The sequence below is a fragment of the Ruegeria sp. O11 genome (assembly GCF_056535285.1).
In genome coordinates this window covers 115,344-155,927 of the sequence record NZ_JBQERS010000007.1, presented here as the reverse complement: position 1 = coordinate 155,927, position 40,584 = coordinate 115,344, and the positions used below count along the sequence as shown (strand labels likewise).

Sequence of the window (40,584 nt, the reverse complement as noted above, 5' to 3'; positions counted from 1 at the left end):
TCGGCTTCGGCTTCGGCTTCGGCTTGGGCTTCGGCTTCGGCTTCGGCTTCGGCTTCGGCTTCGGCTTCGGCTTCGGAAGTCAGCTCGTCCGCAGCATCCTCCGCGTCAACGGAATTCTCATCCGAGACTGCTTCACTTTTGGTTTCAGTGGCCTCTGCCACCTCTTCGACGCTGGGGTCTTCGACCGGCTCCTGATCGGGTTTCTTCTTATCAGCCACCGCGTTAATCCCCTTATCGATTCCCAAAACACATGAACAACAGACTTACCCAAGTTAATCCGCACCCGGCGCGCTCTCAACCCGCATCACGTGATTCAAGAGTTTTTTCACGGCTTTCTGCATTTTATCCGGGGTCGGTTCATCCGCGATCTTCAGCCGTTCAAAACGCAGTGTTTTAAGGGGTTCCGCGGCGGCCTCGCTGATCGCGGCCAGCCACAAAGGCGCAGATCCGGCCCAAACGTCGGCAAAATGTCGCGCTGTGCGGGGCGAAAATAGCGGGGCGATAATGGGTTGGTTGCCCTCGGCGGCCTGTGACGCCTCATCACTCAGCGGCAAAAGCTGCTGCCGATAGATCGGTTGTTCTCGGGTGGTCAGGCCGGATTCCGTCAGACGTTCGGCCACGTTGCCACGGCTGTGTTCTCCGCGCAGATGAAGCAGCGGGCTGCGTGGCTTGAGTTTCAGCAGATTGGCCACCAGCGCTTCTGCCGTCGCACCCAGATTCTGCGCGTCCCATCCCGCGTCCTGCGCGGCCTGCGTGGTCGCCGGACCAACGCAATAGGCGGGCAGGCTGCGATCCACAATTAATAGGGTAGCGGCGTTCACGCCATTTGCCGAGGAAAAGATCAGCCCAGCAGAATCATCGAACTCAACCGCGACCTCCAACGGTTCGATCTTTAACAAGGGTGAATGGATAACCGCGACTTGCGACCGAATGTGGTCTGGCAGTTGCGCTACGAACCTGTCCGAGGCGGCGCGAGGGCGGGTCATCAACAAATACAACGGTCGGCGCCTTCGGCCTTGGGATTGTTTGCGTCCGCGCGGGGTGATACCCCGCTTGGCAATCATGATGCAACGGATCAGGCCTATGGTGCAAACACTTACCGTCCTCGGACTGGAAAGCAGCTGCGACGATACCGCTGCCGCCGTGGTGCGGCAGTGCACAGGCGCACGGGCTGAGATCTTGTCATCCGTGGTACATGGTCAGACTGAATTGCACAGCGCCTATGGTGGTGTTGTGCCCGAGATCGCAGCGCGTGCGCATGCCGAGAAGCTGGATATTTGCGTCAAACAGGCTCTAACACAGGCCGAAATTGGCTTATGTGATCTGGATGCAATCGCCGTGACAGCCGGGCCGGGCCTGATCGGCGGCGTGATGTCGGGCGTGATGTGCGCAAAGGGTCTGAGTGCGGCGACCGGGTTGCCGCTGATCGGGGTGAACCATCTGGCCGGACACGCGCTGACGCCACGCCTGACCGACGGAATTGCCTTTCCCTACCTGATGCTGCTGGTCTCAGGCGGCCACTGCCAATACCTGATCGCGCATGGACCGGAGCAATTTACCCGTCTCGGCGGCACAATCGATGATGCCCCCGGAGAGGCCTTTGACAAGACCGCCCGTCTGCTGGGTCTGCCGCAGCCAGGCGGCCCCTCGGTCGAGGCCGAGGCCCGTGTGGGCGATCCCAAACATTTCCGCTTTCCCCGGCCCCTTCTGGATCGTCCAGGATGTGACTTATCCTTCTCGGGGCTCAAGACCGCGCTGATGCGGATGCGGGATCAGATCGTAGCCGAGAAGGGGGGACTGACCCGGCAGGATCGCGCCGATCTATGTGCCGGATTTCAACAGGCAATCGTCGATACTCTGGCCGAGAAAACCCGCCGCGCGATTACACTGTATCTTGAGGCATCACCGGCTGAACCGGTTATCGCCGTTGCCGGTGGAGTTGCTGCAAATACCGCCATACGGGCAGCGTTAGAGACTGTTTCTGTGGAAATGGGTACCCGATTTACCGCCCCACCTTTGGCCTTATGTACCGACAATGCCGCCATGATTGCCTATGCGGGTATCGAGCGATTCCGTGCAGGTGCGCGGGATGGCTTGGACCTGACGGCACGACCCCGCTGGCCCTTGGATCAAACCAGCCCATCGATGCTAGGTGGCGGCAAGAAAGGAGCCAAGGCATGAGCGTTTCAGTTCTTGGATCAGGTGCCTTTGGAACCGCTTTGGCCATATCATTGGCGGGAAATGGCCCCGTTACGCTTTGGTCGCGGAATTCCGATCAGGCAAGGCAAATGCAGCAATCGCGCAAAAATGTCGATCGCCTGCCGGGCGTCACGCTGCTTGCCAACATCACGGTGACTGCCGAGATTGAACAGGCGGTGCGGTCCGATGTCCTACTACTTGCCGTGCCAATGCAAAAACTGCGTAGTGCCCTGAAACTTCACGCAGCACGGCTGAGCGGGAAGGTTCTGGTTGCCTGTTGTAAGGGGATCGAACTGTCGACGGGTCTGGGTCCTGTCGCCGTCATCCGTCAAACCGTGCCGGACGCTCAACCGGCCCTGCTAACCGGTCCCAGCTTTGCCGACGACATCGCGCGCGGTCTGCCCACGGCGCTAACGCTGGCTTGTGCTGATGGCGAACTGGGCGAGGCGCTTCAGCAAGAGCTGACAACCACCAACCTGCGTCTTTATCGAACCGCCGATACCATCGGGGCCGAGTTGGGTGGCGCGCTAAAGAATGTGATGGCTATCGGTTGCGGCGCGGCCATTGGCGCAGGCCTTGGCGACAGCGCCCGCGCTGCATTGATCACACGCGGATTTGCCGAGATGCAGCGCTTTGCCGCGCTGCGCGGCGCACAACCGGATACGCTGATGGGGCTGTCAGGGCTGGGCGATCTGGTATTGACCTGCTCGTCCGAATTATCGCGAAATTACCGTTTTGGCCTGTGTTTGGGTCTAAACAAACCTTTTGACAGCACAACAACTGTCGAAGGCGTCGCCACCGCACAGGCCATGTCCGCGATCGCCGCCAGCGAAGGGCTGGACATGCCGATCAGCGCAACGGTGGCGAAACTCAGCAGCGGTGCATACAGTGTCACCGACGCGATTCAGGCCCTGCTGGGTCGCCCACTCAAGGAGGAATAATATGCTCATCGCCCTGATCGCCCGTGACAAAGCCGGAGCCCTGCAAACCCGGCTGGACAACCGCGCGGCACATTTGGCCTATATCGATGACACTGGTGTGGTGGCGCAGGCCGGGCCGTTGCTGGAAGGTGATGCGATGATCGGATCGCTGGTCATTCTGGATGTCGAGAATCTGGCCGCAGCTGAGGCCTGGGCCGCAAATGACCCCTATGCGCTGGCCGGGCTGTTCGACTCGGTCGAGTTGATCCCGTGGAAGAAGGTCATCGGCTGATGGCATACTGGCTGTTCAAATCCGAACCCTCGACCTGGAGCTGGGATCAGCAGGTTGCCAAAGGGGATGCAGGCGAGGAATGGGACGGGGTCCGCAACTACCAGGCCCGCAATTTCATGCGTCAGATGCAGATCGGTGATCGGGGGTTTTTCTACCATTCGCAAAAGGACAAGGCGATTGTTGGCATTGTCGAGGTCTGCGCCGAGGCCCATCCCGACAGCACCACCGATGATGAGCGCTGGGAATGCGTGGATATCAAGGCCGTCCGGCCATTCTCCACCACTGTTACGCTGGATCAGATCAAGGCAGATGAACGTCTGGCTGAAATGGTTCTGGTCAAGAACTCGCGCCTGTCGGTGCAGCCGGTCAGCGATGCAGAATGGCAGGTGATCTGCGGACTAGGTCAGACCGAAGCAGATTGAATAAAAAGGGAAGGTCCTGACGGATGCAGAACCTTCCCTACCCCGCGTGCTCCCAAACTCACCACACGCATACGGAAATCTGTTGGTTCTGACCGTCCTGGTCATGACCTGACCTTAGCCGATTTCAGAACCGCGCTTCAAACGCCAAGTGTTTAGAGTTTCATTCAAATACAGAACACCCGCCGGTAGGACCGACGGGTGCTAAGTTGGTTTCAGGCTGAATCAGCTATAGACCGCTTCTTTGCCGAAATGCTTGGTCAGCATGTAATAGACCACGGCGCGATACTTATTCCGCTCGGACATGCCATAGGTTTCCATGGCCTTGTTGATCCCTTCCATCAACTCGGGGCCGTCGGACAGGCCCAGCTTTTTGATCAGGAAGTTGTTCTTGACCGTCTCAAGCTCACCTTCTTGGCTGGCCGCCACTGTCGACGCATCCGCGTCATAGATCGCCGGACCGCAACCGATGGTGACCTTGGTCAGCAGGTCCAAATCGGGGTCCATCCCGCATTTGCCTTTCAGATCTTCAGCGTATTTGGCGATCAGTTCGTCGCGTTTGCCCATGTCCCAGTCTCCTTAATCCATCGTCACGGAAGTTTTTACCGATGCGCAAGAGACTAGCCTTGTCAGCGAAATTCCCAAAAGGGAAAAATCACAAGGTTTCCCCCTAGGCTGAACTTTGCGGGACTCCTCGATTTGATTTTTCCAGATTTATTATTTAACTTTTTTGTTAATTATGATTCCCGGAGGTGCTCATGCCCGTTTCCCTGCCCAATGAAACCACTGAATATCGATCCGCACGTAACGCACTCCTTTCTGCCGAGCGGGACCTGAGAGCAAAGGTTGAAGAGGTTGCGGCCTTGCGCCGTTCTCTTCCAACCGGGGGCAAAATCCCCGACGATTATGCGTTCCAAGATCTGGCCGGCGAGGGTGCGCCGTTGTCTTCGCTGTTTGGTGATAAGGACACGCTGATCATTTATTCGCTGATGTACGGACCTAATGCGGAACGCCCCTGCCCTATGTGTTCGGCGTTTCTGGATGGACTGAACTCTCAGATCCACCATCTCATACAGAACGCCTCGGTTGCCGTTGTGGCGCAGAATACGCCCGAAAAACTCTCGGCGCTCAAGGATGAGATGGGTTGGAATGCGCTGCCGCTCTATTCTGCATTGGGAACGAATTACCAGAGTGACTATCTGGCCCAGACCGAGGGTGGTGATCAGCTTCCTATCCTGAATGTCTTTCAGCGCCTGCCAGATGGTATTCATCACTTCTGGAGTTCCGAGTTGTTCTTTGAACCCAGCGACTGGCATCCCCGGCACGTGGATGCGGCTTGGCCGTTGTGGAATGTGCTGGATCTTACACCGCAGGGCCGCGGAAATTTCATTCCTGCGTTGCGCTGAGATACTATCGGCAGTAGCCCCAGCCAGGCCCCTGCAGGTGAAAGTGATCGGCATGTAAGCGGTTGAAGTCGGGGCCAAGGACCACGCGGAACCAGTCACAGGCTCCGCGCCCGATCCGACGCAGGAAATCGGCCTCGGGGCCGTCGGTGCCCCAGTCAGACAGCAGGTTCAAGCTGCGCCCATCCGAGAGGTCCAGCCCGACGATATCGATCGCGTCTGCAGTGGCGTGGCTGCTCCAACCATTGTCTTGTCCTTGCGCGGTGCGCATCCGGCGGCAATTATAGCTGCCAATCTGGCGCAATCGGCTGACTGCGGTACCTAATACCTTCTCTGCGGCAGGCTGCACCACATGATGTTCCCACATGGCAAGCCGTAAGGTGGTGGCGCAACGGGTCTCAATCGCCGCGATCCGTGCTTTCACCAAGTTGGTCAATCGGCCCCGCCCCGCAATCCCACAGTTCTCTTCCACGACCAGATCTTCCATCGGTTCAAACTGTACCCCAGCCTCAGCCAGAGCGGCGCGGCACATGACGTCATCCGCCAGCGCTCGGTTCAGTTGATAGGTTGTGACCGGAGTCACCGGCGCAGTCACGGTCAGCTCACGCAGCGGGTTCCAGTACGGGGGCACCGGAGTGTTGGGATGGGCAAGCAGCCACCAAACGCCTCCGACCAACACGATCAACAGCGTTAAGAGGCCAAAAAGAAAAGACGCCGCCGAAAGCAGGAATCGGCGGCGTCTGGAAGGCTTGGTCATGCGTCTTTCGCACTTAGTAGCGGTAGTGTTCCGGCTTGTAAGGGCCTTCGGGTTTCACCCCGATATAGGCCGCCTGATCGCTATCCATCTGGGTCAGCTTCACGCCGATGCGGTCCAGATGCAGACGAGCGACTTTTTCATCCAGATGCTTGGGCAGGATGTAGACTTCGTTCTTGTACTCATCGCCCTTGGTGAACAGTTCGATTTGCGCCAGAACCTGGTTGGTGAACGAGGCCGACATCACAAAAGAGGGGTGCCCCGTGGCATTGCCGAGGTTCAGCAAGCGGCCTTCGGACAGCAGGATGATGCGGTTGCCCGAAGGCATCTCGATCATATCAACCTGTTCCTTGATGTTGGTCCATTTGTGGTTCTTCAGGCTGGCGACCTGAATTTCATTGTCGAAGTGACCAATGTTGCCAACAATGGCCATGTCCTTCATCGCGCGCATATGCTCGATGCGGATCACGTCCTTGTTGCCGGTGGTTGTGATGAAGATATCCGCGCTGGCAACTTCGTCTTCCAGCAGGGTGACTTCGAACCCGTCCATTGCAGCCTGCAGGGCGCAGATCGGGTCAACTTCGGTGACTTTCACGCGCGCACCAGCGCCGCGAAGCGAGGCAGCCGAGCCTTTGCCCACGTCGCCATACCCGCAGACTACGGCAACCTTACCGGCCATCATGGTGTCGGTGGCGCGGCGGATGCCGTCTACCAGCGACTCTTTACAGCCATATTTGTTGTCAAATTTCGACTTGGTGACCGAGTCGTTCACGTTGATCGCCGGGAATGGCAGGTGACCATCTTTTACCAGCTGATACAGGCGGTTCACACCGGTGGTGGTTTCTTCAGAGACGCCTTGGATCTGGTCGCGCATTTTGGTGAACCAGCCTGGAGACGCGGCCATGCGCTTGGCGATCTGCTTTTTAATCACTTCTTCCTCTTCCGAACCCGGAACAGGGATGATGTCCTCACCTGCCTCGGCCCGTGCGCCCAGCAGGATATACAGCGTGGCGTCGCCACCATCGTCGAGGATCATGTTCGGGCCATCTTCGAACAGGAATGATTTGTCCAGGTAATCCCAATGCTCTTCCAGCGTCTGGCCTTTGATCGCGAAGACCGGGATGCCGGCCTCGGCAATTGCAGCGGCCGCGTGATCCTGCGTTGAGAAGATATTGCACGATGCCCAGCGCACATCCGCGCCAAGCGCCACCAGCGTTTCGATCAGAACTGCGGTCTGAATAGTCATGTGCAGCGAACCCACGATCCGGGCACCACTCAGTGGTTTGCTCTCACCATATTCTGCGCGCAGGGCCATCAGGCCTGGCATCTCCGTTTCGGCGATATCCAGCTCTTTGCGGCCAAACCCGGCCAGCGAAATGTCTTTGACGATATAGTCCCCGGCCATCAGGTGCTCCACTCCGGTAAATCTTGATCCGGGCTGCCCTAGCATTCATTGGGGCAGGTGGCAACGCAGGTGGCCGGGGTTAATTCCTGACACTGAAAATATCAGCTTGGCGTACCCTCAACTTTGATCTTTGGGATCGCTTCAAAAAAATCCGTGCCAACGGCGACAATGCAACTGATGCCGTTTGCTTGGGTCACCAGGACGGTATAGCTTCCTGTTTCCTTCGAGGTCCAAACCTCCATGACCGACTGTGTGCCACGAGACTTCTGAAGACCACCAAAGGCTAATTCCTCGGCATATCTGTCTTGCAGTTTGGTAATCACGTGCTCGCGTTCTGCACAATTTTGTGCAAATGCAGGCGGTGCAGTTGCAGCCATTCCAAAGGCGAGGGCGGTAGCAAATAAACGCTTGAACATAACAAGCTCCTTTCGATACGAGTTTCGCTTCGAGAGGGGCGCAACTGGGAGGAGTCTGCACCCCCCTCAGTCCTTAATGTCGGGATCGTATCGCACCGGTTCAAAGCACGAATGCTCAAGAAACTGTTGGCAGCATGTGATCCTGACAGGTACATCATAGCATAAGAACACGGATTAAACGTGTCCTAGTTCACAAGGCATGGCAAAATGGCAACACAACCCAGAGCGTGGCAAAGAATGCTGTCGGGTCGTCGGCTGGATTTACTGGACCCGACACCGGTGGATATCGAAATCGAAGATATCGCCCACGGGCTGGCCTTTGTAGCACGTTGGAACGGTCAGACCAACGGGGATTTCGCCTATTCCGTGGCCGAACATTCCTTGCTGGTGGAACAGCTTTTTGGCCGCATCGCACCAAATGCACCAACAAAATGGCGATTAGCCGCACTGTTACACGACGCGCCCGAATATGTGATCGGAGACATGATTTCCCCGGTCAAATCTGCGGTCGGCCCGGATTATGGCGCGCTGGACGACCGGTTGGCAGCTGCAATCCATATCCGTTTCGGGTTGCCTGCCGCGGTGCCGCAAACGGTGAAGCGCCAGATCAAGAAAGCCGACAAGATCAGCGCCTGGATGGAAGCGACACAAATCGCGGGCTTTTCGGATACTGAGGCGACAAAATTCTTCGGCCGCCCCGACAAGCCAATTCTGGAGGGGCTGCAGATCAAGCTGCGCCCTCCCATCGAGGTAAGAGAAGCATATACCAAACGGCATCAGGAGTTGCTGGACAGCCTCTAAGTCACCGATAGATCGGAGTTGCGGCCTGTGCTAATTTGCCATCAAAACAAGACTATAGCCGGGCACAGGTTCTAATGAGCGATGCAGACAGTCAGGTATCGGTACCGAAGGCGAGATTGGATTACGCCAACGCCTGCTTACGTGAGGCCTACAACCTCACAGGCCGCGGTCGGGTGCGCAATCTGATCCGAAAATCACTACTGCCGCAGATGGTCACCTACCGAAACTTGAACATCCATCTGCATCCCTATGACAATTTCAGTGAGTTTGTACTCTGGCGAAAAGGGCGATCTCCGGAAGAGCTTGAGCTGAATTGGCTGAAAGAGACCTTTGAAGGGAAAACGCTCAAGGTCTTGGATATTGGCGCTAATTTTGGTCTTTACTCGTTGTTCTTTGCGTCAATCCTCGGCCCAGAATCCCAAATTTCTGCGTTCGAGCCAAACCCGGTGCTGGCGGATCGCTTGTCTAGAAACTGTGCGTTGAACGGTTTCGGCAACGTCGATCTGAACACGTTCGCCATCTCGGACGAATCTGTCGAAGCTGCGCTTTCGATAGAGCTTCGCGGCGATACCGCCACCAATCTGGGTGAAGGGCGATTGACGAATGACATGGCATGCGTGGACAAGTCAAAATACCAACTCATTCAAGTGCAAACCCGGACACTGTTAGAGCTAAAACATCTATACGGAGCGGACTTTATCAAGCTGGATGTTGAAGGGCACGAGCCGCGCATCCTCACGCCCTTCCTTGCGGCTGCCAACGACAACGCGCTCCCGTGCTATTTACAACTGGAAACTGTCAATCTCGGTACAGGTGCGAAAAGCCTGTTTGCTGCTCTGGCAGCTCATGGATATGAAAATACCTTTCAAACCCAGCGCAATATCATCTTCAGAAGGTAGGCTGTGCATCAAGGATCAACGACCATGAACAAACCTGGGGTCGAACCGGCATGAATGTTGGGTTGTTTTCCTGCGCAAAGAATGAAGGGCCATTCATTCTTGAGTGGGTCGCTTATCATCTGCTGATCGGGTTCGATCCGATCCTGATCTACAGCAATAATTCAACCGACGGTACGACCGAACTGCTTGATGTGCTTGATAAAAACGGGGTTATTTCTCATTTTTTGCAAGATCTGAATCCGGGCGATATCCCCCAACATGAGGCCGCTGAGAAGGCCTATTTGCATCCATCGCTCATTTATGCCGATTGGTTGATGTGGCTCGATAGTGACGAATTCCTCTACTGTTCAGGTCCTAACAATCAAGTCTCAGATCTGATCAATCGCTGTCATGGAAAAGCGGAAGGTATCGCGGTGAACTGGCTGATCTTCGGAGACGGGCATCATGCGACCTGGGAGCCCGGACTGATCACCCAGCGCTTTCTGAGACGCGCCGAGAATGACCATCGCCTGCATCAACGCTATAAGACGCTCTTTCAGACCTCCGAAAAGATACGCGGGTTCGGTATTCATCGACCCCATTTATACAGAGGGTTTCAGCAAGACGGGGGGCAATTCATCAACGCATCCGGATATCCCATGCATGACGATATTTATCGCTCTGGCGTGCGTCGGAGACACGCATTTGGGGCCGCGCCCAAAAATCTAATCTCGCACGATTGGGCGGCCGTTTTTCACTACCCGGTGAAAACACGCGACAGTTTCGAGCTAAAGCGCCTACGGGGTCAGGGCACTAAACCAATTGATGCACCTGACCGGTACAGCCGGTTTCGCGAACAGTATTGGAAGAAATACAATCAAAACAGTATCGTGGATGACAGAATGCTGGCGATGGGTGACAGGCTGCAAGCGAAAATGGACGCGTTACTGGCAATTCCCAATGTCTCCCACGCTCACTCACATTGCCTCAAGGTTTATGCGCAGAGTATTCTGGAGCGATAACAACATCCCACACCTTGATTTGCAAAGCGGCATAAAGATCGGAAAATTCCAACATAGCCTGAGTGATCGGGTAACTTACTCGAAAAAAATCAGTTCTCGAATTGAGGCACCGAAGACTACAAGGTCTCCGAATTTGAAACCATAGTTCTCGGTGGGCGATCCAGTAATGCGTCGGTTGGGGATTTGGGGCCGGTTTTGACCGCTGGCTCAATTACGCAACGACCTTTAGTACGCAACGATTTTTCCGAACGGCATTGGCAATTATCGTTACAGACGTAGAATCGCTCTATTGCCCACCGGATGACATCACCTTCGGCGGACAAACATACACCCTTTACCAAAGTCTGCAGCCTCGATCGACCACTTAGCCTAAGTCGAAGATATCTGTTGGCAAAATGGCTGCAGGAATCTCAATATCAGCCATTGCTTCCTCAGGAAGAGTAAGATCCGGCAAATCCGGCGCTTCAATGGGGAACACATGCTCAGGAAGCTCGGGCATACCGGCATCTTCAGGTGGTCCCACTACGGGAAAATCGATGCCTAATTCGAAGAGCTTTTCGATTGCTTTCTGCGAAGGGTTTGGTCTCATGTCCGGCTTCATATCGCTTGATCCTCTGAACGGTTTGCCTGACCTGCCTCTTACTTGACGGCATTGTTGCAACTACAACACCGCGATGATGTCACAGAGAATCTAAACACGATTTGAACACATTGTTCACATTGCGTTAATTTTGTTTACAGAATATCAACAGTTCAACTCAGTTGGGATATGATACCAATCTTCTGGAAAAATTTTTTACAAACTTGAAATTGTCATCGAGGATCGCGCTTCACCAATATCCACTGCAACGTACGGAAGTGCATTTTCAGGCACAGGGCTGTTTCAGTGACATTCCGATCGCGCAGCTCATAAACCCGTAAAATAGGCTCATAGCGGACGCGGTCTGCGTCCTTGGGTTATTCAGGCAGCAGAAGGGCGTACAACACTATGGTAAATTGAGAAAATTAGTTGATTGCCGCGATTTTTTGATGATTGGACATCGGATCAAGCCAAAGCGCTCAGGATATCTCTAATTCACACTTAGTTAGTCAAATCCTGCATCGATATCATATCTTCAAACGGTGCCCATTCAGATCCGTTGTCAACATGCTTCATGTATGTCATACGCAAAACTACTTTAGAGGTTTTTTATGGAACGCAGTCAGGTGGCGTCGCTATGGATTGGCAAACGCCTGAGCTTTTTAGACCTTCTTTGCCTCAAATCATTTGATGATATTAGTCAACGGGTCACATTATTTTCGTATAGCCCAATCGAAAATTTACCTTCGTATGTCACTCAAGCCGACGCCCGAAGCGTATACGATCCAGAGCGAATTCTGCTTCAAAGAGTTGGAAACGGTTTTGTCCGGCGAAGTCCAGCACTACATTCCGACATTTTTCGACTACATCTTCTCGAGAAAACCAACTTTATTTGGGCAGATACAGACGCTTACGCGCTAAAACCCCTAATAACTACGAATGGTTATCTGTTTGGAAGGGTAGGCTCAAACATTCTAAATGGCGTGCTTGCGCTGCCAAAAGACAGTAATACCCTCAAAAAGATGCTGGAATTCTCAGCAAACGATAATGAATTCCCTCCTTGGTGGGACCAGCCGACTCGTCGGAGACACCTGGAGAAGAATCTTCCTATTCAGCCTGAGTTTTTCCCTTGGGGAACATATGGTCCTCGGGCCTTGCAGTACTTTTTGGGGGAAACTGGTGAAGCAATACATGCTTCCAGAAGCGACGTATTATATCCCGTTAAAGCGCGTCACAGAGACATCTTATTGACCCGATCAGAAATCGAGATCCCTAAAAGGGCTCTTTCGATTCATCTATACTCTACCAATCTAAGAGCGGTGATCAGGCGCAATTTTGGTGGGAAAATACCCGAAGGGTGCTTTCTGCATCGATTGTGCGAGAAGCATGGTATCGATCCACATGAGGCCCCACTTTGAGCAATTAACAGCACCGAGGAGTGCAACTGGTTATTTTACTGCGGGTTTCGCTTTGCCAATATCCGTCGAAACACACGGCGGTAGGTTTTTAGCCAACGTGCAGTCTCCAAACTTTGGTACAACGCCTCCAGTCAAACTCTTGCATTGTCTCCAGATAAGTCTTGATTCCAAAAAAACGGCTCATGGATTTTCGTAGAAGCTTCGAGTTCGTTAAATATCAATTTTTACAGCGAACTTGGATCAAACGGCCAATATCGCTCAGCGTCAGCTAAACCGTGTTTTTACGTTTTCGAACATCTCAAAATCCATCGAGAACGCGGATTCAAGGTTCATATGATCAGTTCTCGTCAAGCTCTGTATGGCGTCTTTGGAAGAAGAAGAGTGCCCTAATGAGCTGCGGGTATCCTGCATCTCAGTTTGGTTTCCAAAAATCTCATAAGAGATATGCTCCACCGCCGTATTCAGATCGTCAACGCGACCAATGAAATCGAAATCGATGAAATCAAAACTGATTTCTTTGCGTTGCGGACGCCAGTGACGGTTCAAGTCACGCGCAGTTTCGTCATGCGCAATGATGTCGAGAAAGTCTGACAATCCGAGATCGCCATCTGGTTCTCTACCAACATGCCGCAGAAACTTCTCTTTTTGACCCGGGGTTTTTAATAGATACCCAAAAAAAGCACTGAGCGTGCGCGCAGTCGGGTGACGAACGACCGAGAAGCAAAACCGCGTCCTTTCTTCTAGCGCTTCAATTGCTGACGGGACATCCAACGCCTTCCTTCCAGTCTTGATCAGCGATTTCGGCGGGTTGTGTATGCTTTTCATATCAATCTGCATTGAACCACCGGCCTGCGCATTCAACCTGTGCAGCAAAGTGGCAATAACCGTTGAACAGGCGCATTTATGATTTTTCATATACAGAAATGTACGCACTGGCGGATCAAACGCCGGCATATGAACGATTTGCAAAAAATGCCTTTGATGGTGGTAGTTTTTGAGAATATCTGAGGCACTGGGCGCGTTCGATTCCATCAAGATATCCCTTTACCCCGAGTTTTCGACCTAGTTGGTTTCAACTACTGAAAGACACCTGGAGCTTCTGAGAAACGCAGTTGCTCTGCGATATACCTCAGGATTTGCAAATTTACCTATGAGATGACCTATCGTGGGCTGCGCTTCGCCAAAATCCGCTGCAACGTCCTGCGGTGCATGTTCAGGCGGCGCGCTGTTTCCGAGACATTGCGATCACACAGCTCATACACACGCTGGATATGTTCCCATCGAACACGGTCGGCACTCATGGGGTTTTCCGGCGGCGGGGGCATTTCGTCACCCTTTGCCAACAATGCGTTGGTGATATCAGTCGCGTCGGCGGGTTTGGACAGATAATCGGTTGCGCCAATCTTGACCGCTGCGACTGCAGTGGCGATGGCTCCGTACCCGGTCAGAACCACAACCCGGCTGTCCGGGCGCTTTTCACGCAGAACTTCGACCACATCAAGCCCGTTGCCATCCTCAAGCCGCAGATCAACCACAGCATATGCGGGTGGTCGTGCGGTCGATATGGCGCGGCCCGCTGCGACAGAGCCTGCGGTCTCAACGTCGAATCCACGTTTTTCCATGGCCTTGGCCAGACGTCTCAGAAACGGCTCGTCATCATCTACCAGAAGCAGCGATTTATCGGGGCCGATTTCAAGCTGGGAACTGTCTGCCATATGTGGGTCTTTCCGCTATTTCACGCTTTTTGGCTTTAACATGAGTAATAGCAGCGCCATTCCAAAGGTCAAACCGACTGTTGCGCGTTAGATCTTGTCAAGGAAACAACCAACCTTGTCCGCCATCTGTTCGGCGGTATCATCACGCTTGAAGAATTCAAGGAAACCGTCCTCGGGCGTGACCAGGTATGTGAAAGTCGAGTGATCGACCAAGTAGTACTCATCGCTTTTGTCATGCGCTTTGTAGTAGGTTTTGTAGGCCTTGCTCGCGGCTTTTACCTGTTCGGCTGAGCCAGTCAGGGCGATCATACGTTCATGCAGGTTGAACGCGTAATCATCCAATACTTCGGGCGTATCGCGGTCAGGGTCAATTGAAATAAACAAGGGAGTCACCGACTGGCCGCGTTCGGCAAGCAGGTCAACCGCTTCGGCATTGCGGGACATGTCGAAAGGGCAGACATCGGGGCAGAACGTATATCCGAAATAGATCAACGTTGGTTCGGTGATCACATCCACGTCAGTCACCGTTGCACCCTTGCTGTTGACCAGCTCGAACGGTCCACCGATCGCAGCGCTGCCGCCTGCGATCTGGCTTGAGCGGCACTGGGCAAACTTGTCATCCGAACCGCTGCGTGTCAGCAGCCACATTGCACCCAGACCAACGGCCAAAACAACAGTTGCGAGTATGGCATAAAGACGGAGCATGACGGCTATCCTGAGACGAAGGTTGTTGATCGGTTCGGTCGGCACTCCTATCAACGTTGTGGGCCGACGCAATAGGACATAATCGACAGATGACGGATTCCAACACCAGCCTTTGGCGCGGGCAAGAACGCAGCACCTGGATCAGGTTGCGGACACTGATCCTGTTGCGATGGGTGGCCATCATTGGACAGTTCACGGCAATCACAGTCGCGCAACAATACTATAATGTGCAGCTCGAGCTTGGCCTGTGTTACTTTGCCATTGGCGTTTCCGTCATGGGCAATCTGACAGCGATCCTGCTTTTCCCCGAAAACAAGCGCCTGTCCGAGTTCGAGAATTTTCTGATGGTGCTGTTCGACCTGCTGCAACTGTCGATACTGCTCTATCTGACTGGCGGGCTGAACAATCCTTTTGCGCTACTGTTGATCGGGCCGGTGACGATTTCAGCCAATGTGATGAGCACCCGCTCGACCCTGATCATCGGCAGCGTTGCAGTGATCCTGACAACATTGCTGGCGCAGTTTCACCTGCCGCTGCGTACCAATCTGGGCCTTGTTTTGGATATCCCTGACATATTGTTGTTCGGAAACTGGGCCGCAATCATCATCGCCATTATATTCATCGGCGCCTATTCCCATCGTATCAGCTCAGAAGTGCAGTCGATGTCCGAGGCGCTGTCGGCCACGCATATGGCACTGGCGCGCGAACAAAAGCTCACCGATCTTGGCGGCGTCGTCGCAGCCGCTGCGCATGAGTTGGGGACACCTTTGGCCACGATCAAGCTGGCCAGTTCAGAGTTGATCGAAGAGCTGGACGATCGCCCCGAACTGAAAGAAGACGCGGCTTTGATCCGTGAGCAGGCCGACCGTTGCCGCGATATATTGCGTGACATGGGACGGGCCGGAAAAGATGACCTTCACCTCCGGCAGGCCCCTTTGTCGACGGTGATCCACGAATCTGCAGAACCGCATATCAACCGGGGCAAGCAAGTGCATTTCGAAGAGAAGCCGGTTGCCGACGGCGATGTTCAGCAACCCTCAATTCTGCGCAAGCCCGAGATCATTCACGGATTGCGCAATTTAATCCAGAATGCTGTGGATTTTGCACGGGCAAATGTCTGGATCGAGGCTGAATGGACCTCGGATCAGATCAGTGTTTCGATAATGGATGACGGTCGCGGATATCCCTCACACATTATCGGACGAATTGGCGATCCGTTCATGCGCCGCCGCCGGGCCGACCGCAGCAGCCGGCCCGAATATGAAGGCATGGGGCTTGGATTGTTCATTGCCAAAACCCTGCTCGAGCGCAGTGGCGCCGAGCTTTACTTTGCTAATGGCGCAGACCCGTATCAAACTTTGACAGATCAGCAGGAACGCAAAGGGGCAATCGTCAAGGTAATCTGGCCGCGCAAACTGATTGATGCGCAAACAGGCGACACGCCAGTCCCCTCGGGCGCAAACCAACCCTTCCAGATCTAAGTTAAGATCCCGTTAACTATTGCCCTTCATACAGGCTCGGGTTGTTTTGACAGGGGCGTTGAATAATGGCCGACTGGATCATTCTGGCCGCTATCAGCATGGTATCGGCCTGTTTTGCCATATTGTGGTTGTTGCCTCGGCACCAGAAATCGTTTGTAGATTACGGGCTGTCGTCGCCCGGATCGCTATTTGATGTGGTCTTCCTTTTCGATGGGGACAGGTTGATCAGCCACTCTGATATCGCATTGGCCGGATATGAGTCCGTCACCAACTGGTCCGATCTGCACAGGCTGCTTCAGCGTGACTATCCCTCTTTCCCGGAAACACCCGAACTCGTTCGGGCTCGGGGCCATCTGGTTGTATCCGCAATTGATTGCACAGTTGACCGCGAAGTCTCATGTGAATGGATAGATGGAGTGATCCGCGTCCAGTTGCGCGATCTGAAGGACACTGTATCGGCAAAGCGCGCCGACCCGAATGACCCGACCCGTTTAGCGATGGATCAAGCACCTTACCCGGTATGGCTGTCGGGCGAATGCAACACGGTGCGTTGGTGTAACGCGGCATATGTTTCTCTGGCTCGGAAAATCTCGGGGCCGGATGCGGATTTGACCAAACCGGTTTTTCCAATGCTTTCAGACGAGGCGCAACTGGGCCGGAAATCCCGTGTCTCGGTTCAGATCAAAGACAGTGAATCCAGATTGTGGTTTGATCTGACCCGTGTTGCCCAAGACCAGGGTCAGTTGTGTTATGCCGTCGATATCAACGCGATTGTTGAGGCGGAAACCGTGCAGCGCAAATTCGTTCAGACAATGACCAAAACCTTTGCCCAACTCTCAATTGGTCTGGCCATTTTTGACCGTAACAGCCAGTTGGCTTTGTTTAATCCTGCACTGATTGATCTGACCTCACTGCCGCCGGATTTTCTGAGCCTTCGCCCCAGTCTGTCCAGCTTTTTTGACCGGTTGCGCGATCAGCATATGATGCCAGAGCCCAAAAACTACCGAAGCTGGCGGCGTCAGATGAATGATCTGCTGGAGGCGGCCCAGGATGGGAACTATCAGGAAACTTGGTCATTACCTTCAGGCTCAGTCTATTCCGTCAGCGGACGCCCACACCCGGATGGCGCTGTGGCCTTTCTGTTCGAAGATATCACCGCCGAAATTACGTTGACGCGCAGGTTCCGCGCTGAGATGGATTTGATGCAGTCCATTCTGGACAAGCTTGCTGATGCGATCGCTGTCTTTTCGGATGACGGGACGCTGGCAACGACGAACTATGCCTACCAGTTGATGTGGGGTGACAGCGGCGAGGTCGGGTTTGAGCCTACTACTGTTCTTGAAATCACCCGCCAGTGGCAGGAACATTGCGCCGCCACTCCAATCCTTGGCGAGATCCGGGAATTTGTAACCACGCGCGAGAACCGGGCCGAATGGTCAGGCGAACTGACCCTAAAGTCGGGCAGTACAATGACCTGCACAGTCAGTCCCATGCAAAACGGGGCAACCATCGTTCGCTTCACCTCAGACAGTGCCGTTGAAAACATCGCGCAGCAGCAAAAAATCAGCGCCTGAACCGGTTGCGGCCAACCCGACGTAGGTTCATTGTGGCGCCATGAATGCGCCGCTGAAAATGACTCTCAAATCCCCTCAGGACACTGCGGAAATCGCCACCCGATTGGGGGGTGCATTGCAACCGGGCGACACCGTCCTGCTTGAAGGTTCGATCGGCAGCGGCAAAACCCATTTCGCGCGCGCTCTGATCCAGTCGACGCTGATGAAGCCTGAGGATGTACCGTCACCAACTTACACACTGGTTCAGGTCTATGAGACGCGGATCGGGGAAATTTGGCACTCTGATCTCTATCGGCTTGCATCCGTGGAAGAGATTGAAGAGTTGGGGTTGGTCGACGCATTTGACACCAGCATCTGCCTGATCGAGTGGCCCGAAAAACTGGGTCCGTTGTCCCCACAATCGGCCTTGCTTGTTCATTTCGCAACCGACCCCGACGATCAGGACACCCGGCAAGTTTCACTTACATGGTCGGACCCGAAATGGAGCACCAGGCTGGAGATGATCCAATGACAAACCGGGCCATTTTGGCAGAAGCATTGATCGCGCAGACCCCATGGAGCGGTGCGCAACATGCACCCTTGGCCGGCGATGCCTCGAACCGCCGGTACGAGCGCTTGACCGATCCCGCCACTGGCCGCACAGCGGTTCTAATGGACGCCCCACCCGACAAAGGTGAGTCGGTCGAACCTTTCGTGCGCATGTCGGAGTATTTGCGTTCAATCGGGCTGAGTGCACCAGAAATTTATGCAGAGGACAGCGAATTCGGATTTCTGCTGCTCGAAGATTTGGGCGACGCTCTGTTTGCCCGCGTCTTGCGAGACGATCCAACGCTTGAACGCACCCTGTATGACGTGGCAACCGATGTTCTGGTCCATCTTCACGCGGCCCACACTCTTTCGCTCGACAGCTATGATCCTGCTCTGATGACTGAGCTTGCGGCGCTTTCTTTCACCAAATACGCTCAAGGCATTCAAGGGTCACATGATGAAGAGGCGCGCGCGCGGTTCGAGCTTCGCTTTGCCGATATCCTGCACCGCGAAACCGGCGGGACACGGGTTGTTGTACAACGCGATTATCACGCAGAGAATCTGATCTGGCTGCCTGATCGAGACGGCCTGGCGCGCGTAGGACTGCTGGATTTCCAAAGCGCGATGTTAGGGCACCCGGCCTATGATTTGATGTCGCTGCTGCAGGATGTGCGCCGGACTGTACCTGTTGGCATCGAGATGCGGATGATCGACCGTTATATCACTGCAACCGGTGTTGACGGGCACGATTTCCGTACCGCTTATGCGGTTCTGGGCGCACAGCGCAACCTGCGTATTCTGGGTGGATTTGCGCGGCTGGCAATAGATTATGGTAAACCACATTACGTAGACCTGATCCCCGCTGCCTGGGCCCATTTGATGCGCGATCTGGAGCATCCGGCGCTGGTTCCCGTGGCGGGTCTTTTGCGCAGCGCCCTGCCCGAACCAAGCCCGGAGAACCTTGCAAAGCTGAGGTCGCAATGACCGCTACGCCCCAAGCTGCAATGCTGTTTGCTGCCGGTTTCGGCACCCGTATGGGGGCCTTGACCAAAGACCGACCAAAGCCATTGATCAAGGTCTCCGGGCGACCTTTGATCGACCATGCGTTGGATTTGGTCGATGCGCTGAGACCATTACGTGTTGTCGCCAACCTGCATTATCGCGCCGACCAGATTGCCGATCATCTGGCGGGCCACGACGTGGCGCTGTCGCTCGAAGAGCCGCGCATTCTGGACACCGGTGGCGGGTTGCGCGCAGCGTTGCCGCTGCTTGGTCCCGAGCCGGTCTTCACCTTGAATAGCGATGCGATCTGGGCCGGACCAAACCCGCTGAAATTGCTCAGGGACCACTGGGATCCAGATGAAATGGATGCGCTTCTAATGTGCATTCCGATCGGACAGGCCCTTGGTCATGCCGGTCCGGGTGATTTTACTCAGGACAGCACCGGGCGGATCACCCGAGGCGCAGGTCTGATATATGGCGGGGCTCAGATAATCAAAACCAATGGGCTGCATGACATCCATGAGGACGTTTTTTCCTTGAACGTGTTGTGGGATAAGATGCTGCAGCATAATCGCCTATTTGCGCTGTCCTACCCCGGTCGATGGTGCGATGTGGGGCATCCCGAAGGTATTGATCTGGCCGAGGGGCTGATTGCCGATGTTTGAGCCCAGCGCCCTGCCCCGGGTGTTCGCCGTGCCTCCGGGCGCGGATTTCCCGAAGGTGTTGGTAGACGGTTTGCGTCAACGGTTTGATGGTCGGCCGCCGGATGCTCTGGCGCGGGTTCAACTGGTGATCAACACCCGCCGCATGGCACGCAGGGTACGTGATCTGTTTGATCAAGGACCGCCCTGCTTACTCCCGCGGTTGTCTTTGGTCACCGACCTGGGCGAAAGCGCGGATCTCGCGCAGATCCCGCCCGCAATACCACCCTTACGTCGCAGGCTGGAACTGACGCAGCTGATTGCCAAATTGCTGGATCAACAACCCGATCTGGCCGCGCGGTCCTCACTTTTTGATCTGTCCGACAGCCTTGCCGCGCTGATTGACGAGATGCAGGGCGAAGGCGTCTCACCCGAGGCGATCAGGCAACTGGATGTCAGCGACATGTCCGGTCATTGGGCCCGGGCACAAGCATTTATCGGCATCACAGATCAGTTCATGGAGTCTGGCGCAGATACGCTTGACGCGCAGGCCCGGCAACGCCGCGTGGTCGAAAACCTGATCGCGCGCTGGCAGATCTCGCCGCCTGCACATCCGGTCATATTGGCGGGTTCTACAGGGTCACGCGGAACCACCTTAATGCTGATGCAGGCCGTCGCGCGCCTGCCGCAAGGGGCGCTGGTGTTGCCAGGCTATGATTTCGACCAGCCCGAGCATGTCTGGAGCAATCTAGATGACACCCTGACCTCCGAGGATCATCCGCAATATCGATTCCGCAAACTGATGCTCGGGCTTGGGCTTGGTCCCGATCAGATTCAGCCTTGGACCCCGGAACAGGCGCCCTCACCTGCGCGTAACAAGCTGATCTCACTTGCCTTGCGCCCTGCCCCGGTGACTGACGCCTGGATGACCGAGGGTCCTCACCTAGCTGATCTGAATGGTGCAACCAAGGATGTCACACTGATCGAAGCATCTTCTCCTCGGGCTGAGGCATTAGCCATTGCGCTGCGCCTTCGTCAGGCCGCCGAGACCGGGCAAACCGCCGCGCTCATAACGCCTGACCGGATGTTGACACGTCAGGTCAGCGCCGCGTTGGACCGGTGGAAAATCCTGCCCGACGACAGCGCGGGCCTGCCGCTACAATTGTCTCCGCCCGGGCGGTTTCTGCGCCATGTCGCTGGGTTGTTCGCGCGCCGTCTGGATGGTGAGGCATTGCTGACACTGCTCAAACATCCACTTTGCCATGATGGCGGCGACCGGGGCGCCCATCTGCTGCACACCCGCGATCTGGAACTCGACCTGCGCCGCCACGGCCCGCCCTTTCCCGACAGAGTGAGCTTGACAGCCTTTGCCATTCGCAACGAAGCGCCCGAGGACTGGGTCAGCTGGGTGATCGATGCGTTCTGCGATCAATACCGGCCACAGGAGCAACCGCTGTCAGACTGGGTCGCGCAACTTCGCACACTGGCCGAAACAATCTCGGCGGGCGCCACCGGTGAACCGGGTACATTGTGGGACAAAAATGCCGGCCAAAAGGCGCTTGCGGTAATGGCAGCACTGGAGGGAGAGGCCCACCATGGCGGCGCGATGACCGCCCATGATTTCGCTGACCTTCTGGGCGCGTTATTGGCAGGTGAGGAGGTCCGCGACCGCGATGCGCCCCACCTGCATCTGATGATCTGGGGCACACTTGAAGCGCGCGTACAGGGCGCAGATCTATTGATACTGGGCGGACTGAACGAAGGCAGCTGGCCTGAGTCTGCGGCACCCGATCCCTGGTTGAACCGACAGATGCGCAACGAAGCGGGTCTTTTGCTGCCCGAGCGCCGGATCGGTTTATCTGCGCATGACTTCCAACAAGCCATAGGTGCACCGGAGGTGGTTCTGACCCGCGCGACCCGCTCGGATGACGCGGAAACCGTACCCTCTCGCTGGCTGAACCGCATGACCAACCTTTTGCAGGGCTTGCCCGAACAAGGTGGAACCGATGCCTTGGCGGCAATGCGTGCGCGTGGCCAAAAATGGTTGGATTGGGCAGAAACACTGGAACATGCGCCCCAAATTGCAGCGGCTCACCGACCGTCACCACGTCCGCCCGTCGCAGCACGTCCGCGACGGCTATCGGTGACCGAGATCAAGCGTCTGATCCGCGATCCTTACGCCATCTACGCCCGACATGTTTTGCGCCTGAAGCCTCTTGACCCGTTAGTGCAGGCACCGGACGCTCTGTTACGTGGCATCGTCATCCACGAGGTACTGGAACAGTTCGTGCGCGACAGTGTTCTGGATCCGGCGTTGCTGAGCCGTGAAAACTTCCTGAAACGGGCCGAAGCCCTGCTGCTGCAACACGTTGCATGGCCAACAGCGCGAAAGCTGTGGTTGGCACGGCTAGAGCGGATCACCGACAGTTTTCTATCCGCCGAAATTCACCGCCGCACCGATGGTGGGCCGGTGGCCTTTGAAGTTGGAATGCGTCTAACGCTGGCCCCGTTGGACTTCACCATTGCCGGACGCGCCGATCGGATCGATCGAAGCGGGCAAGGGACTTTGCGGCTCATCGACTACAAAACCGGAACCCCGCCAACGGAAAGCCAGCAGGCAAAATTCGACAAACAACTGCTGATCGAAGCCGCAATGGCCGAGCAAGGCGGTATCGAAGGATTCGATCCGCTTCCCGTTGCGCAGGCGATTTTCATCGGTATGGGCGGCACCTACAAAGAGGTACCCGCGCCCTTTCAGAACGAGCCAACCGACAAGGTACTGGCCGAACTGAAAGAGCTCATATCTGCCTATTTAGAGCCTGATCAGGGGTTCTCGTCACGCCGGATGCTACACAAGGATACGGATGTCGGGGATTATGATCATCTCGCCCGTTTCGGAGAGTGGGATCGGTCGGCAGAAACCGCACCGGAGGACCTGACATGAGCGCCCGCAATGATGCCACCGAACGGCAAGCTCAGGCCGCGCGCCCCGACGCGTCGACCTGGCTGGCGGCCAATGCGGGCTCGGGCAAGACCCGAGTGCTGACCGACCGGGTGGCGCGGCTGTTGCTGGATGGCGTGCAGCCGCAGCATATCCTGTGCCTGACCTATACCAAGGCCGCTGCAAGTGAGATGCAGAACCGGTTGTTCAAGCGTCTTGGCAAATGGGCGATGCTTGGCAACAGCGCCCTTCAGGAAGAACTGGTAGAACTCGGTGTTCCGGGTGTGATCGATCCCAACCGTTTGGCGCAGGCGCGCACCTTGTTTGCCCGCGCCATCGAAACACCTGGCGGCTTGAAGATCCAAACGATCCACTCCTTCTGCGCCTCTTTGCTTCGACGCTTCCCGCTTGAGGCTGGTGTCAGCCCGCAGTTCGTCGAAATGGAAGATCGGGCCGCCGCCCTGCTGCGCGAAGAGATCATCGAGGATTTTGCCGAAGGTCATCAGGCCGCACTGATCGAGGATGTGGCCCGTTTTGTGACAGATACCGGCTTTGACAAACTAACTACCGCCGTCGCGCAGAGGCGAAACCAGTTTGAGGAAGTTCTGCACTGGCCGGACTTATTGCAACGTTTTGATCTGCCACAAGGATTTGATGAACAAGCCTTGCTGCAAAGCGTATTTCTGGGTGGAGAAGTCGACCTGATCCAGTCCATCTTACCTGCCCTGAAAGAGAGCGGCGGAAACAACGCCAAAGCTGCTGACAAGCTTATGGGCTTTGTCGATGCGCGGCTGAGCGACCTCGCGGTGCTGGAAAGCGTATTGCTTACAGGCAAGGCCGCAAAAGAACCGTTTACGGCCAAGGTCAACAGTTTCCCCACCAAGGCGCTACGCGAAGGGGTGTTGGCCGACCGGATGCCCCAGATTGAGGCCCTCATGTTGCGGGTAGAGGCCGCGCGGGAACAGAGGCTGGCGTTGATTGCTGCTCAGAAAACCCATGTTTTACATTGCTTTGCTGCAGCTTTCCTGCCTGAGTACGAGCGGCGAAAACAGCTGCGGGGTTGGCTGGATTTTGATGATCTGATCCTGCGCGCTCGGCAGGTGTTAAATGACCCGGCGGTGGCGGAATGGGTGCTGTATCGGCTGGACGGTGGTATCGACCACATTCTGGTGGACGAGGCGCAGGACACCAGCCCAGATCAGTGGGATGTGATCGAGAAACTGGCGCAGGAATTCACCAGCGGGGAGGGGGCCCGTTCCGGTGTCGAGCGCACAATCTTTGTTGTCGGGGACAAAAAGCAATCGATCTATTCCTTTCAGGGCGCCGACCCGCAGGCCTTTGACCGGATGCAGGCCGAATTTGGACGAAAGCTGCAAGAATCAGGCTCTAAACTGTGGGATTCAACGCTAGAATATTCGTTCCGTTCATCCAGTGCGATCCTAGGACTGGTCGATATCCTGTTTGAAAACCGTGCCGAGGCCGGGTTCCACAAAGACTCGCTGCACCGTGCATTCAAGGCCGATCTGCCCGGTCGTGTTGACCTGTGGCCTGTGGTTGAAAAGGTCGAGGAGGAGGAGGATACCGATTGGACCGACCCGGTCGACCGACCTGGCGCACGGCATCATACGGTTATTCTGGCAGAGCAGGTGGCTCGGTCGATCCGGGACATGATCGATGACGGCGCGACAATACCCGACGATGGAGAAACTCAAGGCACCTATATTCGCCGCAAGGTCCAGCCCGGCGACTTTCTGATCCTGGTCCAGCGCCGTTCGGACCTGTTTGCCGAGATCATTCGTGCCTGCAAAGCTGCTGATCTGCCCATTGCGGGCGCTGACCGCCTAAAAGTGGGCGCGGAGCTGGCGGTCAAAGATCTTGCCGCGTTGCTAAGTTTTCTGGCCACACCCGAGGACAGCTTGTCACTGGCCACGGTCCTTAAGTCCCCATTGTTCGGCTGGTCCGAACAGCAATTGTTCGATCTGGCCCATCGAAGAGAAGAGCCCTATCTTTGGGCCGCGCTGCGTAATCGGGCCGAAGAATTCCCGGCTACGCTGGCCGTTTTGAACGATCTGCGTGGGCAGACCGACTTTCTGCGCCCTTATGACCTGATCGAGCGTATTCTGACGCGTCATGACGGGCGTCGCAAACTGCTGGGACGGCTAGGGGCCGAGGCCGAGGACGGTATCAACGCACTGCTGTCACAGGCGCTGGCCTATGAACGGACGGATATTCCCAGCCTCACCGGCTTTCTGGTCTGGATGCAAACCGATGACCTTGAGATCAAGCGCCAGATGAGCGGTGTCGGCAACATGATCCGAGTGATGACCGTTCATGGCTCGAAAGGGCTGGAAGCACCGATCGTGATTTTGCCGGACACTGGCAAACGGCAGCCGCCGCGCGATGCCGAGATCATGATGGCAGGGGATACTCCCTTGTGGAAAGTACCCTCTGATACCTCACCCGCACTGATTGCTAAGGCGCGTGAAGAAGCTCGAAGACGCGAGGAGAATGAACGGCTGCGCCTTCTTTATGTGGCTCTAACACGAGCAGAAAAGTGGTTGATAGTCGCCGCAGCCGGAGATGTGGGTAAAGATGGCAGCAGCTGGTATCAAATGATCGAGGCCGCGATGGCGCGCGCAGGGGCCACTCAGATGCATGGTTCCCAGACACTTCGGCTGGCGCATGGAGACTGGGATGTATTGCCTGTTGTTGAAAATGACAGCGTCCAGAATATCGAACAAAACCTGCCGGAATTTTTCGATCAGTCAGCGCCGCCAGCACCAACGCCGGTAGAAACATTAAGCCCTTCCGATCTGGGGGGTCCCAAGGCTTTGCCCGGAGATGACGGGCAGGATGAAGAGGCGGCGAAACTCCGTGGAACGCGGCTGCACCTATTACTGGAACATCTACCCGCTGTTGTTCAGGAGCAATGGTCGCATCTTTGCACACGACTGTTGGCCGATATGCAGGATATGGAACGCCAGGAGTTGCTAAACGAAGCCGAGGCCGTCCTGACCGCCGATCATCTGAATCCGGTATTTGCACCGGATGCACTGGCCGAGGTCCCGGTCACCGCCGATTTGAACGGCGCCCGAATGCATGGGGTGATCGACCGATTGATCGTTACCGATACAGAAGTTCAAGTGATTGATTTCAAATCAAATGCGACTGTTCCGAACAGCCCTGAAACCTGCCCCGAGGGGTTGTTGCGCCAGATGGGGGCCTATGCAAATGCCCTGTCGCAAATATTTCCCAAGCACCAGATCCACACCGCAATACTTTGGACCCGCACGGCACATCTCATGTGGCTGCCACACGATATAGTGACAGAAGCCCTGAGGCGTAGCGCTATATCTTGACCTCCTCCCGAACGGCACCTACGTTCTCAGCCCAAGCATTCCCATTCAGGAGACAGACATGTCGACCGTTGCCGTAACCGACGATACCTTTGACGCCGAAGTCAAGAATTCCGATATCCCCGTTGTGGTGGATTTCTGGGCCGAGTGGTGCGGCCCCTGCAAGCAGATCGGCCCCGCTCTGGAAGAGCTAGCCAGTGAATATGGCGGCAAGGTGAAGATTGCCAAAGTGGACGTTGACAGCAACCCGAACGCGGCGGCTGCCATGGGCGTACGCGGCATCCCGGCGCTGTTCATCTTCAAAGATGGGCAGGTCGTTTCAAACCGTGCGGGCGCTGCACCCAAAGCGGCATTGCAAAGCTGGATCGACGAGTCGATCTGAGCCGGTGTGAGCCAATTGCATCAAAGGCGTCTCATGCGGGACGCCTTTTTTGTTTGACCGCACGGATGTGCTGATCTGACGGGAACAAGAAATGGCAAAAACACGAGTTCTGGTAGAATTCGGAATGGGCACGTCGTTGCGGCGTGAGGACTATACCGAGGCGGCGTTGCGCGCCGTCAAAGATGCACTCTGGCATAACTCGGTGAACATGGCAGAGCTGTTCGGGTTTCCGAAAGAAGCCATGATTATTGATGCCGAGATTGGCGTCCAACAACCAGACCAAGTAGATACCGAAGCGCTGAAAGCTGTATTTCCATACGGCCAACCGAATATAACGGTAACGCAAGGCGGCTTGGATATTGAAAAGCCCCACATCGAAGGCCGCACGGTGATCGCCAATGCGGCGATCATTGTGTATTTTGACATGGAGCCCGCGCAATGACCGAGAAACGCATCATTCTGGAGATGGGGACCGGCAATGACCTCTATGGTCAAGACTATACCAAGGCCGCGCGCCGCGCTGTTCAGGACGCACTGCACCACTCGTCAATCACATTGTTCTCTAAGCTGGGCATCAGCCACGAAGAGATGCGCGTTGAGGTCACGATTGGAGTGCAGCGGCCCGATGCGGTTGATTGTGATCTTGTCGCATCTGATCTTCCGCGGGGGCGCGCTTCGGTCCGTGCCGTTAAAGGCGGGCTGGATGTCGAGGACGCCGCGGCAGGCACGCTTCATGTTGTCGCCACCGCTGCGGTTGAGGCATATCTGCCTGATCTGGTGGGTAAATTCGTCAAGAGCTGAAAAAGAAAAAGCCGCTCGTTTGAGCGGCTCATCTTACGTCTAATTCTGATCCTAGATCAGAACTTGGCGATGTCGGCACGGTTCAGGCCGATATCATCCAGTTGCTCATCGCTCAGACGCGCCAGTTCATTGCGGGTCTTGCGAGATTGATACCATTCGACAACATTTTCGAATGAGTGGGAGAATACGTCCACTGCGTGCAGGATGGTGACTGCTCCGAGCGGCGCATGGGTTTTTGCGACAGCGTTTGCCATGTGCGTAGTCCTTTTCAACAGAAACAGCCGACCTGTTGTCGGTTGTGAGCCTCATGTAACGTCACCGGCTGAGTCTCACAAATGCTGACTCAACAGTCCCGGTTTGCATTTTCTGCATATCTTTTGGGCGGTTTTAGAACCGGTTGCGCAGAACCCGTACCCGGCCCATATATGGCAGCACGGATAACGGAGGCATTCATGGCAGACAGCGATTTTCCCGGATGGCACGGCACCACCATTATTGGCGTCAAGAAGGGCGGGCAGGTTGTCATCGCCGGGGACGGGCAGGTCAGCCTAGGCCAAACCGTGATCAAAGGCACCGCACGAAAAGTACGTCGCCTAACACCGGGCGGGTTCGAGGTGGTCGCCGGGTTTGCCGGATCTACGGCGGATGCGTTCACTCTTTTGGAACGGCTGGAAGCCAAGCTTGAGGCAACACCCGGCCAACTGGCGCGCGCTTCGGTCGAGCTGGCCAAGGACTGGCGCACCGACAAATACCTGCAAAAGCTTGAGGCGATGCTGATCGTTACCGATGGTAAGGATCTGCTCGTGATCACAGGGGCAGGGGACGTGCTTGAGCCGGAACACAACGTCGCTGCAATCGGATCGGGCGGCAACTTTGCCTTGGCGGCGGCCCGCGCGATGATGGATAGCGATAAACCGGCCGAGGATGTGGCGCGTGAAGCCATGGCAATTGCTGCGGATATCTGCGTCTATACCAATGGCAATCTGACGGTTGAGACGATCGGATCATGAGTGCAGTTCTGGCAGCGATATTTGGTGGGCTGATTGGCGGCATTGTTGGGCCGATTGTGCTTGAGGAATATCGAAGCCGGAAGCACGCCAAGACATGGAAAGAGCCGCGCAAGAAGCTCCTAGAGTCCATGTTGAGGGATACGAAATACAAGTTCAAAACTCTGGAACGGCTCAGCAGAACAATAGGCTGTACCGAAGATCAAACACGCTCGCTGTTGATCGAGCTGGAAGCCCGAGGCGCTGTTTCTAAGAAGACTAAAAAGGAAATCTGGGCACTGATTGAGCGCGCGCCACTACAGGAAAGCCAGCGCAAACTTGACGAAGAAATAATCGAGGAAGAGCAGGAGTAGGTAACCCCTTCCGCTCCAGCGGATGTTCTTTAGGCCAATAGCGCTTTAATCTCTTTCCCTTTCCAGCGCATGTGCATCCCGATCAGACCCATCAGCGCGGTCACGATTACGATGTAGTAGGGCACGCGGATGTCGATGCTCATCAATCCGCCTCCGATCAGGGACATGATGCCGCCTGCCAGGCAGAACACGGCTGTGGTTACGCCCATAACCCAGCCTTGATCCGTTTCGGAAACGCTGGATGAGAACAAGCCCAGCAGTGTCGGATAAGATACACCGAAGAAGAAATAGAAGAAGAAGACCGGGATGAAGCTCAGCACACCGCTTGGGCTGAAGGCAAAGCCAAAGCCGCAGATCACCATAACCACCAATGACGTATAGATGATCTGGTGCTTGCTGAATCGTTCCTGTGCAGGCTTCACAAGGAAGGTGCTGGAGAAGGCTAGCGCAACGCCGATCACCACCATCGCCATGCTACCTCCGATCACGCCATAGCCCCACGCGCTGGTCAGGAAGTTGTCGACGAACACATAGAAAGTGACGTTGGCAACCATGAACAGCGCATAGACCGGCATGATTTTGAGAACCAAAGGGTGCTCACGGACAGCTATGAGACTATCGGTGATGTCACGGGGACGGAAGACAAAGGGTTCGCTCTCGGTCCTGGTATCCTTGAAGAATGTGGTCACGAGGAAGATCGCGATCAGGACCAGAACAAACGCCCCGTAGAAAGGTGTCTTTAACGTCGCTGCACTGCCCAGCAAGGCGGCATCTGACAGGACCGCGCCGATAATCGGGCCGCCTACAAGGCCAAAGCTGACGCCAGTCACGATGTAGCCCATGTTGCGATCTCGGTCGGCTGCATCCGTGCTGCCGTCAATCATTGCAGCCTGCGCAATCGGCTGATTGCCAGCGGTAAATCCGGTGATCGACCGGCCAATGATCAGTAAAAGCAAGCTGTTCATATAAAGCGCGGCGATGGTCAGGGCGTAGCCGGCCAGCGCTCCGGTCAAGCAAACCAGAAGGGCATTCTTGCGCCCGATGGAGTCCGAGACTTTCGAGACATAGACCACCCCCAGGAACCAAGACAGAAAGAAGCAGCCGATCACCAGACCATAATAGAAATGCCGGGTGCCCATGGCCGTGCTTTCCGGCAGAAAGCCCGACTTTGTTTCCATGATCAGAGAGTTGATTATGGGAAACACCAGACCTTGCCCGATCAGGTCGACAAAAACCACGAACAGCAAGGTAATCTTGGCAATCTTGGTCATAAAAACGCCCCCAGTTCCAATATCTTGGGGCGAGTGTAACAGACAGTTGCACTGTTACCTAACGGCGTGTCAGAGGCCGGAAACTCCGACCTCCGACAGTCGTGATTACTTCAGCGAAGCGACGCCCAGCGGGACACCAGCAACCTCGCACCAGATGTAGACTTCGTTATAGGCCGAGACATCCATGGTTGGCGGAACGGCATAGGATTGCTTGCCGGTCAGGTGCAGCAGCGCGCCTAGCTTGCTATCGGAGGCATATGTGCCGTCCTTGCCAAACGCAACGCGTGGGTCCGGGCCGCCATCCAGCGAAAAATCCTGACCCAGTTCAACGATGTAACGTTCGCCGTCTTTGACCAGCTTCACCGAACCAGTGGTGACGTGGTTCGAGCGACCTTCGAACGTGCCTTTCTTTTTGGCGCCGCCGGCCAGGGCAGAGGTCGTGCCGGCCAGGGTCAGGGCCGCGCCTGTAACTGCAGCTTTCATAAAAAGCGAACGACGAGTCATCATGATGAGGTATCTCCGTAAAATGATGCGAACTGGGGTGTCCGTCGCAAAGGGTTATGCAGCAGTTGCCGCATGATTGACGATTCACATCGCCACGAATTTCCGTGTGCTGTCTGTGAGTTGCCGTGATCTTTCCGTGATCGGCTTGTGTTTTCGCGCCGTATGATTAGGTTCCGCAGCGAAACATACGGATAGAACACTTATGACCGACCTGACCCCGCGCGAGATTGTCTCGGAACTGGACCGCTTTATCATCGGGCAGAAAGACGCAAAGCGTGCCGTCGCCGTGGCGCTGCGCAACCGCTGGCGGCGCAAACAGTTGCCGGATGATATCCGCGACGAGGTCTATCCGAAAAACATCCTGATGATCGGTCCCACCGGCGTTGGCAAAACAGAAATCAGTCGCCGTTTGGCCAAGCTGGCCCGCGCGCCGTTTATTAAGGTTGAAGCCACCAAATTCACCGAGGTTGGCTATGTCGGCCGTGATGTTGAACAGATCGTGCGCGATCTGGCCGATGCTGCGATCCTGCAAACCCGCGAATTCATGCGGGAAGATGTCAAAGCCCGCGCCCATCAAGCCGCCGAGGATCGTGTGATCGAGGCGATTGCAGGCACCGACGCCCGCGAAGCCACGCGTGAGATGTTCCGCAAGAAGCTTAAGGCCGGCGAGCTTGACGATACCGAGATCGAATTGGAGCTGTCCGATACCTCAAACCCGATGCCGATGTTCGACGTTCCGGGCCAACCCGGCAGTCAGATGGGGATGATGAATCTGGGCGATATCTTCGGTAAAGCCTTCGGTGGTCGCACGGTCAAGAAGCGCATGACCGTCGCCGAAAGCTACGATGCCCTGATCGGGGAAGAAGCCGACAAGCTGCTGGACGACGAAACCGTCACCCGCGTTGCGTTGGAGTCTGTTGAGCAGAACGGCATAGTGTTTCTGGATGAGATCGACAAGGTCTGCGCCCGCTCGGACGCGCGCGGTGGCGATGTCAGCCGGGAAGGGGTTCAGCGCGACCTGCTGCCGCTGATTGAAGGAACCACAGTCAGCACCAAACATGGCCCGGTGAAAACCGACCATATCCTGTTCATTGCGTCTGGTGCGTTCCACATCGCAAAGCCCTCGGATCTGTTGCCGGAACTTCAGGGTCGACTGCCGATCCGCGTGGAACTGCGAGCGCTGACTGAAGAAGACTTCGTGCGCATTCTGACCGAAACCGATAATGCGCTGACCCTCCAGTACACCGCCCTGATGGGTACCGAAGAGGTCACGGTCAGCTTCACCGAAGACGGAATCGCAGCCTTGGCCCGTATTGCCGCTGATGTGAACCAGAGCATTGAAAATATCGGTGCGAGGCGGCTGTACACAGTGATGGAGCGCGTGTTCGAAGAGCTTTCATTCACCGCGCCGGATCAGGCAGGTGCTGAGATTACGGTTGATGCGGGGTTTGTGGACGCCAATCTAGGTGAACTGACAAAATCGACCGACCTCAGCCGTTACGTTTTGTAACAGCAGCGAGCCGGTTTTTGCCTGTTGCTCGTGCCCTCGGTCTAGACGCGCGATGGGAATGCGATAGCGTAGTGCTGTAACCGTGTAGGGACATACCGTGCTGCGCTATCTGATCATCTTTATAACCATGTCGTTACTGACCGCCTGCGCGGACCGTTCGATAACCGAGATCACGCCCGAAGCGCTGAAGGTCGGTACCCCTGCAACGGTCTTTGCAGCAACAACCCGCGCGCGCGACATGGATGGTAGCTATGGCGCAAAACGCGCCGAGGCTTTGCGGTATCTTGAGATGACCGTCTCGATCCCGCCGTCGCACACGCCGGGTGACCTAAATTTTTCCTACGCGAACCCGAATCCGAACAAACAGTTTGTTGTAGCGGATGTTACCGAGTTTTCAGGTCCGCAAGATCTAACGGCCCGGTTGCGTGGCGTGGATGACGTGGTGATCTTTGTCCACGGCTATAACGCAACGCAAACCGAAACTGCCTTTCGTGCAGCCCAGCTAAGCCATGATATCGGTATCCCAGGAACCACTCTGATCTATTCCTGGCCCAGCCAGGCGCGCGGAACAGGATATGCCTATGATCTGGACAGTATGCTGTTTGCCCGCGATGGGTTGGAGCAGACGATCCGGCTGCTCAAATCAATGGGCGTCAAACGGGTTATCCTAATCGCGCATTCGATGGGCAGTGCATTGTCGATGGAAATGATGCGGCAAGCCGAACTGCGTGAACCCGGCTGGTCAAACCGCAATCTGGAGGGGGTTATCCTGATCTCGCCCGATCTGGATGTCGATCTGTTTAGGTCACAGATGAACGGTATCAAAAACCCGCCAGATCCGTTTGTGGTGATGGTATCCAGGAAAGATAAGATCCTAAACCTGTCGGCGCGGTTGCGCGGTACTGCGGACAGTAAGAGACTGGGCAATATCAGTTCGGCCGACGCATTGGCCGAATACCCGATAAACGTGATCGACACGACCGCATTCAACAGCGATGCAGGGTCGTCCCATTTCGTGGCTGCAACCTCGCCCGCACTTCTGGCTATTCTCAGCTCGGTCCGCAGGGTCAGCAATACATTCGGTCCTGACCGGCCCGGCATAGATGTGCTCGTCCCTCCCAGCGAACGCAATACGGATGGCGCGACAGAAATCATTCTGACCGAAACCGGGCAGGCGCAGGTCAGCACCCCGTGACGCGACCCGGCCTTCGTCGCTTTCTGATCCAGAATGCAAACTGGCTGGGTGCGGGAGTTCTGCTGACCTTTCTCTCCAGCTTTGGACAGACCTTTTTCATCTCGATCTTCGCAGGAGAAATTCGGGCGGAATTTGAGCTAAGCCACGGAGCCTGGGGTGGGATTTATTCGCTTGGCACAACTGTTTCCGCTCTGGTGATGATCTGGGCCGGAGGTCTTACCGATGTCTTTCGCGTACGCGTGCTGGGCCCCGCGGTTTTGACCGGACTGGCATTGGCCGCGTTGGCAATGGCACTGAATGTTTGGCTTATTCTGTTGCCCGTTGTGGTCTTCTTTCTCAGACTTCTCGGTCAGGGGATGAGCAGCCATCTTGCGGCCGTCGCGATGGCGCGCTGGTTTACAGCGACACGAGGCAAGGCTTTGTCGATCGCAACATTGGGGTATGCAGTCGGAGAGGCACTTTTGCCCCTGACATTTGTTGCCGCTCTGGCGTTTCTGGATTGGCGCTGGTTATGGGGGCTTGCAGCTTGCATAACCCTTTTGGGTATTCCCGTACTGATCCGGTTGCTGCGTCAGGAACGAACACCGCAAAGCTTGGCGACCAAGACCTCGTCTGTCGGCATGCAGGGTCGCCAATGGACGCGTCGCGAGGCACTGTTGAACCCGTTGTTCTGGTTTATGACACCCGCAATCCTTGCGCCTTCGGCCTTTATCACCGCCTTCTTTTTTCATCAGGTGCATCTCGCCGAAATCAAAGGCTGGCCCCACATACAACTGGTCGCTCTGTTCCCGGTCTTCACAGGGGTTTCGATCCTGTCGATGTTTGCAGCGGGCTGGGCGTTGGACAAATGGGGCACGACCCGGATGATGCCCTATTATCAATTACCGATGGCCATCGGATTTGCGATCCTGTCGGTCTCAACTTCGATTGGCGGGGCATTGATCGGAATGGTTTTCCTGGCTCTTACAGCTGGCGCGCATAATCCATTGCCCAGCGCCTTTTGGGCCGAGTTCTATGGCACGCGCCACATAGGAGCAATCAAGGCCATGGCCGCTGCAGTGATGGTTCTGGGTTCAGCAATCGGACCGGCGTTGACCGGTATGTTGATCGACAAAGGCGTTTCACTGAACACTCAATTCTTCTGGATCGCAGCATTCTTCTTGTGCGTCTGCGGCTTGGTTCGAATCGGCATAGCCCGCGCACTTCAATCGGGTTAGCGAACCCGCCTGAGGTACACGTAGTAAGCCCCGTCGCCACCGTGGCTGATATGTGCAGGCGTCACCTGCATCACCGCCTGAGTTAAGGGTGGAATAGAAAGCCAGTGTGGCACCTGGTTCCGCAAAACACCGCGCGGGGTCGGAATTGGCCCGGGCTCGTCGCGATCCTTTCCCTTGCCAGTGATAACCAGCACCAACCGCTTGCCTTGCGCTTGCGCGGTCAGGATAAAACGCACCAAAGCGGGATGGGCTGCGCTCATACGCATCCCATGCAGGTCCAGCTTGCCCTCAGGCTTTAGCTTGCCACGTTTCATGCGCGCAAATGCCTTGGTATCCATTTGCACAGGATTTGCCCGCAATCCTTCGGTGATCGAGGGTTTGAGATTATTCCGCGTGGGTTTGGATTGCGCTGTCTGGCCCAACTCAAATGCTTCGATGCGCGCCTTTGGGGTCTTGGTCGGTTTGGGTTTTGGCAATGTCGTGGGATGGACGGTCTGCGGTATTTCGGGGTGCAATCGTTCAGCTTGTTTGGTGACCTTGCGCCACAGCTCGATCTCTTCTGACGTCAGTTTGCGCCGTGTCATCAGAATTCATCCGGTAACAGGGCATAGGCTCGCTGGATCGGCAAAAGCACGACCATACGACCGGGGTCTTTCAGACGGCCAGCAGCTTGCCCCGCCTCATCCCCAGTACCAAAGAAAATGTCCGCCCGCTGGGCACCCTTAATGGCTGAACCGGTATCCTGCGCGATCATTAATCGCCGTAACGGGGCCTTACCATCCTTCTCAACCCAAACCGGCGCCCCGAGGGGCGTATATGCCGGATCCGCCGCGATGCTGCGCATCGTGGTGACCGAGCGATTCATGGCCCCCAGAGGTCCGAGTTCTGGGGCAACCCGGTTCACTTCACGAAAGAACACATAAGAGGGGTTGTGAAACAACAACTCGGCACCGGCTTCGGGGTTTTTGCGCACCCAGGCCCGGATCATCTGCGCACTGACCTCGTGCGCGCCCAGCGCCCCGCGACGGATCAACTCGGCTCCGATTGAACGATAAGGGTGCCCGTTCGCTCCGCCATATCCAACGCGTAGCGCGCTGCCATCGGGCAAGCGAATACGACCGGAACCCTGAATTTGCAGAAAGAACAACTCGACCGGGTCATCGACCCATGCGATCTCAAGCCCGCGGCCCGTCATCGCGTCTCCGGTCAGCAATTCGCGGCGACTAAGCCACCGATCAGCGCCTCGCGCCTCGGGAGGCATCCGGTAGAGCGGATAGCGGTATTTGCTGGTTGGATATTTAGAGCCGTCCAGTTCGGGTTCAAAATACCCTGTGAACAACGCGTCATCGCCGTCTTCAACCAGAACCGGTCGGAAAAACAGCTCAAAAAACGACCGTGCGGCCTGAGGTTCATAGGTCCGGGCAACGCCACACAGCGCCTGCCAATCCGGATCCTTCAGATCGCCGCAGGTGTTCAGAAAAACTGAAAGGGCTGCCCCGTGATCGTCGGCAGCCCAGCCATCAAGGTTATCAAATGACAGGATCGATCGCGTCGCCTCGGCTCCGGCGGCGCTGGCAGTGGTCATGACGACCCCCAGTAGAAGCGACCGAAGCGCTGCAATCATGCGTCCGTGGCAACAAGTAGCCAGTTCGGATCGTCCGCGCCCATTACACGAGCAAAGGTCCAGCTGTCCTTTTGGCGTTTAACCGTATTGGGGTTGCCTTCGATGATATCCCCTCCGCGATCACGCACGACCGAGGTCAGCTCACCGATAAAGCGCATGGTGATCTCGGCCTGATTGCTGTCCTTGTCGAACGAAACATCTGCCAGAGTAGTTTCACGTACGCCGACAAATTCGGCTTCGATGGTCAGGCCCTTGTCTTCACGATCAGCGACTACTGAGACAAAACTGTCAAAAACCTCTTCGGACAAGAAAGGTTGAATCTCGTCCAGATTGCCTTTTTCGAACCCCATCACGATCATTTCATAGGCACCGCGCGCACCCTGAACAAATTCGCTAACCGAAAAACTGGGCTCAACCCGCTTCATCGCGGCCAGAGTTTGCGCTTGTTCGCTGTCTTCCGCTACATGGTCGGTAATATCGTGATCCGGCCCGCCATCGATGACCTCGAAATCACGGCGCGTACCATTGGTATCTGGCTGTTGTTGAAGGGGTGGTTTTTCAAACCCTTCGCGTGTGCCCAATACGCTTTTTAGACGCAGGATCAGGAAAACGGCAATTCCGGCCAGGACCAGCAACTGGATCATAGGGTTGTCGCTCATTTCATACTCTTTTCAGCGCCAGGACTTTGTGAACCCGGCCTCAAGCCACTATGTAGGTGACAGTTGGGCGCAAGTCCACAGCCCGGCACATGCTAAAGGATACCGCAAATGTACCTGTTCTTGGCTTTTTTATTAGTTCCGATCATTGAGATCGCCCTGTTCATACAAGTTGGCGGGCTGATCGGACTATGGCCAACGCTTGCAATCGTAGTCCTGACCGCCGTTCTGGGCACTGTATTGGTCCGGACACAAGGTCGCACGGCATTGGCCAATCTACAACGATCCTTTGCCGAATTGGACGACCCGACCGAACCGCTTGCACATGGGGCTATGATCCTTTTGTCGGGTGTATTGTTGTTGACCCCCGGATTTTTCACCGATGCGGTTGGTTTTGCATTGCTGGTTCCGGGCATCCGCGTTGCTGTGTTCCGCTATCTGAAATCCAAGGCGACCATCACCCAATTCCAAATGGGCACCGGCGCACAATTTCGATCAGGTCCAGACCCGTTCAATCAGGACGACGTGATTGATGGTGAATTCACTGAGGTCCGACCACGTAACGAACCCGGAAAGCCCTCTAAATGGGTGGAAGGTCCGCACCAGCATTGAGGTACCGCGCCCAAATTGATAAGCAGTGTCGAATTTCAATTCCGGAGTAGATAAATGGCCGAAGAAGACGCCAAAGAAAACACAGCGGCACAAGCCGCACCACAGGTTCAAATGCGCGTCCTAGGGCAATTCATTCGTGATATGTCCTTTGAGAACGTGATGGCGCAGAAAGGCGTCTCAGGCGATGTACAGCCAGAGATTTCGGTTCAAGTGAATCTGGATGCCAAGAAGCGCCCGACCGAGCATCAATTCGAAGTTTCGATCAAGCTGAAGCTGACTTCTAAAGCCAAAGGCCTGGAAGACGTATTGTTCCTATGCGAGATCGACTATTGCGGGTTGTTCCACGTGGAGGGCGTGCCCGAGGATCAGGTGCATCCGTTCCTCATGATCGAATGCCCACGCATGCTGTTCCCCTTCCTGCGTCGCATCGTTAGCGACATCACCCGCGACGGTGGGTTCCCGCCGGTAAATCTGGATAACATTGATTTCGTGGCGCTTTATCGCAACGAACTGGCGCGCCGTCAGGCCGCACAAGCGCAAAAAACCGACGCTTAAGACATTGACCCGCGGCTGGCTAAGATCAGGCGCGGGTCCACAGGGCATTGTCGCCCAGTTTTTCCACAAATTCATGATGTGCTGCGCGTTCATCCTCGGTAATCCGGGGTGGCAATGCATTGGGTCGTGCCGTTGGGCGCCATTCTTCTCCGCCTCCGGCCATCTCGGTTGTAGTTGCCGACAGGCCGAAATCAGGCTGACGTCCTCCGATCAGCTCCAGATACACTTCAGCAAGGATCTCCGAGTCCAGAAGCGCCCCGTGTAACACCCGGTTCGAATTATCGATAACAAACCGACGACACAACGCATCCAGCGAGGCGGGCGAGCCCGGGAACCGTTTACGCGCTATGGCCAGTGTGTCGATTGCCTGATCCATGGGAATCAGTGACGCGCCCATCCACCTCAACTCGGCATTCAGAAACTTCATGTCGAACGAGGCGTTGTGGATCACCAGCTTGGCATCGCCCACAAAATCGCGAAATCCTTGCCCAACCTTGGCAAAGACAGGCTTGTCCTTAAGCGTCACTTCGCCTTTTTCCGGCGGGCGTGGATTCTCCAGCAAGTCGGGGCCGATTCCGTGAATCCCGAACGCCTCATCAGGCATTGAGCGTTCCGGGTTGATATAGACATGATAGGTCTCTCCCGTGGCCACGTGGTTCCACAGCTCCACTGCGCCGATCTCGACAATCCGATCACCGCTTTCAGGATCAAACCCGGTGGTCTCGGTATCGAGTACAATCTCACGCATCTGCCATCCCCGCCCGTATCTGCCTGATCACATCCTGCACCTGCACGCGGGCATGGTCCAGACTATCCGTTTCAATCACAAAATCAGACCGGGCACATTTCTCGTCATTAGTCATCTGTTTGGCACGGATCTGCTCAAACTGTTCCTCAGTCATCGTACCACGCGCCATGACGCGTCGTTTTTGTTCATCAGCCGGAACCCGGACACAAGCCACAGCGTCCATTGCAGTTTCACCCCCGGTTTCAAACAACAAAGGTATGTCAAACACTAAGATATCGGCGGATGCAGTTACACGAAACGCCGCGCGATCCTCGGCAACCAAGGGGTGTACGATATTCTCAATTATTTTCAATGCATTAACATCATTCGAAATGATCTGTTTTAGAGCTTCGCGGCTAACGGCTTCCTTTACTATCGCAGATGGAAACACCTTGCGCATAGGCTCAACTGCAGAACCACCCTTAGCATAAAGCCGATGGACCGCCGCATCCGCATCCCAAAGCGCGCACCCTTCATCTGCAAACATCTGAGCGGTCGTGCTTTTGCCCATCCCGATTGATCCGGTGAGCCCGAGTGCAAAACTCATGCCAAGGCCGCCGCGCGCGTTTCGGCATCAACTTCAGGACGGACGCCGAACCAGCGTTCAAATCCGGGAACAGCCTGATGCAGCAGCATTCCCAACCCGTCGACAGTGGTACATCCCGCCTCCTCCGCCTGTTGCAAGAGACGCGTTTGAAGCGGAGCATAAACCAGGTCAGTGACAACAGCGCCGGGTTGCAATCCGTCCAGCGGAACGCGCAGTTCCGGCTGCCCCTGCATACCCAACGAAGTCGTATTGACGACCAGTTCGGCATTCTCGATCACGTTTCCTGCCTGCACCCAATCCACGACTGTGATCCGCTGGCCGAACTCTTCTTTCAATTGATCGGCGCGCGTGCGCGTGCGGTTTGTCAGCAAGATTTCTGGCACGCCAGCCTCTGCCAAAACCTGCAATACAGCACGGGCGGCACCACCTGCACCAAATACAACCGCCGGACCATCTGTCGGGTTCCAATCTGGCGCGCCCGCGCGCAGGTTTGCCATGAAGCCGTACCCATCCGTATTGTCCGCATGAATCGAGCCATCCTCGCGGAATACAAGTGTATTTGCCGCCCCGATGACCGAGGCCCGATCCGAGACGTGATCTGCCAAGCGCAAAGCCGCTTCCTTGTGCGGCACAGTCACATTGGCCCCAACAAACCCAGCTTTGGGCAGCGTGTGCAGAACAGTTTCCAGATCGGCTGGCGCGACATCCATCGGGATATAATGCCCTGCCAACCCATAGGTTTTCAGCCAATGACCGTGCAGCTTTGGTGACCGGGAATGCGCAACTGGATGCCCAATCACTCCGGCCAGAGGAATTCGATGGTCCGTCATTGATCGATCACTCCCTTCACGGCCAGAAAATTAAGCAGCTCCAACAGGGGCATACCCAAGACGTTAAAATAGTCGCCGTCAATGGTAGCGAACAGACGTGCACCTTCTTCTTCCAGCTTATAGACCCCCACCGCATGACGAATGCTTTCCCAGTTGCGCGCCACATAATCGCGCAGATAGGCATCCGAGCTGGCCCGCATCCGCAAGCGCACCTGACCGACATGCCGCCAGATCGGCTCACCATCCTGATAGATCACCGCGGCGGTCAGCAACATATGCCGCT

General features: G+C 55.8%; 45 protein-coding genes and 2 pseudogenes (1 of these 47 cut by a window edge). 26 read left to right on the top strand and 21 right to left on the bottom strand.

Annotation, left to right across the window (positions count from 1 at the left end):
* Together ACRZ91_RS14710 and ACRZ91_RS14705 are read right to left on the bottom strand one after the other, a co-directional pair.
* A pseudogene (locus tag ACRZ91_RS14710) lies at window positions 1–218 on the bottom strand (hypothetical protein); the annotation flags it as partial.
* Between the two features lie 54 nt (window positions 219–272).
* Entirely contained in the window at window positions 273–986 is a 714-nt protein-coding gene (locus ACRZ91_RS14705) for a uroporphyrinogen-III synthase (protein WP_480906614.1), read from the bottom strand.
* A 97-nt stretch (window positions 987–1,083) separates the two neighbouring features.
* Here ACRZ91_RS14705 and tsaD point away from each other — a divergent pair, with 97 nt between their 5' ends.
* The 4 genes from tsaD to ACRZ91_RS14685 are packed head-to-tail and all read left to right on the top strand — an operon-like array spanning window position 1,084 to window position 3,833.
* Complete coding sequence (gene tsaD, locus ACRZ91_RS14700; RefSeq protein WP_480906611.1) at window positions 1,084–2,181, top strand: tRNA (adenosine(37)-N6)-threonylcarbamoyltransferase complex transferase subunit TsaD; 1,098 nt, start codon at window positions 1,084–1,086, stop codon at window positions 2,179–2,181.
* Window positions 2,178–3,140 carry an NAD(P)H-dependent glycerol-3-phosphate dehydrogenase gene (locus ACRZ91_RS14695; RefSeq protein WP_480906609.1) on the top strand — a complete coding sequence of 321 codons (963 nt, stop codon included), beginning with the start codon at window positions 2,178–2,180 and terminating at the stop codon, window positions 3,138–3,140. Before tsaD ends, ACRZ91_RS14695 begins: the two co-directional genes overlap by 4 nt.
* Window position 3,141: 1 nt before the next feature.
* Window positions 3,142–3,411, top strand: a complete 270-nt coding sequence (locus ACRZ91_RS14690) for a YciI family protein (protein WP_480906606.1) — start codon at window positions 3,142–3,144, stop codon at window positions 3,409–3,411.
* The gene (locus ACRZ91_RS14685) at window positions 3,411–3,833 is read left to right on the top strand and encodes an EVE domain-containing protein (RefSeq protein ID WP_480906603.1); all 423 of its coding nucleotides are present in this window, start codon (window positions 3,411–3,413) and stop codon (window positions 3,831–3,833) included. Before ACRZ91_RS14690 ends, ACRZ91_RS14685 begins: the two co-directional genes overlap by 1 nt.
* 222 nt (window positions 3,834–4,055) lie before the next feature.
* Here the strand turns inward: ACRZ91_RS14685 and ACRZ91_RS14680 are convergent, their stop codons facing one another.
* Entirely contained in the window at window positions 4,056–4,397 is a 342-nt protein-coding gene (locus ACRZ91_RS14680; RefSeq protein WP_480906600.1) for a DUF2853 family protein, read from the bottom strand.
* Window positions 4,398–4,588: 191 nt separating this feature from the next.
* On the opposite strand from ACRZ91_RS14680, the gene ACRZ91_RS14675 reads away from it, so the two are divergent.
* Entirely contained in the window at window positions 4,589–5,236 is a 648-nt protein-coding gene (locus ACRZ91_RS14675) for a DUF899 family protein (protein WP_480906597.1), read from the top strand.
* A 4-nt stretch (window positions 5,237–5,240) separates the two neighbouring features.
* Here ACRZ91_RS14675 and ACRZ91_RS14670 read toward each other — a convergent pair whose 3' ends face one another.
* The 3 genes from ACRZ91_RS14670 to ACRZ91_RS14660 all read right to left on the bottom strand — a co-directional run bounded on the left by ACRZ91_RS14670 (window position 5,241) and on the right by ACRZ91_RS14660 (window position 7,808).
* The gene (locus tag ACRZ91_RS14670) at window positions 5,241–5,990 is read right to left on the bottom strand and encodes an extensin-like domain-containing protein (RefSeq protein WP_480906594.1); all 750 of its coding nucleotides are present in this window, start codon (window positions 5,988–5,990) and stop codon (window positions 5,241–5,243) included.
* A gap of 13 nt (window positions 5,991–6,003) precedes the next feature.
* A complete protein-coding gene (gene ahcY / locus ACRZ91_RS14665; RefSeq protein WP_010443016.1) occupies window positions 6,004–7,392 on the bottom strand; it encodes an adenosylhomocysteinase in 1,389 nt (462 codons plus the stop codon).
* 101 nt (window positions 7,393–7,493) lie between these two features.
* Window positions 7,494–7,808 carry a hypothetical protein gene (locus ACRZ91_RS14660; RefSeq protein ID WP_480906591.1) on the bottom strand — a complete coding sequence of 105 codons (315 nt, stop codon included), beginning with the start codon at window positions 7,806–7,808 and terminating at the stop codon, window positions 7,494–7,496.
* 207 nt (window positions 7,809–8,015) lie between these two features.
* On the opposite strand from ACRZ91_RS14660, the gene ACRZ91_RS14655 reads away from it, so the two are divergent.
* The 3 genes from ACRZ91_RS14655 (at window position 8,016) to ACRZ91_RS14645 (ending at window position 10,509) form a co-directional block, all read left to right on the top strand.
* Window positions 8,016–8,609, top strand: coding sequence for an HD domain-containing protein (locus ACRZ91_RS14655; protein WP_170542466.1), 594 nt, complete (start codon window positions 8,016–8,018; stop codon window positions 8,607–8,609).
* Between the two features lie 227 nt (window positions 8,610–8,836).
* Window positions 8,837–9,508, top strand: coding sequence for an FkbM family methyltransferase (locus tag ACRZ91_RS14650; RefSeq protein WP_480906588.1), 672 nt, complete (start codon window positions 8,837–8,839; stop codon window positions 9,506–9,508).
* 50 nt (window positions 9,509–9,558) lie between these two features.
* Window positions 9,559–10,509, top strand: a complete 951-nt coding sequence (locus ACRZ91_RS14645; RefSeq protein ID WP_480906585.1) for a glycosyltransferase family 2 protein — start codon at window positions 9,559–9,561, stop codon at window positions 10,507–10,509.
* A 364-nt stretch (window positions 10,510–10,873) separates the two neighbouring features.
* On the opposite strand, the gene ACRZ91_RS14640 is transcribed toward ACRZ91_RS14645, so the two are convergent.
* Together ACRZ91_RS14640 and ACRZ91_RS14635 are read right to left on the bottom strand one after the other, a co-directional pair.
* Window positions 10,874–11,110 carry a hypothetical protein gene (locus ACRZ91_RS14640; RefSeq protein ID WP_480906582.1) on the bottom strand — a complete coding sequence of 79 codons (237 nt, stop codon included), beginning with the start codon at window positions 11,108–11,110 and terminating at the stop codon, window positions 10,874–10,876.
* A 212-nt stretch (window positions 11,111–11,322) separates the two neighbouring features.
* A pseudogene (locus ACRZ91_RS14635) lies at window positions 11,323–11,466 on the bottom strand (two-component system response regulator); the annotation flags it as partial.
* Window positions 11,467–11,700: 234 nt separating this feature from the next.
* Between ACRZ91_RS14635 and ACRZ91_RS14630 the strand changes: the two are divergent.
* Window positions 11,701–12,507 (top strand): hypothetical protein, encoded by an 807-nt coding sequence (locus ACRZ91_RS14630; RefSeq protein ID WP_170773519.1) that lies wholly within the window; start codon window positions 11,701–11,703, stop codon window positions 12,505–12,507.
* A gap of 264 nt (window positions 12,508–12,771) precedes the next feature.
* Here ACRZ91_RS14630 and ACRZ91_RS14625 read toward each other — a convergent pair whose 3' ends face one another.
* The 3 genes from ACRZ91_RS14625 to ACRZ91_RS14615 all read right to left on the bottom strand — a co-directional run bounded on the left by ACRZ91_RS14625 (window position 12,772) and on the right by ACRZ91_RS14615 (window position 14,927).
* Entirely contained in the window at window positions 12,772–13,539 is a 768-nt protein-coding gene (locus tag ACRZ91_RS14625) for a sulfotransferase family 2 domain-containing protein (RefSeq protein WP_480655724.1), read from the bottom strand.
* Between the two features lie 128 nt (window positions 13,540–13,667).
* A complete protein-coding gene (locus ACRZ91_RS14620) occupies window positions 13,668–14,222 on the bottom strand; it encodes an ActR/PrrA/RegA family redox response regulator transcription factor (protein WP_480456943.1) in 555 nt (184 codons plus the stop codon).
* 87 nt (window positions 14,223–14,309) lie between these two features.
* Complete coding sequence (locus tag ACRZ91_RS14615) at window positions 14,310–14,927, bottom strand: SCO family protein (RefSeq protein WP_480906578.1); 618 nt, start codon at window positions 14,925–14,927, stop codon at window positions 14,310–14,312.
* Window positions 14,928–15,016: 89 nt separating this feature from the next.
* Between ACRZ91_RS14615 and regB the strand changes: the two genes are divergently transcribed.
* The 10 genes from regB to ACRZ91_RS14565 all read left to right on the top strand — a co-directional run bounded on the left by regB (window position 15,017) and on the right by ACRZ91_RS14565 (window position 27,633).
* On the top strand, window positions 15,017–16,408 hold the full coding sequence (gene regB / locus ACRZ91_RS14610; RefSeq protein ID WP_170471155.1) for a sensor histidine kinase RegB: 1,392 nt from the start codon (window positions 15,017–15,019) through the stop codon (window positions 16,406–16,408).
* Between the two features lie 65 nt (window positions 16,409–16,473).
* Window positions 16,474–17,982, top strand: coding sequence for a PAS-domain containing protein (locus tag ACRZ91_RS14605; protein WP_480906575.1), 1,509 nt, complete (start codon window positions 16,474–16,476; stop codon window positions 17,980–17,982).
* Between the two features lie 40 nt (window positions 17,983–18,022).
* Window positions 18,023–18,493, top strand: coding sequence for a tRNA (adenosine(37)-N6)-threonylcarbamoyltransferase complex ATPase subunit type 1 TsaE (gene tsaE, locus ACRZ91_RS14600; protein WP_480717006.1), 471 nt, complete (start codon window positions 18,023–18,025; stop codon window positions 18,491–18,493).
* Window positions 18,490–19,494, top strand: coding sequence for a phosphotransferase (locus ACRZ91_RS14595; RefSeq protein WP_170773544.1), 1,005 nt, complete (start codon window positions 18,490–18,492; stop codon window positions 19,492–19,494). Before tsaE ends, ACRZ91_RS14595 begins: the two co-directional genes overlap by 4 nt.
* Entirely contained in the window at window positions 19,491–20,177 is a 687-nt protein-coding gene (locus ACRZ91_RS14590; protein ID WP_480906572.1) for a nucleotidyltransferase family protein, read from the top strand. The genes ACRZ91_RS14595 and ACRZ91_RS14590 overlap by 4 nt, the downstream gene beginning before the upstream one ends.
* A complete protein-coding gene (addB, locus tag ACRZ91_RS14585; protein WP_480906569.1) occupies window positions 20,170–23,097 on the top strand; it encodes a double-strand break repair protein AddB in 2,928 nt (975 codons plus the stop codon). The genes ACRZ91_RS14590 and addB overlap by 8 nt, the downstream gene beginning before the upstream one ends.
* Window positions 23,094–26,453, top strand: coding sequence for a double-strand break repair helicase AddA (addA, locus tag ACRZ91_RS14580; protein WP_480906566.1), 3,360 nt, complete (start codon window positions 23,094–23,096; stop codon window positions 26,451–26,453). Before addB ends, addA begins: the two co-directional genes overlap by 4 nt.
* Before the next feature lie 58 nt (window positions 26,454–26,511).
* A complete protein-coding gene (trxA, locus tag ACRZ91_RS14575) occupies window positions 26,512–26,832 on the top strand; it encodes a thioredoxin (protein ID WP_010442999.1) in 321 nt (106 codons plus the stop codon).
* A 91-nt stretch (window positions 26,833–26,923) separates the two neighbouring features.
* Window positions 26,924–27,274 (top strand): Lin0512 family protein, encoded by a 351-nt coding sequence (locus ACRZ91_RS14570; RefSeq protein WP_480906563.1) that lies wholly within the window; start codon window positions 26,924–26,926, stop codon window positions 27,272–27,274.
* Window positions 27,271–27,633, top strand: a complete 363-nt coding sequence (locus tag ACRZ91_RS14565; RefSeq protein ID WP_480906561.1) for a Lin0512 family protein — start codon at window positions 27,271–27,273, stop codon at window positions 27,631–27,633. Before ACRZ91_RS14570 ends, ACRZ91_RS14565 begins: the two co-directional genes overlap by 4 nt.
* A 56-nt stretch (window positions 27,634–27,689) precedes the next feature.
* Here ACRZ91_RS14565 and ACRZ91_RS14560 read toward each other — a convergent pair whose 3' ends face one another.
* Complete coding sequence (locus ACRZ91_RS14560) at window positions 27,690–27,887, bottom strand: DUF1127 domain-containing protein (RefSeq protein WP_170542499.1); 198 nt, start codon at window positions 27,885–27,887, stop codon at window positions 27,690–27,692.
* A gap of 198 nt (window positions 27,888–28,085) precedes the next feature.
* Here ACRZ91_RS14560 and hslV point away from each other — a divergent pair, with 198 nt between their 5' ends.
* Window positions 28,086–28,643, top strand: coding sequence for an ATP-dependent protease subunit HslV (hslV, locus tag ACRZ91_RS14555; RefSeq protein ID WP_170397812.1), 558 nt, complete (start codon window positions 28,086–28,088; stop codon window positions 28,641–28,643).
* Window positions 28,640–28,993: a hypothetical protein gene (locus tag ACRZ91_RS14550; RefSeq protein ID WP_480717012.1), complete on the top strand. Its 354-nt coding sequence runs from the start codon at window positions 28,640–28,642 to the stop codon at window positions 28,991–28,993. Before hslV ends, ACRZ91_RS14550 begins: the two co-directional genes overlap by 4 nt.
* A 29-nt stretch (window positions 28,994–29,022) precedes the next feature.
* On the opposite strand, the gene ACRZ91_RS14545 is transcribed toward ACRZ91_RS14550, so the two are convergent.
* Window positions 29,023–30,264, bottom strand: coding sequence for an MFS transporter (locus ACRZ91_RS14545; protein ID WP_480610038.1), 1,242 nt, complete (start codon window positions 30,262–30,264; stop codon window positions 29,023–29,025).
* Between the two features lie 105 nt (window positions 30,265–30,369).
* Window positions 30,370–30,771 carry a DM13 domain-containing protein gene (locus ACRZ91_RS14540; protein WP_480906557.1) on the bottom strand — a complete coding sequence of 134 codons (402 nt, stop codon included), beginning with the start codon at window positions 30,769–30,771 and terminating at the stop codon, window positions 30,370–30,372.
* A gap of 199 nt (window positions 30,772–30,970) precedes the next feature.
* Here ACRZ91_RS14540 and hslU point away from each other — a divergent pair, with 199 nt between their 5' ends.
* The 3 genes from hslU (at window position 30,971) to ACRZ91_RS14525 (ending at window position 34,690) form a co-directional block, all read left to right on the top strand.
* Complete coding sequence (hslU, locus tag ACRZ91_RS14535; RefSeq protein WP_170773562.1) at window positions 30,971–32,278, top strand: ATP-dependent protease ATPase subunit HslU; 1,308 nt, start codon at window positions 30,971–30,973, stop codon at window positions 32,276–32,278.
* Between the two features lie 97 nt (window positions 32,279–32,375).
* Window positions 32,376–33,473: an alpha/beta hydrolase gene (locus ACRZ91_RS14530; protein ID WP_480906553.1), complete on the top strand. Its 1,098-nt coding sequence runs from the start codon at window positions 32,376–32,378 to the stop codon at window positions 33,471–33,473.
* Window positions 33,470–34,690 (top strand): MFS transporter, encoded by a 1,221-nt coding sequence (locus ACRZ91_RS14525; RefSeq protein WP_480906550.1) that lies wholly within the window; start codon window positions 33,470–33,472, stop codon window positions 34,688–34,690. The genes ACRZ91_RS14530 and ACRZ91_RS14525 overlap by 4 nt, the downstream gene beginning before the upstream one ends.
* Here the strand turns inward: ACRZ91_RS14525 and ACRZ91_RS14520 are convergent.
* The 3 genes from ACRZ91_RS14520 to ACRZ91_RS14510 are packed head-to-tail and all read right to left on the bottom strand — an operon-like array spanning window position 34,687 to window position 36,973.
* On the bottom strand, window positions 34,687–35,274 hold the full coding sequence (locus ACRZ91_RS14520; protein WP_170773566.1) for a Smr/MutS family protein: 588 nt from the start codon (window positions 35,272–35,274) through the stop codon (window positions 34,687–34,689). The genes ACRZ91_RS14525 and ACRZ91_RS14520 overlap by 4 nt on opposite strands.
* Window positions 35,274–36,314, bottom strand: coding sequence for a murein transglycosylase A (gene mltA / locus ACRZ91_RS14515; RefSeq protein WP_480906547.1), 1,041 nt, complete (start codon window positions 36,312–36,314; stop codon window positions 35,274–35,276). The genes ACRZ91_RS14520 and mltA overlap by 1 nt, the downstream gene beginning before the upstream one ends.
* On the bottom strand, window positions 36,311–36,973 hold the full coding sequence (locus ACRZ91_RS14510) for a Tim44/TimA family putative adaptor protein (protein ID WP_010442987.1): 663 nt from the start codon (window positions 36,971–36,973) through the stop codon (window positions 36,311–36,313). Before ACRZ91_RS14510 ends, mltA begins: the two co-directional genes overlap by 4 nt.
* A gap of 108 nt (window positions 36,974–37,081) precedes the next feature.
* Here ACRZ91_RS14510 and ACRZ91_RS14505 point away from each other — a divergent pair, with 108 nt between their 5' ends.
* The gene (locus ACRZ91_RS14505; protein WP_480655691.1) at window positions 37,082–37,582 is read left to right on the top strand and encodes an FxsA family protein; all 501 of its coding nucleotides are present in this window, start codon (window positions 37,082–37,084) and stop codon (window positions 37,580–37,582) included.
* A 54-nt stretch (window positions 37,583–37,636) separates the two neighbouring features.
* The gene (secB, locus tag ACRZ91_RS14500) at window positions 37,637–38,137 is read left to right on the top strand and encodes a protein-export chaperone SecB (RefSeq protein WP_010442985.1); all 501 of its coding nucleotides are present in this window, start codon (window positions 37,637–37,639) and stop codon (window positions 38,135–38,137) included.
* A gap of 25 nt (window positions 38,138–38,162) precedes the next feature.
* Here the strand turns inward: secB and dnaQ are convergent, their stop codons facing one another.
* The 4 genes in view from dnaQ to ACRZ91_RS14480 are tightly spaced (each overlapping or abutting the next) and all read right to left on the bottom strand, a layout consistent with a single transcriptional unit that may run on beyond the window.
* Window positions 38,163–38,885: a DNA polymerase III subunit epsilon gene (dnaQ, locus tag ACRZ91_RS14495; RefSeq protein WP_480906543.1), complete on the bottom strand. Its 723-nt coding sequence runs from the start codon at window positions 38,883–38,885 to the stop codon at window positions 38,163–38,165.
* The gene (coaE, locus tag ACRZ91_RS14490) at window positions 38,878–39,471 is read right to left on the bottom strand and encodes a dephospho-CoA kinase (RefSeq protein WP_480906540.1); all 594 of its coding nucleotides are present in this window, start codon (window positions 39,469–39,471) and stop codon (window positions 38,878–38,880) included. The genes dnaQ and coaE overlap by 8 nt, the downstream gene beginning before the upstream one ends.
* Window positions 39,468–40,301: a shikimate dehydrogenase gene (locus ACRZ91_RS14485; RefSeq protein WP_480906537.1), complete on the bottom strand. Its 834-nt coding sequence runs from the start codon at window positions 40,299–40,301 to the stop codon at window positions 39,468–39,470. Before ACRZ91_RS14485 ends, coaE begins: the two co-directional genes overlap by 4 nt.
* Window positions 40,298–40,584, bottom strand: partial view of a Maf family protein gene (locus ACRZ91_RS14480; protein ID WP_480906534.1) — the 3' portion only. The gene runs 313 nt beyond the window's last position; only the last 287 of its 600 coding nucleotides appear in the window; its start codon lies off the right edge, out of view; its stop codon occupies window positions 40,298–40,300. The genes ACRZ91_RS14485 and ACRZ91_RS14480 overlap by 4 nt, the downstream gene beginning before the upstream one ends.

Coding starts and splice junctions, on each gene's coding strand:
- ACRZ91_RS14705 (WP_480906614.1), bottom strand. CDS start 986: ATGACCCGCCCTCGCGCCGCCTCGGACAGGTTCGTAGCGCAACTGCCA.
- tsaD (WP_480906611.1), top strand. CDS start 1,084: ATGGTGCAAACACTTACCGTCCTCGGACTGGAAAGCAGCTGCGACGAT.
- ACRZ91_RS14695 (WP_480906609.1), top strand. CDS start 2,178: ATGAGCGTTTCAGTTCTTGGATCAGGTGCCTTTGGAACCGCTTTGGCC.
- ACRZ91_RS14690 (WP_480906606.1), top strand. CDS start 3,142: ATGCTCATCGCCCTGATCGCCCGTGACAAAGCCGGAGCCCTGCAAACC.
- ACRZ91_RS14685 (WP_480906603.1), top strand. CDS start 3,411: ATGGCATACTGGCTGTTCAAATCCGAACCCTCGACCTGGAGCTGGGAT.
- ACRZ91_RS14680 (WP_480906600.1), bottom strand. CDS start 4,397: ATGGGCAAACGCGACGAACTGATCGCCAAATACGCTGAAGATCTGAAA.
- ACRZ91_RS14675 (WP_480906597.1), top strand. CDS start 4,589: ATGCCCGTTTCCCTGCCCAATGAAACCACTGAATATCGATCCGCACGT.
- ACRZ91_RS14670 (WP_480906594.1), bottom strand. CDS start 5,990: ATGACCAAGCCTTCCAGACGCCGCCGATTCCTGCTTTCGGCGGCGTCT.
- ahcY (WP_010443016.1), bottom strand. CDS start 7,392: ATGGCCGGGGACTATATCGTCAAAGACATTTCGCTGGCCGGGTTTGGC.
- ACRZ91_RS14660 (WP_480906591.1), bottom strand. CDS start 7,808: ATGTTCAAGCGTTTATTTGCTACCGCCCTCGCCTTTGGAATGGCTGCA.
- ACRZ91_RS14655 (WP_170542466.1), top strand. CDS start 8,016: ATGGCAACACAACCCAGAGCGTGGCAAAGAATGCTGTCGGGTCGTCGG.
- ACRZ91_RS14645 (WP_480906585.1), top strand. CDS start 9,559: ATGAATGTTGGGTTGTTTTCCTGCGCAAAGAATGAAGGGCCATTCATT.
- ACRZ91_RS14640 (WP_480906582.1), bottom strand. CDS start 11,110: ATGAAGCCGGACATGAGACCAAACCCTTCGCAGAAAGCAATCGAAAAG.
- ACRZ91_RS14630 (WP_170773519.1), top strand. CDS start 11,701: ATGGAACGCAGTCAGGTGGCGTCGCTATGGATTGGCAAACGCCTGAGC.
- ACRZ91_RS14625 (WP_480655724.1), bottom strand. CDS start 13,539: ATGGAATCGAACGCGCCCAGTGCCTCAGATATTCTCAAAAACTACCAC.
- ACRZ91_RS14620 (WP_480456943.1), bottom strand. CDS start 14,222: ATGGCAGACAGTTCCCAGCTTGAAATCGGCCCCGATAAATCGCTGCTT.
- ACRZ91_RS14615 (WP_480906578.1), bottom strand. CDS start 14,927: ATGCTCCGTCTTTATGCCATACTCGCAACTGTTGTTTTGGCCGTTGGT.
- regB (WP_170471155.1), top strand. CDS start 15,017: ATGACGGATTCCAACACCAGCCTTTGGCGCGGGCAAGAACGCAGCACC.
- ACRZ91_RS14605 (WP_480906575.1), top strand. CDS start 16,474: ATGGCCGACTGGATCATTCTGGCCGCTATCAGCATGGTATCGGCCTGT.
- tsaE (WP_480717006.1), top strand. CDS start 18,023: ATGAATGCGCCGCTGAAAATGACTCTCAAATCCCCTCAGGACACTGCG.
- ACRZ91_RS14595 (WP_170773544.1), top strand. CDS start 18,490: ATGACAAACCGGGCCATTTTGGCAGAAGCATTGATCGCGCAGACCCCA.
- ACRZ91_RS14590 (WP_480906572.1), top strand. CDS start 19,491: ATGACCGCTACGCCCCAAGCTGCAATGCTGTTTGCTGCCGGTTTCGGC.
- addB (WP_480906569.1), top strand. CDS start 20,170: ATGTTTGAGCCCAGCGCCCTGCCCCGGGTGTTCGCCGTGCCTCCGGGC.
- addA (WP_480906566.1), top strand. CDS start 23,094: ATGAGCGCCCGCAATGATGCCACCGAACGGCAAGCTCAGGCCGCGCGC.
- trxA (WP_010442999.1), top strand. CDS start 26,512: ATGTCGACCGTTGCCGTAACCGACGATACCTTTGACGCCGAAGTCAAG.
- ACRZ91_RS14570 (WP_480906563.1), top strand. CDS start 26,924: ATGGCAAAAACACGAGTTCTGGTAGAATTCGGAATGGGCACGTCGTTG.
- ACRZ91_RS14565 (WP_480906561.1), top strand. CDS start 27,271: ATGACCGAGAAACGCATCATTCTGGAGATGGGGACCGGCAATGACCTC.
- ACRZ91_RS14560 (WP_170542499.1), bottom strand. CDS start 27,887: ATGGCAAACGCTGTCGCAAAAACCCATGCGCCGCTCGGAGCAGTCACC.
- hslV (WP_170397812.1), top strand. CDS start 28,086: ATGGCAGACAGCGATTTTCCCGGATGGCACGGCACCACCATTATTGGC.
- ACRZ91_RS14550 (WP_480717012.1), top strand. CDS start 28,640: ATGAGTGCAGTTCTGGCAGCGATATTTGGTGGGCTGATTGGCGGCATT.
- ACRZ91_RS14545 (WP_480610038.1), bottom strand. CDS start 30,264: ATGACCAAGATTGCCAAGATTACCTTGCTGTTCGTGGTTTTTGTCGAC.
- ACRZ91_RS14540 (WP_480906557.1), bottom strand. CDS start 30,771: ATGATGACTCGTCGTTCGCTTTTTATGAAAGCTGCAGTTACAGGCGCG.
- hslU (WP_170773562.1), top strand. CDS start 30,971: ATGACCGACCTGACCCCGCGCGAGATTGTCTCGGAACTGGACCGCTTT.
- ACRZ91_RS14520 (WP_170773566.1), bottom strand. CDS start 35,274: ATGACACGGCGCAAACTGACGTCAGAAGAGATCGAGCTGTGGCGCAAG.
- mltA (WP_480906547.1), bottom strand. CDS start 36,314: ATGATTGCAGCGCTTCGGTCGCTTCTACTGGGGGTCGTCATGACCACT.
- ACRZ91_RS14510 (WP_010442987.1), bottom strand. CDS start 36,973: ATGAGCGACAACCCTATGATCCAGTTGCTGGTCCTGGCCGGAATTGCC.
- ACRZ91_RS14505 (WP_480655691.1), top strand. CDS start 37,082: ATGTACCTGTTCTTGGCTTTTTTATTAGTTCCGATCATTGAGATCGCC.
- secB (WP_010442985.1), top strand. CDS start 37,637: ATGGCCGAAGAAGACGCCAAAGAAAACACAGCGGCACAAGCCGCACCA.
- dnaQ (WP_480906543.1), bottom strand. CDS start 38,885: ATGCGTGAGATTGTACTCGATACCGAGACCACCGGGTTTGATCCTGAA.
- coaE (WP_480906540.1), bottom strand. CDS start 39,471: ATGAGTTTTGCACTCGGGCTCACCGGATCAATCGGGATGGGCAAAAGC.
- ACRZ91_RS14485 (WP_480906537.1), bottom strand. CDS start 40,301: ATGACGGACCATCGAATTCCTCTGGCCGGAGTGATTGGGCATCCAGTT.